73 protein-coding genes, 2 pseudogenes and 2 other annotated features (1 of these 77 running past the window's edge) are annotated in these 55,730 nt (G+C 45.9%); of the genes and pseudogenes, 4 read left to right on the forward strand and 71 right to left on the reverse strand.

All coding sequences use genetic code 11. The annotated features are described in order from the left end of the window. On the forward strand, positions 1–144 hold a 144-nt coding region (locus tag BW944_RS12890; protein WP_143525718.1), incomplete at its 5' end, for an IS3 family transposase. 298 nt (positions 145–442) lie between these two features. Here BW944_RS12890 and BW944_RS12895 read toward each other — a convergent pair. Together BW944_RS12895 and BW944_RS12900 are read right to left on the reverse strand one after the other, a co-directional pair. Further along, positions 443–742 carry a type II toxin-antitoxin system RelE/ParE family toxin gene (locus tag BW944_RS12895; protein ID WP_076560356.1) on the reverse strand — a complete coding sequence of 100 codons (300 nt, stop codon included), beginning with the start codon at positions 740–742 and terminating at the stop codon, positions 443–445. Positions 743–744: 2 nt separating this feature from the next. Next, positions 745–1,128, reverse strand: a complete 384-nt coding sequence (locus BW944_RS12900) for an AbrB/MazE/SpoVT family DNA-binding domain-containing protein (protein ID WP_084193757.1) — start codon at positions 1,126–1,128, stop codon at positions 745–747. A 293-nt stretch (positions 1,129–1,421) separates the two neighbouring features. Between BW944_RS12900 and BW944_RS14930 the strand changes: the two genes are divergently transcribed. Then, positions 1,422–1,790, forward strand: a complete 369-nt coding sequence (locus tag BW944_RS14930) for a PDDEXK family nuclease (RefSeq protein WP_234983183.1) — start codon at positions 1,422–1,424, stop codon at positions 1,788–1,790. 280 nt (positions 1,791–2,070) lie between these two features. Here BW944_RS14930 and BW944_RS12910 read toward each other — a convergent pair whose 3' ends face one another. Both BW944_RS12910 and BW944_RS12920 read right to left on the reverse strand, forming a co-directional pair. Then, positions 2,071–2,337, reverse strand: coding sequence for a helix-turn-helix domain-containing protein (locus tag BW944_RS12910; RefSeq protein WP_076560358.1), 267 nt, complete (start codon positions 2,335–2,337; stop codon positions 2,071–2,073). A gap of 650 nt (positions 2,338–2,987) precedes the next feature. Further along, the gene (locus BW944_RS12920) at positions 2,988–4,067 is read right to left on the reverse strand and encodes a diguanylate cyclase (protein WP_200806526.1); all 1,080 of its coding nucleotides are present in this window, start codon (positions 4,065–4,067) and stop codon (positions 2,988–2,990) included. A 148-nt stretch (positions 4,068–4,215) separates the two neighbouring features. Between BW944_RS12920 and BW944_RS12925 the strand changes: the two genes are divergently transcribed. Beyond that, entirely contained in the window at positions 4,216–4,440 is a 225-nt protein-coding gene (locus BW944_RS12925; RefSeq protein WP_076560360.1) for a hypothetical protein, read from the forward strand. Between the two features lie 588 nt (positions 4,441–5,028). On the opposite strand, the gene BW944_RS15090 is transcribed toward BW944_RS12925, so the two are convergent. The 3 genes and pseudogenes from BW944_RS15090 to BW944_RS12935 form a co-directional block, all read right to left on the reverse strand. Next, positions 5,029–5,181, reverse strand: a complete 153-nt coding sequence (locus tag BW944_RS15090) for an XtrA/YqaO family protein (protein WP_159438267.1) — start codon at positions 5,179–5,181, stop codon at positions 5,029–5,031. A gap of 280 nt (positions 5,182–5,461) precedes the next feature. Then, positions 5,462–5,641, reverse strand: a complete 180-nt coding sequence (locus BW944_RS12930) for a LexA family protein (protein ID WP_076560362.1) — start codon at positions 5,639–5,641, stop codon at positions 5,462–5,464. A gap of 4 nt (positions 5,642–5,645) precedes the next feature. Continuing rightward, positions 5,646–5,771: pseudogene (locus tag BW944_RS12935) on the reverse strand (RusA family crossover junction endodeoxyribonuclease); the annotation flags it as partial. Here BW944_RS12935 and BW944_RS12940 point away from each other — a divergent pair. Further along, positions 5,768–5,980, forward strand: a pseudogene (locus tag BW944_RS12940) (tyrosine-type recombinase/integrase); the annotation flags it as partial. The pseudogenes BW944_RS12935 and BW944_RS12940 overlap by 4 nt on opposite strands. 95 nt (positions 5,981–6,075) lie before the next feature. On the opposite strand, the gene rpsI reads toward BW944_RS12940, so the two are convergent. The 64 genes from rpsI to BW944_RS13260 all read right to left on the reverse strand — a co-directional run. After that, the gene (rpsI, locus tag BW944_RS12945) at positions 6,076–6,468 is read right to left on the reverse strand and encodes a 30S ribosomal protein S9 (RefSeq protein WP_076560364.1); all 393 of its coding nucleotides are present in this window, start codon (positions 6,466–6,468) and stop codon (positions 6,076–6,078) included. 21 nt (positions 6,469–6,489) lie between these two features. Then, entirely contained in the window at positions 6,490–6,927 is a 438-nt protein-coding gene (gene rplM / locus BW944_RS12950; protein ID WP_076560366.1) for a 50S ribosomal protein L13, read from the reverse strand. Between the two features lie 181 nt (positions 6,928–7,108). Then, positions 7,109–7,849 (reverse strand): tRNA pseudouridine(38-40) synthase TruA, encoded by a 741-nt coding sequence (gene truA / locus BW944_RS12955; protein ID WP_076560369.1) that lies wholly within the window; start codon positions 7,847–7,849, stop codon positions 7,109–7,111. A gap of 5 nt (positions 7,850–7,854) precedes the next feature. Then, complete coding sequence (locus tag BW944_RS12960) at positions 7,855–8,652, reverse strand: energy-coupling factor transporter transmembrane component T family protein (protein WP_076560371.1); 798 nt, start codon at positions 8,650–8,652, stop codon at positions 7,855–7,857. Next, on the reverse strand, positions 8,645–9,517 hold the full coding sequence (locus tag BW944_RS12965) for an energy-coupling factor ABC transporter ATP-binding protein (RefSeq protein ID WP_076560373.1): 873 nt from the start codon (positions 9,515–9,517) through the stop codon (positions 8,645–8,647). Before BW944_RS12965 ends, BW944_RS12960 begins: the two co-directional genes overlap by 8 nt. Continuing rightward, positions 9,493–10,329 carry an energy-coupling factor ABC transporter ATP-binding protein gene (locus BW944_RS12970; RefSeq protein ID WP_076560375.1) on the reverse strand — a complete coding sequence of 279 codons (837 nt, stop codon included), beginning with the start codon at positions 10,327–10,329 and terminating at the stop codon, positions 9,493–9,495. Before BW944_RS12970 ends, BW944_RS12965 begins: the two co-directional genes overlap by 25 nt. Positions 10,330–10,457: 128 nt before the next feature. Beyond that, positions 10,458–10,814, reverse strand: a complete 357-nt coding sequence (gene rplQ / locus BW944_RS12975) for a 50S ribosomal protein L17 (RefSeq protein ID WP_076560377.1) — start codon at positions 10,812–10,814, stop codon at positions 10,458–10,460. Between the two features lie 39 nt (positions 10,815–10,853). Then, complete coding sequence (locus BW944_RS12980; protein WP_076560379.1) at positions 10,854–11,798, reverse strand: DNA-directed RNA polymerase subunit alpha; 945 nt, start codon at positions 11,796–11,798, stop codon at positions 10,854–10,856. Positions 11,799–11,977: 179 nt separating this feature from the next. Next, positions 11,978–12,370: a 30S ribosomal protein S11 gene (gene rpsK / locus BW944_RS12985; RefSeq protein WP_076560381.1), complete on the reverse strand. Its 393-nt coding sequence runs from the start codon at positions 12,368–12,370 to the stop codon at positions 11,978–11,980. Positions 12,371–12,394: 24 nt separating this feature from the next. Next, entirely contained in the window at positions 12,395–12,760 is a 366-nt protein-coding gene (gene rpsM, locus BW944_RS12990; protein ID WP_076560383.1) for a 30S ribosomal protein S13, read from the reverse strand. Between the two features lie 20 nt (positions 12,761–12,780). Beyond that, complete coding sequence (rpmJ, locus tag BW944_RS12995) at positions 12,781–12,894, reverse strand: 50S ribosomal protein L36 (protein WP_076560386.1); 114 nt, start codon at positions 12,892–12,894, stop codon at positions 12,781–12,783. A 32-nt stretch (positions 12,895–12,926) separates the two neighbouring features. Further along, positions 12,927–13,145, reverse strand: a complete 219-nt coding sequence (gene infA, locus BW944_RS13000) for a translation initiation factor IF-1 (RefSeq protein ID WP_076560388.1) — start codon at positions 13,143–13,145, stop codon at positions 12,927–12,929. After that, positions 13,123–13,458 carry a KOW domain-containing RNA-binding protein gene (locus BW944_RS13005; protein ID WP_076560389.1) on the reverse strand — a complete coding sequence of 112 codons (336 nt, stop codon included), beginning with the start codon at positions 13,456–13,458 and terminating at the stop codon, positions 13,123–13,125. Before BW944_RS13005 ends, infA begins: the two co-directional genes overlap by 23 nt. A gap of 212 nt (positions 13,459–13,670) precedes the next feature. After that, a complete protein-coding gene (locus tag BW944_RS13010) occupies positions 13,671–14,321 on the reverse strand; it encodes an adenylate kinase (RefSeq protein ID WP_076560391.1) in 651 nt (216 codons plus the stop codon). Between the two features lie 37 nt (positions 14,322–14,358). Then, positions 14,359–15,651 carry a preprotein translocase subunit SecY gene (gene secY / locus BW944_RS13015; protein WP_076560393.1) on the reverse strand — a complete coding sequence of 431 codons (1,293 nt, stop codon included), beginning with the start codon at positions 15,649–15,651 and terminating at the stop codon, positions 14,359–14,361. Next, positions 15,651–16,091, reverse strand: a complete 441-nt coding sequence (gene rplO / locus BW944_RS13020; RefSeq protein WP_076560395.1) for a 50S ribosomal protein L15 — start codon at positions 16,089–16,091, stop codon at positions 15,651–15,653. Before rplO ends, secY begins: the two co-directional genes overlap by 1 nt. A 28-nt stretch (positions 16,092–16,119) precedes the next feature. Further along, positions 16,120–16,302, reverse strand: a complete 183-nt coding sequence (gene rpmD, locus BW944_RS13025; protein WP_076560397.1) for a 50S ribosomal protein L30 — start codon at positions 16,300–16,302, stop codon at positions 16,120–16,122. Positions 16,303–16,319: 17 nt separating this feature from the next. Beyond that, complete coding sequence (rpsE, locus tag BW944_RS13030; protein WP_076560399.1) at positions 16,320–16,817, reverse strand: 30S ribosomal protein S5; 498 nt, start codon at positions 16,815–16,817, stop codon at positions 16,320–16,322. 20 nt (positions 16,818–16,837) lie between these two features. Further along, positions 16,838–17,200 (reverse strand): 50S ribosomal protein L18, encoded by a 363-nt coding sequence (gene rplR / locus BW944_RS13035; protein ID WP_076560401.1) that lies wholly within the window; start codon positions 17,198–17,200, stop codon positions 16,838–16,840. Between the two features lie 29 nt (positions 17,201–17,229). Next, complete coding sequence (gene rplF / locus BW944_RS13040) at positions 17,230–17,766, reverse strand: 50S ribosomal protein L6 (protein WP_076560403.1); 537 nt, start codon at positions 17,764–17,766, stop codon at positions 17,230–17,232. 30 nt (positions 17,767–17,796) lie between these two features. Further along, positions 17,797–18,195 (reverse strand): 30S ribosomal protein S8, encoded by a 399-nt coding sequence (rpsH, locus tag BW944_RS13045; RefSeq protein ID WP_076560405.1) that lies wholly within the window; start codon positions 18,193–18,195, stop codon positions 17,797–17,799. A 29-nt stretch (positions 18,196–18,224) separates the two neighbouring features. Next, positions 18,225–18,410, reverse strand: a complete 186-nt coding sequence (locus BW944_RS13050) for a type Z 30S ribosomal protein S14 (protein ID WP_076560407.1) — start codon at positions 18,408–18,410, stop codon at positions 18,225–18,227. A 25-nt stretch (positions 18,411–18,435) separates the two neighbouring features. Next, a complete protein-coding gene (gene rplE, locus BW944_RS13055) occupies positions 18,436–18,975 on the reverse strand; it encodes a 50S ribosomal protein L5 (RefSeq protein WP_076560409.1) in 540 nt (179 codons plus the stop codon). Between the two features lie 27 nt (positions 18,976–19,002). After that, a complete protein-coding gene (rplX, locus tag BW944_RS13060; protein WP_076560411.1) occupies positions 19,003–19,314 on the reverse strand; it encodes a 50S ribosomal protein L24 in 312 nt (103 codons plus the stop codon). A gap of 39 nt (positions 19,315–19,353) precedes the next feature. Next, entirely contained in the window at positions 19,354–19,722 is a 369-nt protein-coding gene (rplN, locus tag BW944_RS13065; RefSeq protein WP_076560413.1) for a 50S ribosomal protein L14, read from the reverse strand. Positions 19,723–19,764: 42 nt separating this feature from the next. Continuing rightward, the gene (gene rpsQ / locus BW944_RS13070; RefSeq protein ID WP_076560414.1) at positions 19,765–20,028 is read right to left on the reverse strand and encodes a 30S ribosomal protein S17; all 264 of its coding nucleotides are present in this window, start codon (positions 20,026–20,028) and stop codon (positions 19,765–19,767) included. A 24-nt stretch (positions 20,029–20,052) separates the two neighbouring features. Next, positions 20,053–20,253 carry a 50S ribosomal protein L29 gene (gene rpmC, locus BW944_RS13075; protein WP_076560416.1) on the reverse strand — a complete coding sequence of 67 codons (201 nt, stop codon included), beginning with the start codon at positions 20,251–20,253 and terminating at the stop codon, positions 20,053–20,055. After that, positions 20,243–20,677, reverse strand: a complete 435-nt coding sequence (gene rplP / locus BW944_RS13080) for a 50S ribosomal protein L16 (protein ID WP_076560417.1) — start codon at positions 20,675–20,677, stop codon at positions 20,243–20,245. The genes rpmC and rplP overlap by 11 nt, the downstream gene beginning before the upstream one ends. A gap of 21 nt (positions 20,678–20,698) precedes the next feature. Continuing rightward, entirely contained in the window at positions 20,699–21,337 is a 639-nt protein-coding gene (gene rpsC / locus BW944_RS13085) for a 30S ribosomal protein S3 (RefSeq protein WP_076560419.1), read from the reverse strand. Positions 21,338–21,340: 3 nt separating this feature from the next. After that, a complete protein-coding gene (gene rplV / locus BW944_RS13090) occupies positions 21,341–21,682 on the reverse strand; it encodes a 50S ribosomal protein L22 (protein ID WP_076560421.1) in 342 nt (113 codons plus the stop codon). A gap of 20 nt (positions 21,683–21,702) precedes the next feature. After that, the gene (rpsS, locus tag BW944_RS13095; protein ID WP_076560423.1) at positions 21,703–21,981 is read right to left on the reverse strand and encodes a 30S ribosomal protein S19; all 279 of its coding nucleotides are present in this window, start codon (positions 21,979–21,981) and stop codon (positions 21,703–21,705) included. A 58-nt stretch (positions 21,982–22,039) separates the two neighbouring features. Further along, positions 22,040–22,873, reverse strand: coding sequence for a 50S ribosomal protein L2 (gene rplB / locus BW944_RS13100; protein ID WP_076560424.1), 834 nt, complete (start codon positions 22,871–22,873; stop codon positions 22,040–22,042). A 29-nt stretch (positions 22,874–22,902) separates the two neighbouring features. Then, the gene (gene rplW / locus BW944_RS13105) at positions 22,903–23,190 is read right to left on the reverse strand and encodes a 50S ribosomal protein L23 (protein WP_076560426.1); all 288 of its coding nucleotides are present in this window, start codon (positions 23,188–23,190) and stop codon (positions 22,903–22,905) included. Beyond that, entirely contained in the window at positions 23,190–23,813 is a 624-nt protein-coding gene (gene rplD, locus BW944_RS13110) for a 50S ribosomal protein L4 (RefSeq protein ID WP_076560428.1), read from the reverse strand. Before rplD ends, rplW begins: the two co-directional genes overlap by 1 nt. A 24-nt stretch (positions 23,814–23,837) precedes the next feature. Continuing rightward, complete coding sequence (rplC, locus tag BW944_RS13115; protein ID WP_076560430.1) at positions 23,838–24,467, reverse strand: 50S ribosomal protein L3; 630 nt, start codon at positions 24,465–24,467, stop codon at positions 23,838–23,840. A 30-nt stretch (positions 24,468–24,497) separates the two neighbouring features. After that, positions 24,498–24,806: a 30S ribosomal protein S10 gene (gene rpsJ / locus BW944_RS13120; RefSeq protein ID WP_076560432.1), complete on the reverse strand. Its 309-nt coding sequence runs from the start codon at positions 24,804–24,806 to the stop codon at positions 24,498–24,500. Between the two features lie 473 nt (positions 24,807–25,279). Then, a complete protein-coding gene (gene tuf / locus BW944_RS13125) occupies positions 25,280–26,470 on the reverse strand; it encodes an elongation factor Tu (RefSeq protein ID WP_076560434.1) in 1,191 nt (396 codons plus the stop codon). Between the two features lie 123 nt (positions 26,471–26,593). Further along, positions 26,594–28,672 carry an elongation factor G gene (fusA, locus tag BW944_RS13130; RefSeq protein ID WP_076560436.1) on the reverse strand — a complete coding sequence of 693 codons (2,079 nt, stop codon included), beginning with the start codon at positions 28,670–28,672 and terminating at the stop codon, positions 26,594–26,596. Positions 28,673–28,714: 42 nt separating this feature from the next. After that, a complete protein-coding gene (gene rpsG, locus BW944_RS13135; RefSeq protein ID WP_076560439.1) occupies positions 28,715–29,185 on the reverse strand; it encodes a 30S ribosomal protein S7 in 471 nt (156 codons plus the stop codon). Between the two features lie 38 nt (positions 29,186–29,223). Continuing rightward, entirely contained in the window at positions 29,224–29,637 is a 414-nt protein-coding gene (gene rpsL, locus BW944_RS13140) for a 30S ribosomal protein S12 (RefSeq protein ID WP_076560441.1), read from the reverse strand. A 96-nt stretch (positions 29,638–29,733) separates the two neighbouring features. Continuing rightward, positions 29,734–29,982, reverse strand: a complete 249-nt coding sequence (locus BW944_RS13145; RefSeq protein WP_076560443.1) for a ribosomal L7Ae/L30e/S12e/Gadd45 family protein — start codon at positions 29,980–29,982, stop codon at positions 29,734–29,736. A gap of 122 nt (positions 29,983–30,104) precedes the next feature. Next, entirely contained in the window at positions 30,105–33,713 is a 3,609-nt protein-coding gene (rpoC, locus tag BW944_RS13150) for a DNA-directed RNA polymerase subunit beta' (RefSeq protein ID WP_076560445.1), read from the reverse strand. A gap of 58 nt (positions 33,714–33,771) precedes the next feature. Beyond that, on the reverse strand, positions 33,772–37,299 hold the full coding sequence (gene rpoB / locus BW944_RS13155; protein ID WP_076560447.1) for a DNA-directed RNA polymerase subunit beta: 3,528 nt from the start codon (positions 37,297–37,299) through the stop codon (positions 33,772–33,774). 371 nt (positions 37,300–37,670) lie between these two features. Beyond that, the gene (locus BW944_RS13160; protein ID WP_076560449.1) at positions 37,671–38,273 is read right to left on the reverse strand and encodes a class I SAM-dependent methyltransferase; all 603 of its coding nucleotides are present in this window, start codon (positions 38,271–38,273) and stop codon (positions 37,671–37,673) included. An 81-nt stretch (positions 38,274–38,354) separates the two neighbouring features. Further along, complete coding sequence (rplL, locus tag BW944_RS13165; protein WP_076560451.1) at positions 38,355–38,720, reverse strand: 50S ribosomal protein L7/L12; 366 nt, start codon at positions 38,718–38,720, stop codon at positions 38,355–38,357. A gap of 34 nt (positions 38,721–38,754) precedes the next feature. Further along, complete coding sequence (gene rplJ / locus BW944_RS13170) at positions 38,755–39,258, reverse strand: 50S ribosomal protein L10 (protein ID WP_076560453.1); 504 nt, start codon at positions 39,256–39,258, stop codon at positions 38,755–38,757. Between the two features lie 35 nt (positions 39,259–39,293). After that, positions 39,294–39,434, reverse strand: a sequence feature (ribosomal protein L10 leader region). Positions 39,435–39,482: 48 nt separating this feature from the next. After that, positions 39,483–40,178 (reverse strand): 50S ribosomal protein L1, encoded by a 696-nt coding sequence (gene rplA / locus BW944_RS13175; protein ID WP_076560455.1) that lies wholly within the window; start codon positions 40,176–40,178, stop codon positions 39,483–39,485. 245 nt (positions 40,179–40,423) lie between these two features. Beyond that, entirely contained in the window at positions 40,424–40,849 is a 426-nt protein-coding gene (gene rplK / locus BW944_RS13180) for a 50S ribosomal protein L11 (RefSeq protein ID WP_076560457.1), read from the reverse strand. A 141-nt stretch (positions 40,850–40,990) separates the two neighbouring features. Beyond that, positions 40,991–41,533, reverse strand: coding sequence for a transcription termination/antitermination protein NusG (gene nusG, locus BW944_RS13185; RefSeq protein WP_076560459.1), 543 nt, complete (start codon positions 41,531–41,533; stop codon positions 40,991–40,993). Positions 41,534–41,663: 130 nt separating this feature from the next. Then, positions 41,664–41,837, reverse strand: coding sequence for a preprotein translocase subunit SecE (gene secE / locus BW944_RS13190; RefSeq protein ID WP_076560461.1), 174 nt, complete (start codon positions 41,835–41,837; stop codon positions 41,664–41,666). 23 nt (positions 41,838–41,860) lie between these two features. Next, positions 41,861–42,010, reverse strand: a complete 150-nt coding sequence (gene rpmG / locus BW944_RS13195; protein ID WP_200806528.1) for a 50S ribosomal protein L33 — start codon at positions 42,008–42,010, stop codon at positions 41,861–41,863. 70 nt (positions 42,011–42,080) lie between these two features. Beyond that, positions 42,081–42,716 (reverse strand): RNA polymerase sporulation sigma factor SigH, encoded by a 636-nt coding sequence (sigH, locus tag BW944_RS13200; protein WP_076560465.1) that lies wholly within the window; start codon positions 42,714–42,716, stop codon positions 42,081–42,083. Between the two features lie 103 nt (positions 42,717–42,819). After that, positions 42,820–43,329 carry an NYN domain-containing protein gene (locus tag BW944_RS13205; RefSeq protein WP_076560467.1) on the reverse strand — a complete coding sequence of 170 codons (510 nt, stop codon included), beginning with the start codon at positions 43,327–43,329 and terminating at the stop codon, positions 42,820–42,822. Continuing rightward, positions 43,326–44,075 carry a 23S rRNA (guanosine(2251)-2'-O)-methyltransferase RlmB gene (rlmB, locus tag BW944_RS13210; protein WP_076560469.1) on the reverse strand — a complete coding sequence of 250 codons (750 nt, stop codon included), beginning with the start codon at positions 44,073–44,075 and terminating at the stop codon, positions 43,326–43,328. Before rlmB ends, BW944_RS13205 begins: the two co-directional genes overlap by 4 nt. Beyond that, positions 44,076–44,483, reverse strand: coding sequence for a Mini-ribonuclease 3 (locus tag BW944_RS13215; RefSeq protein ID WP_200806527.1), 408 nt, complete (start codon positions 44,481–44,483; stop codon positions 44,076–44,078). Beyond that, complete coding sequence (cysS, locus tag BW944_RS13220; RefSeq protein ID WP_076560471.1) at positions 44,480–45,880, reverse strand: cysteine--tRNA ligase; 1,401 nt, start codon at positions 45,878–45,880, stop codon at positions 44,480–44,482. Before cysS ends, BW944_RS13215 begins: the two co-directional genes overlap by 4 nt. After that, positions 45,861–46,541, reverse strand: coding sequence for a serine O-acetyltransferase (cysE, locus tag BW944_RS13225; RefSeq protein WP_076560473.1), 681 nt, complete (start codon positions 46,539–46,541; stop codon positions 45,861–45,863). Before cysE ends, cysS begins: the two co-directional genes overlap by 20 nt. Before the next feature lie 61 nt (positions 46,542–46,602). Further along, positions 46,603–46,816 (reverse strand) — a binding site (T-box leader). Between the two features lie 71 nt (positions 46,817–46,887). Continuing rightward, positions 46,888–48,354, reverse strand: a complete 1,467-nt coding sequence (gene gltX, locus BW944_RS13230) for a glutamate--tRNA ligase (protein WP_076560475.1) — start codon at positions 48,352–48,354, stop codon at positions 46,888–46,890. 53 nt (positions 48,355–48,407) lie between these two features. Beyond that, positions 48,408–48,896, reverse strand: coding sequence for a 2-C-methyl-D-erythritol 2,4-cyclodiphosphate synthase (gene ispF / locus BW944_RS13235; protein WP_076560477.1), 489 nt, complete (start codon positions 48,894–48,896; stop codon positions 48,408–48,410). Positions 48,897–48,912: 16 nt separating this feature from the next. Continuing rightward, a complete protein-coding gene (gene ispD / locus BW944_RS13240; RefSeq protein ID WP_076560479.1) occupies positions 48,913–49,587 on the reverse strand; it encodes a 2-C-methyl-D-erythritol 4-phosphate cytidylyltransferase in 675 nt (224 codons plus the stop codon). Positions 49,588–49,672: 85 nt separating this feature from the next. Next, positions 49,673–50,785: a PIN/TRAM domain-containing protein gene (locus BW944_RS13245; protein WP_076560482.1), complete on the reverse strand. Its 1,113-nt coding sequence runs from the start codon at positions 50,783–50,785 to the stop codon at positions 49,673–49,675. A gap of 87 nt (positions 50,786–50,872) precedes the next feature. Then, positions 50,873–52,246 carry a DNA repair protein RadA gene (gene radA / locus BW944_RS13250; protein ID WP_076560485.1) on the reverse strand — a complete coding sequence of 458 codons (1,374 nt, stop codon included), beginning with the start codon at positions 52,244–52,246 and terminating at the stop codon, positions 50,873–50,875. Positions 52,247–52,942: 696 nt separating this feature from the next. Beyond that, positions 52,943–55,411: an ATP-dependent protease ATP-binding subunit ClpC gene (gene clpC / locus BW944_RS13255; protein ID WP_076560487.1), complete on the reverse strand. Its 2,469-nt coding sequence runs from the start codon at positions 55,409–55,411 to the stop codon at positions 52,943–52,945. A gap of 18 nt (positions 55,412–55,429) precedes the next feature. Beyond that, positions 55,430–55,730, reverse strand: the final stretch of a protein-coding gene (locus BW944_RS13260; RefSeq protein ID WP_076560488.1) for a protein-arginine kinase McsB. 770 nt of this gene lie beyond the right edge of the window; the window shows 301 of its 1,071 coding nt (coding positions 771–1,071); the start codon falls outside the window, past its right edge; the stop codon is at positions 55,430–55,432.

Here is a 55,730-nt window from a genome sequence, read left to right on the forward strand (position 1 = left end):
TTCATCTATGGTGAAACTTTCGAGACGCTTCAGGAGTTAGAGCTGGCCTTATTTGATTATGTCCACTGGTACAATAACATCCGCATTCACGGGACATTAGGCTACCTCACCCCGGCCGCTTATCGCCGGAAACACCTTAATTAAACTGTCTAGTTTTGTGTTGACAATCCATGAAGAACTGGAGACAGTAAGTTCTTACGTGGAAGAGAGGGAAGAAGAATTACGCCTTTTATGTAATATGGAAGTGCCTGAATGGGTAGACATGGAATCCTCGTAGAGAATCAGGAAATATCTATAGGAGAAGGCTCTTCAAGGAAAGAATCGTTTGCATCCCCTATTTTGTTTAGCGAATATCGATTGTTCCCTTATATTTATGTAATATCAAAAAAGAAGGAAGACGATGCTGCCGTCTTCCGTGGGTGAATTTTATGTATGCTATTCACTATAAGTACCGTTTCAGTTCCTTGTAAAACTGTTCCCGCGTACCTGCGTGTAGAATAATGACAGTATTTCCATCATCGTCTTCGTCAATCGTATACGCCAGCTCGTACCCTGTTTTGTTATGGCGGATGTCATACCCGTAGACCCCTGCGAGGTCCCCTGTTTTCGGTTCGCCCGCCTGATAGGGGTCTAAGCGTATGGTCTCGATCGCATCTTCATACTTACCTTTGAGCTGTTTGTCTTTAATTTTCTTAAAAAACTTTTTGGCCGGATTCTGGACTCTCAGTTTCGCTTTTTCCATGGCTATTCGTCCTCTTCGAACAGGTCCGACACAGAATCCACGTCCTCTGCGTTTTCCTGAGCGTCCTTGATCCACGCTTCGACTGCAGGACGTATATTGTTCTTCCGACGGTTGAATTCCTGGAGCAGTTCATCCCCTCCGTATCCTTCATCGATCAGGTCCTTCAGGATAAACTCCGAGAAGTCGTCATTGTTTTCTCGCACTGGGGTGATAACAATTTTATTCCCCTCCAGCTCGATATTCGCTTCGGTATCCATTTCAAGATAATCGTAATATTCTTTCGGGACGGTGATTTGGCGTTTGTTGGATATAGCTATACGGCGCGACTTTTTCCTAGGTCCTTGAGCCATATCTCCACTCCTCCTTACAGTTTCCTCTATAGCCATCAGTATACCCCTCCTTCTTCCAAGTATTCACGTTTCCCTAGAAACGAGAAAAATCATTTCTTTGTTTCTAGGATTCCTTGTTATAATTATAATACTATTGTATAGGATACGCAAATGCTTCCCGCGATGAAACAGCATTTGAAGGGATAAAGGTAAGAAACTACAACATCCCACCCAGCAGGTAAAAAAAACCGGATGCACGCTTCAGGTATTGTTTTCCATAGAAGAAGTGCTCTATGATACGCTTATAGTAAAGAAGACTTTTACCGTTAGGATGGAAGGAGAAGAGACTTATGTATAAAATCAATGGTGCTCAGGTAGAACCCGTGGATCCTGATACCTTCGCTTCCCTTCAGTGGAAAGAGAATGACATCGAAGAGTTAGTGAGAAAAAATATCGAAATGATCTGTGACGACGAAGAATCCATGTTGATTGTAGGAAAACAAGTACGAAATGAAAGTTCTGGTATTAGTGATCTCACTGCGATTGACAACAATGGAAGCCTGGTATTGATTGAAATTAAATGGGATCGTAAAGATATCCTTCGAAACCATCATCCTTCAACAATTGCCATATACGTTTGGCAGTCCTTCGGTATTTTTTCTTTTTCTTCAAGTCATCCTTCAGCCATTCATCAATCGTCGGCTTTACGGGATCCATGACGGGGGCTGGTTGATTCTTTTTTGTTTTGACCGAAGGACGAAATGTTTCCTGATCTGCGTACTTCTTTACCGTGCGGACATCCGTATTCGTCCTTCTGGCCACATCCGAGTAGCTGCATCCTTTTTTGTTTACTTCTTTCCTGATATACTTAATGTCAGTCACTTCTAACATCTCCTTTACGACCTCCTGTCCTTAATTGGTTGCACAACAGGAAGTCTATTGATTTAAGGGATCGTTAGCAAGTGGCTCTTTTTTACGCTTTTTGCCTTCTTTGACAACCTACATAGAAGGACTGCCGAATCTTACATTTTCATACTGCCATAAACAGTTCTCACACGTTTGATGTTCCTTCGTCGCTTGAGCCATTTGTTTATAAGGGTTGGCTCTGCGAATCTTACACACCAGGTTATATTTCTTCATAATACGCCGGATGCGTTTGTGATTCATCACGATGTGTTCGGTGTTCTCCATGATCATTTTGATTTGGAGAGCTCCGACTTTTCCCTGGTGTTTATGGAATATCTTTTTGATGATTTGATAATCCACCTCCCCTTTCTATTCTCTCTTTTGACGAGCATCCTCTGCATTCAACCAGTTATAATAGCCTGATCGACTCACCTTCGCGATCGTACAGAAATACTAGATTAAATGGGGGAATCGATGAGTTCGCACCACTTGTTCAATGATTTGAAGTTTCTCTGATGTCGTTATTTCTTCTTCGACTGCCTTTCGTGTTCGTCGAGCTTTTTTACGAAGTCCAATTCTGCCTCTAGATACGCAATACGCGCTTCTGCCTTCTTCAATTTGTCTTCGAAAGATAGGTCTTTCGAAGAAGCTCGTACTGACGCTCCTTTTCCACGTCGCTCCGTTTAAAATCCTTCTTCTCCGTATTTCTCGAATGTCTTGCGCCAACGCGTTACACACTGTCCGTTTTTTTCTGCCAATCACCGCCATGTCGAACCCGTGGTCCACAAAAATGTGATAAGGACTTTACCCTTCCTTGGTTATCCGAGATCATAAAACACAAAAACCCCGAATAATGGACACTTTTTTTATTCGTGTCCATTATTCGGAGTATAGTTCAGTTGATGAGACCCTTTTTTCTTTTTACACAATTATATGGACTCAATAGTTTTGAGTAGAAAAGAATTTACTCTATTCGACCGTTATTGTAGATTATCAGGAGATAGGAGGTTTTAAGCTATGCAAACCCTGTTCCTACCTCCTTTTTTAGCTTCGTAAAGGGCGGCATCGGCATCACTTATCAATTCAATTGTACTTTCCGTAGTCTCTCTATAACAGGCTAAACCGATGGAGACAGTAACATGAATCGTTTCCCCTGTAGTCAAGGAAAATGGATGTATTTCAACGTTTTCACGAATACTTTCACTGATCTGTTCAGCCCGTTCTGTAGGGCAGTCCAAAAGAATGACCGTAAATTCTTCACCACCATTCCGACTGACAACATCAAAGGAGCGGACGGTATTCTTAAGGATTTCTCCCAATTGGATGAGTACCTGATCCCCTTCCTTATGGCCGTACGTATCGTTGACTGTTTTGAAATGGTCTATGTCTATGAACAGAAGAGAGAGCCGTTCGTTTTTTTGTTTGGCTTGTGAACTGACTTGATTGAATGTCTCATCGAACTTGCGGACATTATTGAGACCGGTAAGCGCATCCGTAGTTGCTTCGGACTTGTAATTATCTAACACCTTTTGGTTCTTTCGAACGTATTCGATGATATAGAAGGAAGTGAACCCTGCAGTATATGATAAAATCCAAAAGGAAGGCGCCAAAACTAACATAATATTCAAATCCCTTATAAGAAAACTGATGATCACGGTGAAAATGATATTAGAAGCCGTTAGGGCAGTAGAAATTTTTATGCTTCTTCTTACATTCATTAGATTAGACAGAACGGTAGCACAAGTAATGAGAATAATCATAATCAAAGCAGCCAGGGAAGAAGGGTTAACTCCAATCATAAAACGCCCTGTTATGATAAGGAACATGGTGATGATTCCGGGGAGAGTACCGCCGTAATAAGTAGCAACGATTAATGGTACATGTCTTAAGTCAACGATTGTCTCGCCAAAATCCATGCTATATTGCATTAAAACATTACTTAATACTCCTGCTAACAACCCTGCAATTATTTTTCTAGAAACCGAGGATGAGGTCTTGAGAGGGGAATCACTTGTTACTTGTGTGTAAAGAAATAAAGTTGTAACTAATATTGCTAGATTGGATATCAAATCTTTAATAATCAAAATCATCACCTCAAAAAATATAAGACTAGTAAAACACATACATCATACAGGTCCTGTCAATAGGTTTGTGTAAAAGCTCTTGAAGACAAAAAAAGAGATAGGGTATCCTCATAGTTAACGACCAAATCAACTAATAAAGGAGATGCCCTAACCAATGTCTACAAGTATAGGACAAAACAACCTCGAAAATCAATGGGAAGATATGGTCCGTTCCTTCGTTCAGGAGAAGCTGGAAACGATCATGAAGGAAGCCCTGAACTTCACGCTATATTTGAGACGCGTTATGGATCCCAAACTGAAAGGGAGAAGGGGGATGAATCTTTCCCCCGAGGGTCGCCCTACTGTTTTACACAAACCTATTGACGATACCCTGTTATAAGCAACCACAAAACCTAAGCGTATTTTTCCTTATATAATTTAACTTCAGCAATCTTATATAAGCACTTAAATTTTCCTAAACTAAACCTAATTCAGATTACTAAAGCATCTTGAGCAATATATGATTTGTTCAGAACCCCAGGCTTTTAAAAGAGCATACCCATTTGTCTTTTTCGGTGTAACAATAATTGCCATCTCCTCATCTTTTTCAACTTCTCTTCCGCAATTTTTGCAAGTAAACTTATCGCCAATAATAAGTATCCATCCTCTCGATAAAATTCTTATTTAGTAACTTATTAGCTTTCCCTATTAATTACGTGTGAATTAAGAAATCAGTTTCACAATCCAAATTATCTCAAATTCAATTCTTCAACTGGCCTGCCCTATACTTAAAAACTCAGTTCCAAGATAAATGCTGAATGAAATGAACCTAGATAGTAAATAATTAACAATCACTAAATGGTTATACATTTCATATTATCAATTCTAATTCCGATGATCATTAAATATTCAGCACTCTATTTATCATAATCACGGTTCATAACTTTGGAGTTTTGACACCGATGAGCTGATGTGATAACTAATCAGTTTAAAACTCTTCCCCCTCATCAAACTTCACCAGCTTCACTTTCCCTTGCTGAGTAATCACCTTCGTCTCCCCATGATCTGGAAAAATGGTGATTTTTTCTTTTTCATTACAGTATACAACACAGAAAGGGGAATTTCCTTCCGGCAAATCCATTTCCAGGTTAAGTTTCCTTCTTCGATCGTTGCATCGACTTTGTTCAATCGCATTGAGCAGACCACCTATGATATAATAATAAACAGGGAAATTGGTCGAGGGCGCTGCTCTCGGCTTTTTTTATTCACTCACTTAAAATCCTTCAATTCTGCTCTCTTCACCCAGAACGCCTCACCCCCCAAGTATCACGAGACCCTCCTGGCCTTTACCGATCTGCTTCATCTGCTCTATAATTCGCTTTGCCTCATCCGCATTCGGGCTCAATGCCCGGGGCGACTTCTTATATTGCTTTGGATGCCCCCTTATCTATAAGCTTCTGCACATGCCTGTGAACCGTAGAGCTACTCTTGATACCTAAACCTTCCCCTATTTCTCTGATAGTCGGAGAGTATCCATGCGTGGCTCTGTGTTCTTCGATATAGTTCGTGACATCCTCCTGTCGTCTCGTCAGACTTTTCATCCAATCAACCCTCCAGTTCCAATACCTCTACTTCGATGCGCGGTCGCTCGCTATAAAGCTTCTGAACTGTCAGCTGAACGACTTGACTATCATCTTTCCAGATTACTTTGTTCAGACCGTCCTTGAATCCTCGACAAACATAATCTTTCCCCTATAACGGTTCACGGCTTTCGTCACACGCACGCTTCTCTCTTATTTGAAGCAGGAGTATCTATCAAAGAAGTCCAGGAACGATTAGGACATCGAGACATCCAGACCACAATGAATGTTTAGGCTCACGTTACCGATGCTTCGAAGAATAAAAAGGCTAATCTGTTTGCTCAATTTATAGACCAGTAAGAACGTAAGTGGTCACGAATGTGGTCATTTGCCCATTTCAGGCATAGAAAAAGCCCTCTTCCCGTGAAAGGGAAAAGGGCTTGAAGACTGCCATATTAACGCTTGGAGAACTGTGGTGCACGACGTGCTTTCTTAAGACCGTATTTCTTACGCTCTTTCATACGTGCGTCACGAGTCAATAGACCAGCGCGTTTCAGTGGTGTGCGGTATTCAGGGTCCGCTTCTAGAAGCGCACGTGCTACACCATGACGGATCGCACCTGCCTGACCTGTGAATCCACCACCATCAACGTTTGCATAAATGTCGTAGTTGCCTTCTGTTTCTGTAACAGCAAGAGGCTGCTTCAGAATTACACGAAGAGTTTCCAGTGGGAAATATTCCTGTGCATCGGTTTTATTTACGATTACTTGGCCGGTTCCTGGGACTAGACGTACACGTGCTGTAGACTTTTTACGACGTCCCGTACCGGAGTACTGTACTTGTGCCACTATTGATTGCCTCCTTTATTATTAGCCGCGAAGTTCGTAAACTTCTGGTTGTTGTGCTTCGTGCTTATGCTCTGATCCAGCATAGACATGAAGTTTCATGCCCATTTTACGTCCAAGGCTTCCTTTTGGCAGCATGCCTTTGATGGATTTCTCCAGCATACGCTCAGGGAATTTCTCGCGCATTTCGTTAGCGGAGCGAACTTTCAGCCCACCTGGGTGGTTGGAGTGACGATAGTATTTCTTATCCTGCCACTTGTTTCCTGTAAGTTCGATTTTTTCTGCATTAATAATAATTACGTTATCACCAGTATCAACGTGTGGAGTGTATGTCGGTTTGTGCTTTCCGCGAAGGATAGAAGCAACTTCAGTGGATAGACGTCCAAGTGTCTGTCCTGCAGCGTCCACCACATACCATTTGCGCTCCACGTTTGCTTCATTAGCCATGAATGTCGTACGCATGTAGGTTTCCCTCCTAATTTTCATTAAAACTTTACTCTGATTTCGATTTATATTTCAATACGATTAGTTTCCGGGGCTAATCGTGGTATAGAAATAAAATGCCACAAGATATAATATAACAATTTTACACCGAATGTCAAGAGGCACACCAGGATTCGTTGCTTTTTTCTTAAATAATTCTTCAGTAGGTCACTTCCCATAAAAACAGCCCATGACCGGGTGTCGTGAATCCGGCAAGCCTCCGGTTATGTTCCTCTAGAGCACGCGGAATCGTGTCGATTTCTTTTTTTCCCGCTCCGATTTCAAGCAGGGTCCCCATCATGATCCGGACCATATTATATAAAAAACCGTCTCCCCGTACGATGAACTCCAGTTCGTCCCCATGCTGGTTCAACTCGGCCCGGGAGATGGTCCGTATTTTATTCCCTTTCAGCGTCGTTTTCGCCGAACAGAAGGCGGTGAAGTCGTGCTTTCCTTCAAAAAGCTTCACGGCCTCCAGCATTTTTTCCACATCGAGCTTCCGGGGATAATGAAAGACCATACCTCGCCGGAAGACATCTCTCGTCTTTGCAGCTTTCACGTAATAACGATACTCTTTCTCTTCCACATCGAACTGGGCGTGGAAATCTTCAGGAACATATTCGGCGCTCTTCACGTAAATATCACTCGGCATCAATGTCTCCAACGCCCGTACCCAGCGATTTTCAGGAACGTCCAGGGACGTATCGAAATGGAAGACCTGCCCTTTGGCATGGACTCCTGAATCCGTCCGGCCGGAAGCGATGATCCGTACTTCTTTTCCTTTATGCATCGTCTTCAAAGCTTTTTCGATTTCTTCCTGCACGGTCTTCCCATTGGGCTGGATCTGATATCCGCAGTAATTGGAGCCGTCATATTCAACTACACATTTCACTCGTGCCATACTTGTCACATCCTTGTTCCTATCGTAGCCGCTACAATCATCAGAAAGAAGAAGAAAACGAAATAATCTTTTCTGTAAAACACGAGCGCCCGGATTTTCGTCCTTCCTTCTCCTCCCTGATATCCTCTCGCTTCCATGGCCATCGCCAGCTCCTCAGCACGTTTGAATGCGCTGACGAACAAAGGTATCAGTAAAGGGATGATCGCACTCATACGGTCTTTCAGGGACCCTGTACGGAAGTCCACGCCGCGGGAGGCCTGGGCTTTCGATATTTTTTCCGCTTCCTGCATCAGGGTCGGGATGAAACGGAGAGAAATCGACATCATAAGCGCCAGCTCATGCACCGGAAAACGGAGCTTCTTCAACGGGTGCAGCAACGCTTCGATCGCATCCGTGATTTCTATCGGAGACGTCGTCAGCGTGAGCAGCGATGTGAACAGGATCAGCAGGAAGAAACGCAGGGACAGGGTCCCTCCCTGAATGAGAGATTCTTCATAAAACGGAAAACCGAGCAGGGTGAAAAGGATATCTCCCTGTCTCGAGACGAAGAGATGAAGAAGAAACGTAAAAATGATCAGAAACCAGACCGGCTTCAGTCCTTTCGCTACGAAAGAAAGCGGCACTCTTGTAGCCAGAGCGGTCCCCACAGCGAAAGCGGTAAGAATACCATAGCTCCACACGGAATTAGCAAAGAAAACGACTATGACGAAAAAGAAAATGACGAGAATTTTCGTCCTCGGATCCAGTCGATGAATCAGAGAATTCCCCGGGACATACTGCCCGATGATCATCGAATTATTCATAGTCGTCCCTCCTTTCCAAACGGAAAGCTAATTCCTTTGCTAATTCAGCAATGGGCTGCTTTTCATAGTTGATGGAAATACCGGTACGTTTTTCTACCTTTTCGAGGAATTCAAGCACTTCCGGCACATCGAGCTGCACCTGTTTGAGTTCTTCCTTGCGTTTGAACACTTCGAGTGGTTTCCCCTCCATAAACTTCTTCCCGTCGTTCAATATCACGACATCATCCGCGTACGTAAGCGCGTCTTCCATGCTGTGCGTGACAAGCACGGTCGTAAGCCCTTCTCTTTCATGAAGAGTGTAAAACATCTCCATCATTTCCTTCTGCCCTCTCGGGTCAAGTCCTGCGGTCGGCTCGTCCAACACGAGAACTTTCGGTTTCATTGCGAGAACACCTGCAATAGCCACCCTTCTCATCTGTCCGCCGCTCAAGTCGAACGGAGACTTCTCCCTCACATCTTCTGTGAGCTGGACAGCTTCCAGGGCGTTTGTCACCCGCTCCTCGATCTCCTTCTGTTCGACACCGAAATTCTTCGGGCCGAAAGCGATATCCTTTTCCACTGTTTCCTCGAACAACTGATGCTCCGGATATTGAAAGACGATGCCGGTCTTTTCCCTGAGACTTCTCAGGTTCTTGTTTTTCTTTCCGGCTTCCATGACGAAATCCCCGACTTGCACAGATCCCTCCGTCGGCTGGAGCAGAGCGTTGACATGCTGGATAAGCGTCGATTTTCCTGAGCCGGTATGACCGATGACCGCTGTGTAAGAACCCGAGGGAACGTGCATGGAAAGGTCCTCCAAGGCCTTGAATTCAAAGGGAGTACCCGGACTGTATATAAACGTTACTTCGTTGAATGTAAGTTCCATAGTTCCTCCACCATTTCCTCATGATTTAATGGTTCTCTGTCGAAAGAGATCCCGTGCTTTTTCATTTCCTGGGTCAGTTTCGCTACAAACGGAACATCGAGCCCGATCGTAGAGAGTGCGTCCTTATGGGCGAATACCTCCCGCGGCGTGCCCTCGAACCATACTTCCCCCTCGTTCATAACAATGACACGGTCTGCGGCTACAATTTCGCGCAGATCATGGGTGATGGTTATCAATGTCAGGTCGGAATGCTCCTGGACTTCACGTACGGTCTCCAATATATCCTGACGGCCTTTCGGGTCCAGCATAGCGGTCGCTTCATCGAGCACCATATAATCAGGGGCGACTGCAAGTACACCTGCAATAGCCACACGCTGTTTTTGTCCTCCCGACAACCTATGGGGCTCATGTTCTTCATAACTTTCCATCTGCACGTCTCTAAGGACCTCTGCCACCTTCTCGAGCATCACTTCACGCGGAACTCCGTGATTTTCCATACCGAAGGCGATATCATCCCGTACTGTTGTGCCGACAAACTGGTTATCAGGGTTCTGGAACACCATACCGACTTTCTTCCTGATCTCCCATACATTGTCTGTGTGTATTACCGACCCGTCCACACTCACATCCCCGCTTTCGGCGAAGAGAAGGCCGTTCATTAATTTAGCGATCGTCGATTTCCCGGAACCGTTATGTCCGATGATAGCTACCCATTCTCCTTTATCGATGAAAAAATCCACATCTTTCAATACAGGCGGAGCATCCTCCTGATAGCGAAAAGTCACATCGCTGAAATCGATTCTCTCTCTCATCTCTACCTGCCTCCCCTTCGCAATTTCCCGGGAAATACCGCCGGGAACATCCGGTTTCTCACACAAAAAAAGGGCTGGAGTGACCTCACGAATGAGATTCCGTCCTGCCCTTTCGCCATTATCTGCCTTTACACAAGCTCGATAATCGCCATTTTTGCGCCGTCACCTTTACGTGCATCGAGTTTCAATACACGAGTGTAACCACCCTGACGGTCTGCATAGCGCGGACCGATATCAGAGAACAGCTTCTGAAGAGCAGTCTCAGCTCCTTCTTCATCCGCATCCTGTTTGTAAAGGAACGACTCTGCCTGACGTCGTGCGTGCAAGTCGCCACGCTTACCAAGTGTAATCATTTTTTCAACGACCGAACGAAGTTCTTTCGCTTTTGCTTCTGTCGTTTCCAAACGTTCATGAACAATCAGATCAGTTGCCAGATTACGCATCATCGCAACACGGTGATCTGTTTTACGACCTAGTTTTCTCATCGATAACCCTCCTTTTCCGATCTTCCAAAGATTTATCCGTTAGTCTTCTTTACGAAGTCCAAGGCCAAGTTCGTTGAGCTTGTACTTAACCTCTTCTAACGATTTACGACCAAGGTTACGAACTTTCATCATATCGTCTTCACTCTTATTCGCCAATTCCTGAACCGTATTGATACCGGCACGCTTGAGGCAGTTATAAGACCGAACCGACAAATCCAGTTCTTCGATAGTCATTTCAAGGACTTTTTCTTTTTGGTCTTCTTCTTTTTCAACCATGATTTCCGCATTTTTCGCTTCATCTGTAAGTCCGACGAAGATGTTCAAATGCTCCATATACACTTTCGCCCCTAAAGAGATTGCCTCTTCCGGGCGAATGCTTCCATCCGTCCACACATCAAGTGTCAGCTTATCGTAGTTGGAAATATGCCCGATACGGGTGTTCTCCACCTGATAAGTCACACGGGACACAGGGGTGAAGATGGAATCAACCGGAATAACTCCGATCGGTAAATCATCGTGATTGTTCCCTTCAGCAGGGCGATATCCACGACCGCTTTCAGCTGTAATACGCATACGCAATGTCGTATTGTTATCAAGCGTAGCAATATGAAGGTCCGGATTCAACACTTCAATGTCACTGTCATGAGTGATATCAGCAGCGGTCACTTTTCCTTCACCCTGGACATCGATTTCCAAAGTCTTCTCTTCATCAGAATAAATCTTCAGAGCAAGTTTCTTCAGATTCAAAACGACAGTAGTCACGTCTTCCATGACGCCTTCAATAGTAGAAAACTCATGGAGAACTCCGTCAATTTGTACAGATGTCACAGCGGCACCGGGAAGTGAGGATAGTAGGATACGACGCAAGGAGTTACCTAGTGTTGTACCATATCCACGCTCAAGCGGTTCGACGACGAATTTACCAAACGTAGAATCATCGCTGATTTCCACCGTTTCAATGTTTGGTTTCTCTATTTCGATCATTTACACACAAACCTCCTTCAAAACGTCGAAACCCCGGCCAGACAAATAGTCCAACCGAAATTCCTCAGGCAGGCAGCCCCTCTACCAGTAAACTGCATCTCTAAGGTCAAATGCATGGCTGTTATTAGTGATTATAACCCTCTCAACAAGAGGGAGACAAAAACAAATTCGGACTACAATTACACGCGACGACGTTTCGGTGGACGGCAACCATTGTGTGGAACCGGAGTCACATCTCTGATTGCAGTGATTTCGATACCTGCAGCCTGAATCGAACGGATAGCCGCTTCACGACCGGCACCAGGGCCTTTGACTGTTACTTCAAGGTCTTTCATACCGTTATCCATAGCATCTTTCGCAGACGTTTCCGCAGCCATTTGTGCAGCGAAAGGTGTGGATTTACGAGAGCCTTTGAACCCGAGTGTTCCGGCACTGCTCCAGCTGATTACATTACCTTGTACATCAGTGATCGTTACGATTGTGTTGTTGAAAGTAGAGCGAATGTGCGCGACACCACTCTCCACATTCTTTTTCACGCGTTTTTTACGTGTACGAGTGTTCTTACGTGCCATAATCATACCTCCTTTTTTGAGTTATTATTTACGCTTGTTAGCTACAGTACGACGAGGGCCTTTACGAGTACGGGAATTGTTCTTCGTTTTCTGTCCGCGTGTTGGAAGACCACGACGGTGACGAAGACCACGGTAAGAACCGATCTCGATCAGACGCTTGATGTTAAGGGATGTCTCACGACGAAGGTCCCCTTCAACATTGTACTTGCTTACTTCATTACGAACTTTTGTCAATTCATCTTCAGTTAGATCACGGACACGAGTAGATTCATCTACTCCGGCATTCTGAACAATTTCACTTGCCAGAGACTTGCCGATTCCGTACACATACGTCAATGAAATAGAAATTCGTTTATCACGAGGAATATCAACACCTGCTATACGTGCCATAACGCGCACCTCCTTTTATATTAGCCTTGTTTCTGTTTGTGTTTCGGGTTACTACAAATAACCATCACTTTTCCATTACGGCGAACAACTTTGCACTTTTCGCACATCTTCTTTACAGAAGCCCTTACCTTCATCATTCATACCTCCTTTTAGATCGGAGCTCATTCTATTTATAACGGTACGTGATCCGTCCTTTAGTAAGATCATACGGTGACAGTTCAACCGTCACTTTATCACCAGGTAAGATCCGAATGAAGTTCATACGGATTTTACCGGAGACATGCGCGAGCACAGTGTGCCCATTTTCCAGTTCCACTTTGAACTGAGCGTTCGGCAATGTCTCTGTTACGGTTCCTTCAATTTCAATTACATCGTCTTTCGCCATCGAGTTGATCTCCCTTCGCTAAATCAGTCACCTGTTCACTGATATATTTACTCACAGCAAATCTCAATTTGCCATTTGTGACGCGACCTGTTTCCTGAAGGCTATGTTGGACTTCCGGAGAGACGAAGCTGGTACAGGATACGTGCTGCATATTTTTCTTCTTTGGCCTGTCATATTTCCTCTTCTCTCCGTCAGCAAGTAATACGGATCCATCATCAGCTATTTCGATGACGATTGCGTATTGTCCTGCTTCACGTCCACGCTCAATACGAACAACTTGACCTATTCGCGGACTCGATTCCGATTCACTCAAAGTACGATCACCTTCATTTAAAGTATTAAACACGGTAATCGCGTCGGAGAAGGATTACAAGCTTCCGCCGTTTCGCATTACCAATTTCGGACACTAACTTTGAACATAACAAGGAACAGTTCATTTATCAAGAGAAAAGTTTCATCGCTTTGTAAAGAGTCAGTGTTTCTCCTGTGGTAATCCTATTCCCCTGAGGTTTTATGCTCAACCATTCAGGAGAGACGTTGAAGTCTGCTATCGATGTCCACAAATACGTCATCGATATCTTTATCCCCTTCAACCGTAGCGAGATACCCTTTCTCTCCATAAAAGTCGAGTAGAGGCTGAGCCTGTTCGACGTTTACGGCGAGGCGGTTCTTCACGGTTTCCGGCTGATCGTCTTCTCTTTGGATAAGAGAAGCGCCGTCCTGGTCACATTTTCCTGGCGTTGCCGGAGGGTTGAACTGTATATGGTACGTTGCACCACATTCAGGACATACTCTTCGGCCTGTCAGGCGTTCCACCAGTTTATTTTCGGGTACGCTGATATGAAGAACGTAATCAAGGGAGGTCTCCATGTCCCCGAGCAGATCCTCGAGCGCTTCCGCCTGCTCCAGTGTGCGCGGGAAGCCGTCAAGGAGAAACCCTTTCTTACAGTCCGGCTTGCTGAGGCGTTCACGGACGATTCCGATCGTAACCTCATCCGGAACAAGTGCCCCGTCATCCATGTACGATTTAGCTTGTTTACCTAAGTCTGTTCCTTCTTTGATCGCTGAGCGGAACATATCTCCCGTAGAGATATGAGGAATGTCATATTTTTCGACTATTTTCTCGGCCTGTGTGCCTTTGCCGGCACCAGGGAGACCCATCAAAATTAAATTCAACTTCTTCCCCTCTCTCCGTATCTTAGCTTTTCACTAATTATTTTATGAAGCCTTTATAGTGACGCTTCACCAGCTGACCTTCCAGTTGCTTCATCGTATTCAGTGCAACACCGACTACGATCAAGAGACCAGTACCTCCAATTTGAATACTTGGCGGTAATCCGGCAAGTGAACCAAGAATGATCGGTAATACAGAGACAGCTGCCAAAAAGAGTGATCCTACAAAAGTTAAGCGATACATAACACGTGTCAAATACGTCTCGGTATTTTTACCAGGACGGATGCCCGGGATATACCCACCTTGCTTCTTAAGGTTTTCGGCCATTTGTTCAGGGTTTACCTGGACAAACGTATAGAAGTATGTGAACGCAATGATCAGCGCTACATAAATGATCATACCCGGCCAGTTCTCATAATTGAAAATATATTCAATCATCGAAGCTATTTCACTATTTTCAAAGAATCCGGCTATCGTTCTCGGTGCGATGATGAAAGAAATCGCAAAGATGACCGGGATAACTCCCGCTGCGTTTACCTTAATCGGTAAATGGGTGGAATGACCACCGACAGGAGATCTGTTAACTAGGCGTTTAGCATATTGAATAGGGATTTTCCGCAATGCCTGTTGAATGAATACAACTCCTACAATGACCGCGATAATCACCAGAAGAATGAGAGCTACGATGACAAGATTGATGAACAGTTGCTCTCCTGCATCCGTTATATATTGGTCATATAGTTGGTTTACACCATTCGGAATTGCAGCAACAATACCTGCGAAAATCAAAATTGATATCCCATTCCCTACGCCATGGGAAGTGATTTGCTCACCAAGCCACATCAGGAATGCTGTCCCGCCTGTCAGTACGATAGCGATAGCTATGAACTGAACAACACCCGGATTAGAGATCAATTGACCCCCTGCCATTGCGTTGAAACCAATGGACATCCCGATAGCTTGTATAAAGGCAAGGACAATCGTTCCATAGCGGGTAAACTGAGCTAATTTCCGACGCCCCACTTCCCCCTGCTTCTTCCACTCTGCAAATTTAGGAACAACGTCCATTTGCAGTAATTGCATGATGATCGAGGCTGTGATGTAAGGCATGATCCCCATCGCGAAGATGGAGAAGTTCTGTAATGCCCCACCGCCGAATGTGTTCAGAAACCCGAACGCATTCTGTTCATCCATGAAGTTGATCGCTTCACTATTCGTAAACGGCACGGGAATAAACGCACCGATACGGAATATAATAAGCATGAGCAGGGTGAAAATGATTTTTCGCCGGAGATCACCCACGCGCATAAAATTGGAGATTGTCCGGAACATTAAATCACCTCAGTTTGACCGCCCGCTGCTTCGATTGCTTCTTTTGCGGAAGCAGAGAACTTGTGAGCTTTTACTGTGAGTTTCTTTTCGATGTTACCATTACCAAGGATTTTCACACCGGATTTAACTTTACTGACTGTGCCAGATTCAAGTAGAAGCTCCGGAGTTACTTCTGTTCCTTCTTCGAAACGATTTAAAGTCTCTAAGTTCACAACTGCATATTCTGTACGATGAATGTTCGTGAAACCACGCTTTGGCAGGCGTTGGAATAGTGGCATCTGGCCACCTTCGAAACCTGGACGGTTTTTGCTTCCTGAGCGTTGACCCTGTCCTTTGTGTCCACGACCGGATGTCTTACCGTTACCGGAAGCCATACCACGTCCTACGCGGTTACGTTTTTGACGGGAACCTACTTTGGAATGTAGTTCATGAAGTTTCATGCGAGCACCTCCTTATTGTATAGATTGATTATGCTTCTTTTACAGTAACCAGGTGTGAAATTTTGTTAGCCATTCCACGCATCGCTGGATTATCTTCCACGACTACTGATTGACGAATTTTATTTAGTCCTAGCGCTTTGACCGTGTCGCGCTGATCCTGCGGGCGACCGATGACACTGCGCGTGAGGGTAATTTCTAACTTTTGAGCCATTGTATTTCCCTCCTATCCTACAGTTCTTCTACGGATTTCCCACGAAGTCTGGCTACGTCTTCCGCACGTTTCAATTCACTTAGTCCTTTGATTGTTGCACGGACCATGTTGATCGGCGTGTTAGAGCCTAGAGATTTCGAAAGGATGTCCTGTACACCTGAAAGTTCAAGTACCGCACGAACGGGACCGCCTGCGATGATTCCAGTACCTTCTGCAGCTGGTTTCAACAGGATGTTTCCGGCTCCGAATCGGCCGTGTATCTCGTGAGGAATTGTTGTATCTTTGATTGGTACGTTTACCAAATTCTTTTTCGCATCTTCGATAGCTTTCTTGATAGCATCCGGTACTTCCTGAGCTTTCGCAGTACCGAAGCCGACGTGACCGTTTTTATCTCCAACTACCACTAGTGCAGCAAAACGGAAACGACGTCCACCTTTTACTACTTTCGCAACGCGGTTGATCGTAACAACGCGTTCTTCGAGGTCTAGTTTGTTAGGGTCAATCTTTGTACTCATACATGTCCCTCCTTTTACGATTAAAATTGTAGTCCAGCTTCACGAGCTGCATCAGCCAAAGCTTGTACACGGCCATGGTAAAGATAACCACCGCGGTCGAATACTACAGCTTCATAGCCTTTTTCTTTTCCACGTTCTGCAACGAGTTGACCTACGCGCTGGGCAGCTTCGACGTTGCCAGTCTGTTCGAGGTCAAAACCGTTGTCCATTGTCGATGCACTAGCTACTGTCGTTTCACTCACATCATCGATCAATTGTGCATAAATATGCTTGTTGGAACGATATACGTTCAAACGCGGGCGTTCAGCTGTGCCGGAAACATTCTTACGGACACGCGCATGACGCTTTTTACGCATTGTGTTTTTATCGGTCTTCGAGATCATTTGAGTCACTCCTTTCTTACCTTAGGACCTTATTTAGCTGATTTACCTTCCTTAGTACGGACAGGTTCATTTTCATAACGGATTCCTTTACCTTTGTAAGGCTCCGGAGGACGAATCGCACGGATGTTGGCAGCAACTGCTCCGACAAGCTCTTTGTCGATGCCTTTGATTACGATTCTTGTGTTCGTAGGAATTTCGATATCGATACCTTCGCGGTTCTCGATTTCTATCGGGTGGGAATACCCTGCGTTCACGACGACTTTTTCGCCCTGCTTCTGAGCACGATACCCGACACCGCGGATTTCAAGAGCTTTTTCAAAGCCTTTCGAGACACCTTCAACCATGCTGTTCACAAGGCTGCGTGTCGTTCCGTGAAGCGCTTTGTGTTCCTGCTTGTCCGATGGACGTTCAACAATCAATACGTTGTCTTCTTGTTTGATCGTCATTTCGCTGGAGATTGTGCGGGACAATTCTCCTTTTGGTCCTTTTACTACAACTGTGTTTTTATCCTGAGTGATTTCGACACCTTCAGGAATATCAATTGGTAACATACCGACACGTGACATTCAATACACCTCCTGTTCGTTTCTGAATTCTTACCAGACGTAAGCCAGTACTTCGCCGCCGATAGCCTGCTCACGTGCTTCTTTATCTGTCAAAACACCTTTTGATGTGGAAACGACTGCAATACCAAGGCCGTTAAGAACTCTTGGAACCTCGTCAGCCTGTACGTATACACGAAGGCCAGGTTTCGAAATTTTCTTAATGCCTGAGATCACTTTTTCTTCTTTTTGGCTGTACTTCATAAACAGACGAAGTACCCCCTGCTTCCCATCCTCTACTTGCTCATAGTCACGAATGAAACCTTCGCGTTTAAGGATGTCAGCAATTTCTCTTTTGAGGTTAGAAGCCGGTAGCTCTAACTTCTCGTGACGTACCATATTCGCATTACGAATACGAGTCAGCATATCTGCAATTGGGTCTGTCATTGTCATAACTTTTACCTCCTTCCCAGTCCTCGGGTTTACCAGCTGGCCTTTTTGACGCCAGGAATTTGTCCTTTATGAGCTAGTTCACGGAAACAAATACGGCACAGTTTAAATTTACGAAGTACGGAATGCGGACGTCCGCAACGTTCACAACGAGTGTATTCGCGTACTTGGTACTTTTGTTTGCGCTGTTGTTTCGCGACCATTGATTTTTTAGCCACAATTTTCCCTCCTTATAGTCAGTTCTTAGTTCTGAAACGGCATTCCGAACTGAGATAATAGTTCACGAGACTCTTCGTCTGTTTCCGCAGTGGTTACAATTACGATATCCATACCACGGATTTTGTTCACTTTATCATAGTTAATTTCCGGGAAAATCAATTGTTCTTTTACACCGAGTGTATAGTTACCGCGACCGTCGAATGCTTTCTTGGAAATACCACGGAAGTCACGTACACGTGGCAGTGACACGCCGATCAACTTCTGAAAGAATTCATACATGCGCTCTCCACGCAAAGTAACTTTAGCTCCGATCGGCATGCCTTCACGAAGACGGAACCCTGCGATAGATTTCTTAGCTTTTGTTACCATCGGTTTTTGACCGGAGATAAGTTCAAGCTCTTCAACAGCGTTGTCGAGTGCCTTCGCATTCTGCACAGCATCTCCTACACCCATGTTGATAACGATCTTTTTGACTTGCGGTGCTTCCATTACAGAATCATAGTTGAACTTTTCCATTAGGGATGGAAGAATTTCATTTTGATATTTCGTTTGAAGTTCGTTCATCGGTAAGCCCTCCTTTCGCCAGATGGATTATTTATCTAATGCTTCACCAGATTTTTTCGCGATTCGAACTTTTTTGCCGTCCTCTACTTTGTAACCGACTCTTGTCGGTTCGCCGGATTTGGGATCGATCGGCAATACGTTTGATACGTGGATAGCTGCTTCCTGAGTAAGGATACCGCCTTGAGGGTTATCCTGAGAAGGCTGAGCGTGCTTTTTCACTTCGTTGACACCTTCAACAAGAACACGTTCCTTCTTAGGGTAAGCTTCAAGTACCGTACCTTGCTTTCCTTTATCTTTACCAGAGATAACCATGACTTTGTCATCTTTTTTTACGTGCATAATTCGCGCACCTCCTTACCACGGCTTTTCATGATATTTTTATAGAACTTCTGGAGCTAGTGAAACGATCTTCATGAATTTGTTGTCACGAAGTTCACGGGCTACCGGTCCGAAAATACGAGTACCGCGGGGACCTTTGTCCTCCCGAACGATAACTGCTGCATTTTCATCAAAACGGATGTAAGATCCGTCTTTACGGCGCGCACCGCTTTTCGTACGTACGATAACAGCTTGGACAACTTCACCTTTTTTAACAACGCCGCCTGGTGTTGCTTGTTTTACCGTAGCAGTGATAATGTCACCGATGTTGGCAGTCTTACGGCCAGAGCCGCCCAATACTTTGATTGTCTGAATTTCGCGAGCACCAGAGTTATCTGCAATTTTAAGACGTGATTCCTGTTGGATCATTCTCGTGTAACCTCCCTTCGGAATACTTCCGAGTAAACTTATTTAGATAATTACTGCTTCTTCGATTACTTTTTCGAGACGGAAACGCTTAGTAGCGGATTGAGGGCGGGTTTCCATGATACGTACCACGTCACCTTGTTTCGCCTGGTTGTCTTCGTCATGAGCTTTGAATTTCTTGGAATACTTCACGCGCTTGCCATAAAGTTTATGGAATTTATACGTTTCAACAAGTACAGTGATCGTTTTGTCCATTTTGTCGGAAACTACGCGACCGGTATATACTTTACGATTGTTACGTTCAGCCATGTGAGGGTGTCCTCCTCTCAATTATTAATTGTTCGTGCTTAGTTCACGTTCGCGTACAACTGTCTTCATGCGGGCGATAGACTTGCGGACCTCGCGAATACGAGCTGTGTTCTCAAGTTGCCCGGTAGCCAGTTGGAAACGTAGATTAAAAAGTTCTTCTTTTAGAGATTTCACTTTTTGTTCAATTTCGGCAGTGGTTAATTCGCGTATTTCATTAGCCTTCATTGATTTCACCACCAATTTCTTCACGTTTTACAAATTTAGTACGGATCGGGAGTTTGTGAGAAGCAAGACGCAATGATTCGCGAGCTACCTCTTCAGATACACCTGCAATCTCGAACATGATTTTCCCTGGTTTTACAACTGCAATGAACCCTTCTGGAGCACCTTTACCGGAACCCATACGTACTTCAAGGGGCTTTGAAGTGTAAGGCATGTCAGGAAAGATTTTGATCCAAACTTTACCGTTACGCTTCATGTAACGTGTCATAGCGATACGGGACGCTTCGATTTGACGAGCAGTGATCCATGCTGGATCTACAGCTTGAAGTCCGTATTCACCAAACGCTACAGAAGTTCCGCCTTTTGCGCGGCCTTTCAAACTTGGACGATGTTGACGACGATATTTAACACGTTTTGGCATTAACATAATGCTGTTCCCCCTTCCTTTTTAGTTCGCTTTTGTTGGAAGAACCTCTCCACGATAGATCCACACTTTAATACCGAGTTTACCGTACGTAGTATCTGCTTCTGCAGTACTATAGTCGATATCTGCACGCAATGTGTGTAGTGGAACAGTTCCTTCACTGTAATATTCGGCACGGGCGATGTCTGCTCCGCCGAGACGACCGGAAACCTGTGTACGGATACCTTTGGCACCTGAACGCATAGAGCGTTGAATGCTCTGCTTCTGAGCGCGACGGAAAGATACACGGTTTTCCAGCTGAGTAGCGATATTTTCTGCAACAAGTTTCGCATCAAGATCAGGTTTTTTAACCTCAATGATATTGATATGAACTCGTTTGCCTGTGCGATGGTTCAATTCTTTACGAAGTGCTTCTACTTCAGAACCACCTTTACCGATAACCATGCCTGGTTTAGCGGTGTGGATCGTAACGTTCACACGGTTAGCTGCACGTTCGATCTCTATCGTAGATACAGAAGCTTCACTTAGACGCTTTTCAATATATTCACGGATTTCGATATCTTCGTGAAGTAGGTTTGCGTATTCGTTATCTGCGTACCATTTGGACTCCCAGTCGCGAATAACTCCGACACGAAAACCTACCGGATTAATTTTTTGACCCACTGATCATCCCTCCTTCTTTTCTGATACGACCACTGTAATGTGGCTTGTCCGTTTATTGATCTGACTAGCGCGTCCCATTGCACGTGGACGGAAACGTTTAAGCGTTACGCCTTCGTTCACATATGCTTCAGAAACGACCAGGTTATCAGGGTCTAGCTCATTATTGTGCTCAGCGTTAGCGATGGCTGAGTTTAATACTTTCTCAATGATCGGAGAAGCTTTACGGTTGGTGTTACGCAACGTTGCAATAGCTTCGCCGGTGTCCATTCCTCGAATCAAGTCGATAACTAAACGCGCTTTACGAGGAGCAATACGGACTGTTTTAGCAACTGCTTTAGCTTGCATGGAAGTGCCTCCTCTCTATCTTAGCGTTTTGTTTTTTTGTCGTCACCAGAGTGCCCTTTGAACGTGCGGCTCGGTGCAAATTCACCTAGTTTGTGTCCTACCATATCTTCTGTAACATATACAGGAACATGTTTACGTCCGTCATATACAGCGATTGTCTGACCGACGAAATTAGGGAAGATAGTTGAACGGCGTGACCATGTCTTGATCACCTGTTTTTTGTTATCTTGATTGTTGCTTTCGACTTTCTTCATCAAATGGTCATCTACAAAAGGTCCCTTTTTCAGGCTGCGGCCCATTGATAAACCTCCCTTCGCGATTGAGAGACGGGGTAGTCATCCCGCCAATTCAATCCCGTTATTTTTTACCTTTTCTACGAACGATATATTTGTCAGATGGTTTATTACGTTTACGAGTCTTGTAACCGAGTGTCGGCTGACCCCATGGTGTAACTGGAGACGGCATACCGATAGGTGCGCGTCCTTCACCACCACCGTGTGGGTGATCACTAGGGTTCATAACAGAACCACGTACAGCAGGGCGTTTACCTTGCCAACGGGAACGTCCAGCTTTACCGATGCTGATAAGTTCATGTTCAAGGTTTCCTACCTGACCGACAGTTGCACGGCATGTGCTGAGCACGAGGCGAACTTCGCCGGATGTAAGACGTACCAATGTGTACTTCTCTTCACGACCAAGGATCTGTGCAGAAGCACCAGCAGAACGGACAAGTTGACCGCCGCGTCCAGGTTTCAATTCAATGTTATGAATTGTAGTACCTACTGGAATGTCTTTCAACTGTTTCGAGTTTCCTGGTTTGATGTCGGCATCCTGACCGGAAATGATTTCTTTCCCGACTTTAAGACCTTTCGGTGCAAGGATGTAACGTTTCTCCCCATCAACATAGTTGATTAGTGCAATGTTAGCGGAACGGTTCGGATCATATTCGATCGTAGCAACGCGTCCTGGTATTCCATCTTTATCACGTTTGAAGTCGATAATACGGTACTGACGCTTGTGACCGCCGCCTTGATGACGAACTGTCATACGACCATGATTGTTACGTCCACCGCGTTTGTGTAGCGGAGTGACTAGGGAACGTTCCGGTTTTTCAGTAGTGATTTCCGCGAAATCAGACATTGACATATGTCGACGTCCGTTAGTCGTTGGACGGAATTTTTTAATCGCCATCTTATTTCCCTCCTTCGTTTTTCATATATTTATACTTCGAAAAATTCGATTTCTTCACTTGCTTCAGTAAGTGTGACAATCGCACGTTTTTTATCAGAACGGTATCCACCGTATCTGCCCATACGCTTGAACTTACCTTTACGGTTAATCGTGTTCACGTTAGCTACCTGTACACTGAAAATCTCTTCGATCGCTTTCTTGATTTCCGTTTTGTTAGCTTTCGATTCCACTTCAAACGTATATTTCTTTTCTCCCATAAGGTCGGCAGAATTCTCAGTGATTACGGGGCGCTTAATAATATCGCGTGGTTCTTTCATTATGAGAGCACCTCCCCTACTTTTTCAGCCGCATTCTTCGTTACAATAACTTTGTCATGCGTAAGCAAGTCAAGAACACTTACTTGGTCAAACGTCAATGTTTGAACATTTGGAAGGTTATTGGAAGAAAGCACGACATTTTCTTCTTTTTGTGCGGTGATGATGATTGCACTTTCATTTACGTCTACTGCTTTAAGGAAATTCACAACTTCTTTTGTCTTCGGAGCATCCATAGAGAAGTCTTCTACTGCAAGAAGGTTACCTTCCTGGACTTTTGAAGAATAAGCAGAACGAAGTGCCAGACGACGAACTTTCTTAGGCAATTTATAACTGTAGCTGCGAGGTGTCGGACCAAAGACTGTTCCACCACCTACCCATTGTGGGGCACGGATTGTACCTTGACGGGCACGACCTGTACCTTTTTGGCGCCACGGTTTTTTCCCGCCGCCACTTACTTCACCACGGGTTTTCACCTTATGCGTTCCCTGACGTTTGGAAGCCTGTTGCATAAGTACGGCCTCATGAAGTACGTGAGTGTTCGGTTCGATACCGAATACCGAATCGCTTAATTCAAGATCTCCAACTTGCGAACCGCTTTGGTTAAATAGTACTACTTTAGGCATGACATATCCTCCTTTCGTTTATTATTAATCAGCCTTAACTGCACTTTGAACTTGTACGTAAGATTTTTTCGCACCAGGTACGTTCCCTTTTACGAGTAGCAGGTTGCGTTCAGCATCAACTCTCACTACTTCAAGGTTTTGGATCGTTACCTGATTGCCACCCATTTGACCTGGAAGGGCTTTGCCTTTGAATACGTGCATGGAGTTGATATCCCCAAGCGTACCAGGGCGACGGTGATAGCGGGAACCGTGTGTTTCAGGTCCGCGGGAGTGGTTGAAACGTTTGATCGTTCCCTGGAAACCTTTCCCTTTGGATGTTCCTGTCACATCGATTGCGTCACCTTCTGCAAACAAATCCACCTTAACTTCCTGACCAAGTTCATAGTCGTCAGTATTTACGTTACGGACTTCACGAACGTAGCGCTTAGGTGTTGTGTTAGCTTTTTCGGCATGACCTACTTCAGGCTTTTTCACACGATTCGCTTTTTGATCAGCGAAACCTAATTGAATGGAATCGTAACCGTCATTTTCAGCAGTCTTCTTTTGAAGAACTACGTTTGGCTCAGCCTGGATTACTGTTACAGGTACAAGTTCTCCGTTATCAGAGAAAATCTGAGTCATTCCGACTTTACGTCCTAAGATACTTTTCGTCATCCGTTACACCTCCTAATATATCATTTCATTTTATAGTTTAATTTCGATGTCTACACCGGACGGCAAGTCCAGACGCATCAATGCATCTACCGTTTGTGGTGTTGGGTTAACAATATCGATTAGACGCTTATGTGTACGCATTTCGAATTGCTCACGGGCATCTTTGAATTTGTGGGTCGCACGTAGAACAGTATAGATAGATCTATCTGTTGGAAGCGGAATCGGACCGGACACTTCTGCTCCTGAACGATTCGCCGTGTCTACGATTTTTTCAGCGGACTGATCCAGAACTCTGTGATCATACGCTTTTAAACGAATACGAATTTTCTCTTTTGCCATTATTTTCCCTCCTTTATCGCCTATTTTTTTAAACAGACTGGCTCCACGAAAATTCCTTGACTCACTCGCCATGGCAAAGGGGCCGGGTGTGTCAACAACCTTCCGCATCATCGTCTTTTATGACCAACATTAAATATTATAAAGAATAAACCCTCTGAATGCAAGGGGTTCCGACAACTTTTTATTGATCATCCTTAAACAGTTTAACGATTTTTCGTGTGGAACGCAACCCTTTATATATTTTTTACTTAACGTAAGCTTTTATTTTCTCTATATATCAAAAGGCTCTGTTATCGTTCCTAGATGAGTTTTATCTCTACGGGTGGAAGCTTAGCAACAACTGAAGCCCCCGTAGGGAAACGAGGAGGCTGAAGCGTTGCCCCTGGATAAGCGTCCACCTGAATGTTTATTTTCAAGAGTAGTCTATCAAAAAAAGATCAGAGGAAAGTTCCTCTGATCTTCTAAACAATCAATTATTTGTCGATACGAGCTACGACGCCGGCACCTACAGTACGTCCACCTTCACGGATGGAGAACTTCGTACCGTCTTCGATAGCGATTGGAGAGATAAGTTCAACAGTCATCTCAACGTTATCGCCAGGCATTACCATTTCTACTCCTTCAGGAAGCTGGATTACTCCAGTTACGTCCGTAGTACGGAAGTAGAATTGTGGGCGGTAGTTATCGAAGAATGGAGTGTGACGTCCACCTTCGTCTTTGGATAGTACATACACTTCCGCGTGGAATTTCGTATGCGGAGTGATTGAACCTGGCTTAGCAAGAACCTGGCCACGGTTGATTTCTTCACGAGCTACACCACGTAGAAGTGCGCCGATGTTGTCGCCTGCTTCTGCATAGTCAAGAAGCTTACGGAACATTTCAACACCAGTTACAGTAGTCTTCTTAGCTTCTGGAGCAAGTCCGATGATTTCAACATCGTCACCTACTTTGATTTGTCCACGCTCGACACGGCCAGTCGCAACTGTACCACGGCCTGTGATAGAGAATACGTCCTCAACAGGCATCATGAACGGCTTGTCTGTGTCACGGTCTGGAGTTGGGATATATGCGTCAACTTCAGCCATAAGGTCAAGGATTGCCTGTTCGTGATCAGCATCTCCTTCGATAGCTTTAAGAGCAGAACCTTTAACGACTGGAACATCGTCTCCGTCAAAGTCATACTCAGTAAGAAGGTCGCGTACTTCCATCTCAACAAGTTCAAGTAGCTCTTCGTCGTCTACCATGTCTGTTTTGTTAAGGAATACAACGATAGCCGGAACACCAACCTGACGGGAAAGTAGGATGTGCTCACGAGTTTGTGGCATTGGACCGTCAGCTGCGGATACTACGAGAATCGCACCATCCATTTGCGCAGCGCCAGTGATCATGTTTTTAACATAGTCAGCGTGTCCTGGGCAGTCTACGTGTGCATAGTGACGAGTTTCAGTTTCGTACTCAACGTGTGCAGTGGAAATCGTGATTCCACGTTCGCGCTCTTCCGGAGCTCCGTCGATGGAGTCATACGCGCGAGCTTCCCCGCTCCCGGAAGTTTTGTGAAGTACAGTAGTGATTGCTGCAGTTAGAGTTGTTTTACCATGGTCAACGTGTCCGATAGTACCAATGTTAACGTGGGACTTCGAACGGTCGAATTTTTCTTTAGCCATTCTATATTTCCTCCTTTAATTGAATAAAAATGTATTTTTAAAGGTTTGATATGGATCTCAGAAGAAACCGAATTCTCCTAAGATTACCATACAATTATACCCTTTAAACGTCAATGAAATTAATTATTCACCAGCGTTTTTCTTGATGATTTCTTCAGAAATGCTCTTCGGTACCTCTGCATAGTGGTCGAAGTGCATTGTGTACGCTCCGCGGCCCTGTGTATTAGAACGTAGGGACGTTGCGTACCCGAACATTTCAGAAAGCGGAACGTACGCGTTAACGACCTGAGCCGGTCCGCGTGCTTCCATGCCATCTACACGTCCACGACGGGAAGTGACATCGCCCATGATATCTCCCATGTACTCTTCAGGGATGACTACTTCTACTCTCATCATCGGCTCAAGGAGTACCGGTTGACACTTGTGCTTCGCTTCTTTCAATGCCATGGAACCAGCTACTTTAAATGCCATTTCGTTGGAGTCTACATCGTGGTAGGACCCGTCGAATAGCGTAGCCTTCACATCGATAAGTGGATATCCTGCTAATACACCGTTGTCCATTGTTTCTTTGATACCTTGTTCAACAGATGCGATGTATTCACGTGGAACGACACCACCGACGATTTTGTTGGTGAATTCGAAACCGGCACCTTCTTCGTTCGGTTCGAAGGTTACCCATACGTGACCATACTGACCACGACCACCGGACTGACGTACGAACTTACCTTCCACATTCGCGGAACCGCGGAATGTTTCACGATAAGCAACCTGTGGAGCACCGATATTAGCGTCCACTTTGAACTCACGTTTCAGACGGTCAACGATGATATCCAGGTGAAGTTCACCCATTCCGGAAATGATCGTTTGTCCTGTCTCTTCGTTCGTTTCCGTACGGAATGTAGGATCTTCTTCCGCCAATTTACCAAGAGCGATGGACATTTTGTCCTGGTCCGCTTTGGATTGAGGTTCAATCGCTACATCAATAACCGGTTCAGGGAATTCCATGGATTCAAGGATAACAAGTCCTTTTTCATCACAAAGAGTGTCACCCGTTCCAGTGTCTTTAAGTCCTACAGCACCAGCGATATCACCGGCGTATACTTCAGAAATCTCCTGACGGGAGTTCGCGTGCATTTGCAGGATACGTCCTACACGTTCACGCTTATCCTTCGTGGAGTTCTTAACGTAAGAACCGGATTTCAATGTACCGGAGTAGACCCGGAAGAATGTAAGTTTCCCTACATAAGGGTCTGTCGCTACTTTGAAGGCAAGAGCAGAGAATGGTTCGTTATCATCAGCTCTACGGACTACTTCTTCTTCCGTCTCTGGTACGTGACCTTCGATTGCAGGTACGTCGAGAGGAGATGGAAGATAGTCGATAACACCGTCTACAAGAAGCTGAACACCTTTGTTTTTGAAGGCTGATCCGCAATATACAGGGTAGAATTCTACGTTTAGTGTACCTTGACGAATAGCAGCACGCAGTTCGTCATTCGTGATTTCTTCACCCTCAAGATATTTCATCATCATCTCTTCATCAAGCTCGGCAACAGCTTCAATAAGTTTGCCACGGTATTCTTCTGCCCGTGCCTTGTGTTCGTCAGGAATTTCGCGTGCTTCTGCACGAGTTCCAAGGTCATCCAGGTAGTAGAATGCTTGCATCGTAATCAGATCGATGATTCCTTCGAAGTCATCTTCTGCACCGATAGGAAGTTGAACAGCTGCAGCGTTAGCACCCAGGCGCTCTTGAAGCGTTCCAAGGGAGTAAATGAAGTCTGCTCCGACTTTGTCCATCTTGTTGATGAATACAATACGTGGAACACCGTATGTTGTAGCCTGGCGCCACACTGTTTCTGTCTGTGGTTCTACACCGGACTGCGCATCGAGTACAGCAATGGAACCATCCAATACACGAAGGGAACGTTCCACTTCAACTGTGAAGTCTACGTGTCCCGGTGTATCGATGATGTTGATACGGTGACCTTTCCATTGTGCTGTAGTAGCTGCAGAAGTGATCGTGATTCCACGCTCCTGCTCCTGCGACATCCAGTCCATCTGAGAAGCACCTTCGTGCGTTTCTCCGATTTTGTGAATACGTCCTGTGTAGAAAAGAATACGTTCCGTTGCTGTCGTTTTACCGGCATCAATGTGAGCCATTATGCCGATGTTACGAGTTTTTTCCAAGGAGAACTCTCTAGGCATGAATCCTTCTCCTCCCTAATTAAGAATTTGTCTTTCCTGATATTACCAACGATAGTGAGCGAAGGCTTTGTTCGCTTCTGCCATCTTGTGCATTTCTTCACGGCGCTTCACGGAAGCACCAGTGTTGTTTGCTGCGTCAAGAATTTCATTAGCGAGACGCTCTTGCATCGTTTTCTCTCCGCGAAGACGCGCATAGTTTACGATGAAACGAAGAGCTAGTGCCTGACGACGCTCCGGACGAACTTCAACCGGTACCTGGTAGTTAGAACCACCTACACGACGGGCGCGTACTTCGAGTACTGGCATAATGTTCTTCATAGCTTCATCAAATGTTTCCATCGCTTCATTACCACTACGTTCCTGAACGAGTTCAAATGCTTTATAAAGAATTGTCTGAGCTTTTCCGCGCTTCCCGTCTACCATAAGTTGGTTGATCAGACGAGTTACAAGTTTGGATTGATAAATCGGATCTGGAAGCACATCACGCTTTGCTACTGGACCTTTACGTGGCATATGTTCCCCTCCTCTCTGCAAATGTTAGTTAAAACGTTTTATTTTTTAGGTTTCTTCGTACCGTACTTGGAACGACCTTGCATACGACCCTGAACAGGTGCTGTATCAAGCGCACCACGAACGACGTGGTAACGTACACCTGGCAAGTCTTTAACACGACCGCCACGGATAAGTACCACACTGTGTTCCTGCAGGTTGTGCCCGATTCCAGGAATGTAAGCATTCACTTCGAGCTGGTTAGTTAGACGGACACGTGCATATTTACGAAGAGCCGAGTTCGGTTTCTTCGGAGTCATTGTACCGACACGTGTGCATACACCACGTTTTTGTGGAGCATTCTCGTCAGTCACGCGTTTCTTGTAGCTGTTATAACCTTTGTTAAGTGCTGGTGAGTCAGATTTTCTGCTTTTGCTCACACGGCCTTTACGTACCAGTTGGTTAATTGTTGGCATGTTGTTGTCCTCCCTTCACTTTTTAATACCACACATCCAGGTGGTTCATAATAAGGCAAAAAACAAAGCTTTCACGCAAAAGGCGCCAAAACCTCGTTATTTAATAGCCACTGTTGCAGCATCAACATCAATTCCACAGGCATTTCCGAGTTCTTTCATTGATGGAACTTCGTGATAGTCCACGGAAAACTGCCGGGCGATTCTTTTTACCTTAGCGGTGATTTCCGGATCTGCATCAGATGCAATGATCACTTCTTTCACAGTTTCGGCTTTGATCGCTTTGATGGTCTGCTTCGTTCCAATCACTAAATTCGATTTAGCCTGTGCTACTTTTTCATAAGACATTTGCATATCCTCCAAAGTAACAAGGTTGTGGAAGCACCTAGATTATAGTACCACTATCGTGTATGAGTGTCAACACAATTCACGGTAATTTCTCAAGGTGCTTCCGCTTTCCACCCTTGTATTTATGCTTGTGTGGTTTCTTCTACAGCCGGGGTTTCCGGCTTCTTATTTTTATGCTCTGACTGGATCGTACGGTAACGGTTCATGCCAGTACCGGCAGGAACAAGCTTACCGATGATGACGTTCTCTTTCAGACCGAGAAGTTCATCGCGTTTTCCTTTTATCGCTGCATCAGTAAGAACACGAGTCGTCTCCTGGAAGGATGCGGCAGAAAGGAAACTATCCGTTTCAAGAGAAGCTTTCGTTATACCGAGAATAACCGGTCTGCCTACTGCAGGCTGGCCGCCTTCCATCAGTACACGCTGGTTCGCTTCTTTGAACTGGTGGATTTCCATCAATGTTCCCGGTAGCACATCTGTGTCTCCGGAATCAAGCACGCGTACTTTACGAAGCATCTGGCGGACCATTACTTCCACGTGTTTATCGGAAATTTCAACACCCTGCATACGGTAAACTTTTTGCACCTCTTTAAGGAGATATGTTTCCACTCCTTCGAGACCTGTTACCTGAAGCAGTTCTTTCGGATCGATCGAACCTTCTGTAAGAGGATCGCCGGCTTTCACTTCGTCCCCGATGCTCCGTTTCATTCTTGCGCCGTACGGAGCTGTATAACTACGTGATTCTACGGTACCCTGAACGTGGATTTCCAGTTTTTCTTTGACCTCTTTGACGTCGTAAACTGTACCATCGATTTCAGAAATGACCGCCTGTCCTTTCGGATTACGAGCTTCCACGATCTCCTGGATACGCGGAAGACCCTGCGTGATATCGTCTCCAGCTACACCACCCGTGTGGAAGGTACGCATTGTAAGCTGTGTACCCGGTTCACCGATAGATTGCGCTGAAATGATACCGACTGCTTCTCCGACTTCCACTTCGTCCCCTGTAGCGAGGTTACGTCCATAACACTTCTTACATACACCATGCTTCGTGTTACAAGTGAAAGCAGAACGGATCGTTACGTTTTCCACTCCGGAATCTTCGATTATTTTAGCTGATTCTTCCGAAATGATTTCATTACGTGAAGCAAGAACTTTCCCTGTTTCCGGGTGAGTGACTGATTGGAAAGCAGTACGTCCGACAAGACGATCCAGAAGTGGTTCAATAACTTCCGAACCTTCTTTAAGAGCAGCTACGTTAAGTCCTCTATCCGTACCACAGTCATCCTCACGAATGATTACATCCTGGGCCACATCGACAAGACGACGGGTCAGGTAACCTGAGTCGGCTGTCTTCAGTGCCGTATCGGCAAGACCTTTACGGGCACCGTGTGTAGAAATGAAGTATTCAAGAACGGTAAGTCCTTCGCGGAAACTGGACTTGATCGGAAGTTCGATGATACGTCCGGATGGGTTTGCCATCAGTCCGCGCATACCCGCAAGCTGAGTGAAGTTGGACGCGTTACCACGCGCTCCGGAGTCACTCATCATGAAGATCGGGTTGGTCGGGTCGAGCGTTCCCATCAGACGTTCCTGAATGATGTCTTTCGCTTCAGACCAGATTTCAATGACACGGTTGTAACGTTCGCCTTCGGTGATAAGTCCGCGGCGGAACTGCTTGAGAACTTTGTCCACTTTCTGTTGACCGTCCTCAAGAATGTCCTGCTTGTCTTCGAGTACGACAACATCAGAAACACCGACCGTAATACCGGCTTTCGTCGAATATTTGAAACCGAGATCCTTCATTTCGTCCAGCATTCTGGAAGTTTCACTTATCGAGAAGCGCTTGAACACTTCTGCGATGATATCTCCGAGAATACCTTTCTTGAATGGCGGAATGATTTCGCGTTGTTTTATATCTTCTCTGAGGTCCGTGCCGTTTTCAATGAAATAATTGTCCGGAGTCTTGATCTCCAGGTTGCTCTGTGTAGGTTCATTCATATAAGGGAATGAAGCCGGAAGCATATCGTTGAATATAAGCTTCCCTACTGTTGTAACGAGCATCTGGTTTTTCTGTTTCTCCGTAAATGTTTCATTTCCTAACGAGCTCGCCTGAACCGCGACACGCGTATGCAGGTGAACATGACCATTCTGATAAGCCATCAGCGCTTCGTTCAAGTCTTTGAACTTCATACCTTCTCCGACTGCATTTTCTCTTTCGAGCGTGAGATAGTAGTTACCGAGCACCATATCCTGGGACGGGGTAACAACCGGTTTACCATCTTTCGGGTTCAGAATGTTCTGGGCTGCAAGCATGAGGATACGAGCTTCTGCCTGAGCCTCAGAAGATAGCGGTACGTGAACTGCCATCTGGTCCCCATCAAAGTCAGCGTTGTAGGCTGTACATACGAGCGGGTGCAGACGGATTGCCCTACCTTCGACAAGTGTCGGTTCGAAAGCCTGGATACCAAGACGGTGCAATGTAGGAGCACGGTTCAACAGAACTGGGTGTTCCTTGATTACATCTTCGAGTACGTCCCACACTTCATCATGCACACGCTCGATTTTACGTTTGGCTGATTTGATATTGTGAGCGAGACCTCTAGATACAAGCTCTTTCATAACAAATGGTTTGAATAGTTCCAGTGCCATTTCTCTCGGAATACCACACTGATACATCTTCAGACTCGGGCCGACGATGATTACGGAACGCCCGGAATAGTCGACACGCTTTCCGAGCAGGTTCTGACGGAAACGTCCTTGTTTCCCTTTCAGCATATGAGAGAGGGATTTCAAAGGACGGTTACCGGGACCGGTTACCGGACGACCGCGACGGCCGTTATCGATAAGCGCATCCACAGCTTCCTGCAGCATACGTTTTTCGTTCTGTACAATGATCGTCGGCGCGCCGAGATCGAGAAGGCGTTTCAGACGATTGTTACGGTTGATGACACGACGATACAGATCGTTCAGGTCGGACGTCGCAAAACGTCCTCCGTCAAGCTGAACCATCGGACGGATTTCCGGAGGAATTACCGGAAGGACATCCAGCACCATCCACGCCGGGTCGTTCCCGGAGTTACGGAAAGACTCCAAAACTTCCAGGCGTTTGATCGCTCTAGTACGACGCTGCCCTTGGGCAGTTTTCAATTCCTCTTTCAGTGTACCGACTTCATCATCCAGATTTATATCATAAAGAAGGAGTCGGATCGCTTCTGCGCCCATATCTGCATGAAAGCTTTTTCCATACTTCTCGCGATAGGCACGGTATTCTTTTTCGGAAAGAAGCTGTTTCCTTTCGAGTCCTGTATCGCCAGGGTCTGTCACAATGTAGGAAGCGAAATAGATAACTTCTTCAAGCGCACGAGGGGACATATCAAGTACAAGCCCCATACGGCTCGGGATACCTTTGAAATACCAGATGTGGGAAACCGGGGCGGCCAGTTCCAGGTGCCCCATACGTTCCCGACGTACTTTAGACTTCGTTACTTCCACTCCACAACGGTCACAAACAATCCCCTTATAACGGACACGCTTGTATTTCCCGCAGTGACACTCCCAGTCCTTTTGCGGACCGAAAATACGCTCGCAGAAAAGTCCATCTTTTTCCGGTTTCAGTGTACGATAGTTGATCGTTTCCGGTTTTTTCACTTCTCCGTAAGACCAGGAACGCATCTTATTGGATGAAGCTAAACCTATTTTCATATATTCAAAATTATTTACATCAATCAAAGGGCTTACCTCCCTTAAAGTCTCCAGGTTTTCCCTAAGCTATATTTGCTCTCGGCATTTAGCTTTCCATATTCAGCTTTTCAGTTTCGTTGATCTGATCTTCTTCAAGATCACGCATTTCTATTTCAGATTCATCTGCAGCAAGAATTTTCACGTCCATACCAAGACTCTGAAGTTCTTTGATCAATACTTTGAAAGATTCAGGGACGCCCGGTTCCGGAACGTTATCCCCTTTGACGATCGCTTCGTATGTTTTCACACGACCGACGACGTCATCTGACTTAACAGTCAGGATTTCCTGAAGTGTATAAGCGGCACCGTAAGCTTCAAGTGCCCATACTTCCATTTCACCGAAACGCTGACCACCGAATTGAGCCTTACCACCAAGCGGCTGTTGCGTAACCAATGAATAAGGACCTGTGGAACGTGCGTGCATCTTATCATCAATCATGTGTGACAGTTTGATCATATACATGACGCCCACCGAAATACGGTTATCGAATGGCTCACCGGTACGACCATCGTAAAGGATCGTTTTGGCGTCCCGAGGCAATCCGGCTTCATCGAGCGTTCCCCACACATCTTCTTCACGGGCACCGTCAAATACCGGAGTAGCTACACGCTCACCCAATTGACGGGCGGCCATGCCGAGGTGCAATTCAAGCACCTGACCGATGTTCATACGGGACGGAACACCGAGTGGGTTCAACATCACATCGACCGGAGTTCCATCAGGCATATAAGGCATGTCTTCTTCCGGAAGAATCCGGGAAATGACACCTTTGTTACCGTGACGTCCAGCCATTTTATCCCCTTCGGAGATCTTACGTTTCTGTACGATATAAGCACGTATCAATTGGTTCACACCTGGTGGAAGCTCATCCCCGTCTTCACGGTTGAAAATCTTCACATCCAGTACAATTCCACCTGCTCCGTGTGGGACACGTAGAGACGTGTCACGGACTTCACGGGCTTTTTCACCGAATATAGCATGAAGGAGACGTTCTTCGGCAGAAAGTTCGGTCACGCCTTTAGGAGTGACTTTCCCTACCAATAGATCCCCATCACTGACTTCCGCACCTACACGGATGATTCCGCGCTCGTCGAGGTCACGCAGTGCATCTTCCCCGACGTTCGGGATATCACGGGTGATTTCTTCAGGTCCGAGTTTTGTATCACGAGCTTCCGACTCGTATTCCTCTATATGAATAGAAGTATAGACGTCGTCTTTCACAAGGCGCTCACTCATGATGACCGCATCCTCGTAGTTGTAACCATCCCATGTCATGAAGGCGACAAGCGGGTTTTGTCCGAGTGCGAGTTCTCCCATATCCATGGAAGGACCATCAGCAAGAACTTCCCCTTTTTCTACACGAGTGCCTTTTGCGACAATAGGACGCTGGTTGTAACAGCTTCCCTGGTTGGAACGGATGAATTTCTGGAGACGGTACTTATCGAGGTCGCCTTCCACTTCTTTTCCGTCCACTTCGGAAATACGGCGAACGTGTACTTCCTTCGCTTCTACCCGTTCAACGATTCCCGGATGACGGTTGATGACCGCAGCACCGGAGTCTTTCCCGGATACATATTCCATGCCTGTACCTACGATAGGTGCATCCGGCTGAATAAGCGGTACAGCCTGACGCTGCATGTTCGCACCCATAAGGGAACGGTTGGAGTCATCGTTCTCAAGGAAAGGTATACACGCCGTCGCCGCAGAAACAACCTGCTTAGGCGAAACGTCCATATAGTCGATCCGGTCACGACTGACAGCAGTGTTCTCCCCGCGGAAACGGGCGATAACTTCCGGATCGGTGAACGAACCGTCTTCCTCAAGTTTAGCATTGGCCTGAGCCACTACATAATTATCCTCTTCATCCGCAGTAAGGTAATCGATATATTCCGTAACCTTACCGGTCTCGTGATCCACACGACGATAAGGTGTTTCAATGAATCCGAACTCATTGACTTTCGCATAGCTCGAAAGCGAGTTGATCAGTCCGATGTTCGGACCCTCAGGCGTTTCGATCGGACACATACGCCCGTAGTGGGAATAGTGAACGTCACGCACTTCGAAACCGGCGCGCTCACGTGTCAGACCACCTGGTCCAAGAGCTGACAGACGACGTTTGTGCGTAAGTTCCGCCAACGGGTTCGTCTGGTCCATGAACTGTGACAGCTGGGAACTTCCGAAGAATTCCTTGATGGAAGCTATCACCGGTCTGATGTTGATCAGCTGCTGAGGCGTAATCGAAGATGTGTCCTGAATCGACATACGCTCGCGAATCACACGCTCCATACGGGAAAGACCGATACGGAACTGGTTCTGAAGCAATTCTCCTACACTGCGAAGACGACGGTTACCCAGATGGTCGATATCATCTGTCCCGCCGACATTGTGAAGCAGGTTGAAGAAATAACTGATGGAGGAAATGATATCCGCCGGAGTGATGTGCTTCACATCTTTGTCGATATTCGCATTACCTATAACGTTGAGAGATTTCTCTCCCTCCGGATCTGTAGGATCTACGATTTTCACCGACTGCACTCTGACATCTTCATCCATCACTTCATCGACAGAAGACAGCTGCTCTTGTGCAAGCGGGTCCTCCTGCTGATCGAAATGAGGAATGAGTTTGTTCAGAAGGCGACGATCGATCTTATCACCTTTTTCTGCCAGAACTTCCCCTGTTTCTTCGTCCACAAGGGTCTCTGCCAGCGTCTGGTTGAAGAGACGATCTTTAATATGAAGTTTTTTGTTCATTTTATAACGACCGACACGAGCAGAATCATAACGTTTCGGATCGAAGAAACGGGATACGAGAAGGTTTCTCGCATTTTCCACTGTAGGCGGCTCACCCGGGCGCAATCTTTCATAGATTTCAAGAAGCGCTTTTTCACTATTTTCCGTGTTATCTTTTTCCAGGGTATTTCTTAAATACTCATTATCCCCTAGAAGCTCGATGATTTCCTCATCGTTATCGAAACCTAAAGCACGGAGCAATACGGTGATCGGCATCTTCCGGGTACGGTCGATACGCACGTGAGCGACATCTTTCGCATCCGTTTCGAATTCAAGCCATGCGCCGCGGTTAGGAATAACCGTAGCCGTATGACCGCGTTTTCCGTTTTTATCAACTTTGGCGTTGAAATACACACTCGGTGAACGGACAAGCTGGGAAACGATGACACGTTCTGCACCGTTGATGACGAAAGTTCCCGTATCTGTCATAAGCGGGAAATCTCCCATAAATACTTCCTGTTCCTTCACTTCACCTGTCTCTTTGTTATGCAGACGAACCTTGACACGGAGCGGTGCGTTATACGTTACGTCCCGGTCTTTTGATTCATCCACCGGATACTTCGGTTCCCCGAGGCTGTAATCCACAAATTCCAGGGAAAGATTCCCTGTGAAATCTTCTACAGGAGAAATATCCCGGAACATCTCTTTCAAACCTTCTTGCAGAAACCAATCGTAAGAAGCTGTCTGAATCTCAATTAGATTCGGCAACTCCAAAACTTCACTGATACGCGCGTAACTTCTACGCTGGCGGTGTCGTCCATATTGAACTAGTTGACCTGTCAACAGATTCACCCCTCAAACAAGCATATTATTAACAAATTCCAAGGCATTTACATGCCGAAAAAACTTGCTTACTCAAATCCTGGCAAGTACATATATAATAAACATTCGCTCAAGACGAATGGTTCATCTTCATTTCTCTCTAACGTTAGACAAAAAAGAAAAAAAGGTTTTCCTTCAAGAAAGGTGACATACGCATAATCCTTAGAAATTCTACGTATTTTACTACTTAAGTAAATTGCCTCCTCTGCTTTTCTCGAAAACCTCATACATAACATACATTTTCAATTGTAATTGGTCCGGACACGAAAAAATACTTGACACGCATTTTTCATACCGGCATTTTATTATACTACCACACACACAACTTCGAGTCAAACCTTTTTTGCCTTAAAGATGTAATATCCTTTGTTCTTTTTGAGCAGGTGTACTTCTTTAAAAAGTTCTTTCATTTTCGCTTCCGCTGACGGAGCTCCCTGCTTTTTCTGAATAACTACCCAAAGCTCTCCATTCTCCTTCAACACGCGTTCCGCTTCTTCAAAGATCCGGTGAACCGTTTTCTTGCCGGCACGAATCGGCGGGTTAGTTACTACAGCCGCAAATCCTCGGTCGGCAATAGCAAGCGTCCCATCACTTTCACGGATTTCAATATTTGAAACACCGTTTTCCTCTGCGTTCTTCTTCGCAAGCTCGAGCGCACGTTCATTCACGTCTACCATGACCACATTGCGGGCAGGGAAAGACGCAGCCAAAGATAACCCGATAGGTCCATAACCACACCCGACGTCTAATACATCACCTTCGACCTCCGGAAGAGCGAACGTTTCGATAAGCGTCCGGGAACCGAAATCGACACTATCTTTTGAGAACACCGCATGATCGGAAAAGAACGTGTACCTTTTCCCTCTCAGTTCTGTTTCCCACTTTTTTCTGTCACTTTCTTTGACGCTTTTCTTTGAATAATAATGTTCTGTCATAGAGTCAGATCCTTTCTGAAAGAATTCTGAAGACAAATAAAAGCCCGCCGGAAACAGCGGGCTTTTATCACAGGGTGCTTATTATTTAAGTTCGATTGTAGCTCCTGTTTCTTCGAGCGTAGATTTAAGCTCTTCAGCGTCTTCTTTGGAGATACCTTCTTTGACAGGCTTAGGAGCGTTGTCAACGAGGTCTTTCGCTTCTTTAAGACCAAGACCAGTTGCTTCGCGTACTGCTTTAACAACTTTGATTTTGGAAGCGCCAGGGTTTTCAAGCACTACGTCGAATTCAGTCTGTTCTTCAGCTTCTTCTTCCCCGCCTGCTGCACCTGCTGCTGCTACTGGAGCTGCCGCGGATACACCGAATTCTTCTTCGATCGCTTTTACAAGATCGTTCAGTTCAAGTACGGACATTTCTTTGATTGCTTCGATAATTTGTTCGTTACTCATGATATTTCCTCCTTAATAGATGTTGAAATTGTGCTTACGCACTCTCTTCTTCTTCTTTTTGGTCAGCTACAGCTTGAGTAGCATAAGCGAAGTTGCGGATTGGTGCCTGCAACACGCTCAAGAACATAGATACAAGACCTTCGTAATCCGGAAGGGTTGCAAGTTCTTTGATCTGTTCAAGTGTCGCTACTTCACCTTCGACAACGCCGCCTTTGATTTCAAGGGCTTCGTGTTCTTTAGCGAAGTTGTTCAACACTTTCGCAGGAGCTACAACGTCATCTTCACTGAACGCAAGAGCAGTTGGACCAACAAGGACTTCATCAAGACCTGTAAGATCCGTGTCTGCAGTTGCACGACGAACCATCGTGTTTTTGTAAACTTTGAAGTCAACGCCGGCTTCGCGCAATTGCGAACGAAGTTCCGTTGCTTCCGCGACGTTCAATCCGCGGTAATCTACAAGTACTGCAGCTTTGCTATTGCGGAACTTATCAGCAATTTCAGAGACGACCTGTTGCTTTTGCTCGAGTACTTTGCTCATCGTTCCACCTCCTAATAGACTGCTATTATACCGATCGGTGCAAGAAAAAACCCTTCATGCACCAAGACATGAAGGGTCACATTACGCAGGAAAAACTGCGTTTTATATGCGAACACCTCGGCAGGAAATTAAGCGTATCACGCACCTGCTGTCTACGGTACAACGTATTTATTTATACAACATGATTAATCTTATCTAATCTGTGATAGGAAGTCAACCATTTATTATTTAGTGTAGCTGGAAATGTCCACTTTGATTCCAGGTCCCATGGTCGAAGAAACAGCTGCGTTCTTCATGTAAATACCTTTTGTTGCCTGAGGCTTCACTTTCAGCAGTTCTTCTGTAAGGGCAACGAAGTTTTCTTTCAGTTTTTCATCATCGAAAGAAGACTTGCCGATCGGAACGTGGATGTTCGCAGATTTATCTACACGATATTCGACTTTACCGGCTTTGATTTCCTGTACAGCTTTGTCGATTTCGAATGTCACTGTGCCAGTTTTAGGGTTCGGCATTAGACCTTTTGGTCCGAGCACACGGCCAAGTTTCCCTACTTCAGCCATCATGTCAGGAGTAGCAACCACTACATCAAACTCGAACCATCCCTGGTTGATCTGATTGATGAGGTCCTGTTCTCCTACATAGTCAGCGCCTGCTTCTTCTGCTTCTTTAGCTTTTTCGCCTTTAGCAAAAACAAGGACACGCTGTGTTTTACCAGTTCCGTGTGGCAATACCATTGCCCCGCGGATTTGCTGGTCTGCTTTCTTAGGGTCTACTCCCAGTCGGAAAGCAGCTTCTACTGTTTCATCAAAATTAGCTTTAGCTGTTTGCTTTGCAAGGCTTACAGCTTCACTAGGCTCATATGCTGTCGAACGATCAACAAGCTTTTCAATTTCCTGTTGTCTTTTTGATTTATTAGCCATTTCTTTTCCTCCTCGTTGTGGTTTTAGCGGTTGGACCTCCCACGATTGAACCCCTCTCATCTGCTCAAACAGTATGAGAAGTTCCCGGAACGCCCCCGGTGGTCCACCGGGAACGATACCCGGGCTTCCCCGCAGCGCCTGCGGTTTACGCGCACAGATCTTCTCTGTAACACGATAAAGGTTGCGAAAGAAGACATTCTTCCACTCGCAACCTTTGTTTTACCAGAACATCGCCTGTCAGGAAATCAGTCTTCGACTGTAAGTCCCATGCTGCGCGCAGTACCTTCAACCATACGCATTGCAGCTTCAACGTCAGAAGCGTTCAAATCAGGCATTTTCGTTTCTGCGATTTCGCGAACCTGTTCGCGTTTGACAGAACCTACTTTATTACGGTTCGGCTCTCCGGAACCGGATTCGATTCCTGCTGCTTTCTTAAGAAGAACGGCAGCTGGCGGAGTTTTCGTTACGAATGTAAATGAACGGTCTTCAAATACCGTAATTTCTACCGGAATAATCATGCCCGCTTCATCTTGTGTACGAGCGTTGAACTCCTTACAGAATCCCATGATATTAATACCAGCCTGACCTAGCGCAGGTCCTACCGGCGGTGCTGGGTTAGCTTTCCCTGCAGGAATTTGAAGCTTAACTACATCAACTACTTTTTTAGCCACGAGACACACCTCCTTAAAGTCCGTGATGTGGTAACGGGTTTTCCCCTCCCACTCTTATCTATGAAACCTCATTTATTTGAGGCACGCAAATAACATGAAAATTTTATCATCTACGCTCTTTGTTTGCAAGCAGAAAATTTATCAGCTCTGTAATTTTTCGATTTGGGAGAACTCAAGCTCTACCGGGGTTTCCCGTCCGAACATATTTACGTGCACTTTCACTTTCTGTTTGTCGAGATCCATGTTTTCGATTGTACCGGTGAAGTTAGCGAATGGCCCATCTATGACCTGGACGTGTTCTTTCATTTCGAAGTCCACTTCCACATTCGGCGTTTCTTTCATGCCCATACGCTTCAGTTCCCGTTCAGCTTCTTCCGGTAAAAGAGGGATAGGCTTTGACCCCGATCCGGTTGATCCAACGAACCCTGTTACACCGGGCGTATTACGAACAACGTACCAGGAATCATCCGTCATGACCATTTCTGCCAGTACATACCCAGGGAAGACTTTCTTTTTGGTTACTTTCCGCTTCCCGTTTTTAATTTCTGTTTCATCTTCTTCAGGTACAATGACGCGGAAAATTTTATCTTCCATTCCCATTGACTCAACACGTTTTTCTAAATTAGCCCGAACTTTATTTTCGTATCCTGAGTAAGTGTGGACAACATACCATCTTTTTTCCATGTGGTGGGGACAAGCGCTTTGTCCTTCCCTCCCTTATCTTCGTTTATTAACTGGAAAAAACCCGTCGAACGGGTTTTCCATGCATGAATTATTTCTTACAGACCATAACCTTCATTTCTGTCTGTCCATCTTATCCGGTGATCAGTTCAAGACCCTGGGAAATACCAAGATCTACAATCCCGAAATACACGGCTACGAAAGCTACGGTCACGACAACAGTAACCGTATACCGTACCAGCTCATTACCCGTAGGCCAGCTGACTTTTTTCATTTCGCGGGATACGTTTTTCAAAAATGCAATCATACTGTGACACCCCCAAATTCCTCTTACTTCGTCTCCCGGTGTAGTGTATGTTCTCCGCAATTTTTGCAGAACTTCCGCACTTCTAACCGTTCCTCACTATGATTCATATTCTTATGAGTCGAATAGTTTCGGCTGGAGCATTCATTACAAGCCAGAACAATCTTTTTTCTCAACATTAACGTCCCCTTGTTCAGAGGTTTTAGTCACTTCTCCTAATGTAGCACGGTTAAAATTGAGTGTCAATTATCCTTCGGCTGCGACTTCCTCCGCCTCTAAATATCTCTCCATTTTTTTCTTCACCCGCTGTAAGGCATTGTCGATAGATTTCACATGGCGATCCATCTTCACGGAAATGTCCTGATAAGACTCGCCGTCGAGATAAAGGGCCAGCACTTCTTTTTCGAGTTTGCTCAGCAATTCATCCATTTTTTCTTCTATATTTACGAACCGCTCCTTATGAACCATCATTTCCTGAGGATCGATCGCTTCTGATCCCATTATGACATCGAGCAGTGTTCGGTCGGATTCTTCATCATACACTGGTTTATCAAGAGAGACGTATGAATTCAGCGGAATATGTTTTTGACGGGTAGCTGCTTTGATAGCTGTAATAATCTGCCTCGTTATACAAAGTTCCGCAAACGCTCTGAAGGAGGCCAGTTTGTCTCCCTGATAATCACGGATCGCTTTATAGAGACCGATCATCCCTTCTTGAACGATATCTTCCCGATCCGCTCCGATCAGAAAATACGTTCTCGCTTTTGCGCGGACAAAGCCTTTATACTTTTGAATCAAAAAATTCAAAGCTTCACTATTACCTCCGGCGATGTGAGCGAGTAACTGCTCATCATCCAAATCCTGCAATTGAAGTGTTTTCATGCCCGTCCCTATGCCTCCTATGGTGAATCAGGATTTTCCAAACCGCACTTCCTAAATATAGGAATATTATATAGTAAGCGCTTCCTAACCGTCAATACGCTGTTCACTTATCTCCTCTCCGCCATTTCTCGAAAGCTTCCCGGACCTCTTTATTCAACGGGATTTTGGGGGTATAGGTTTCCGTGGTCCGTTCCGAAACATCTTCTTCTATAGCCTTCTGGACATTTTTGATTTCAATATAGAGCTCCCTGGCGGAAATACGATAGGCACCCCGGGCGAAGATCACCCGTTGCTGGGCATAATCCGAAGTGGCTACATACACCTGGGTGCGGACATCATTCAACTCTCCCGCCAGTTTCTCTATCCGCTCGTCCGCTGTTTCGTTCTCTTTCGTATAAATGACGTCGATGCTTGATTTTCGATGCTTACGTTCCAGTCCCCGTACGTGATAGGCATCAAAGACCGCTATGACCCTGCCCCCTTTATAGGACTGATACTCCGCCAGCATATCGATAAGCAGATCGCGGGCCAGGGAGAGGTCTCTTTCCCTTAAGTCTTTCAGCTCCGGCCAGGAGCCGATCATGTTGTAACCGTCGACCAGCAGGACATTCATGGTTCTCCCCCTACCGGATATCGTCTGCGATACACTTCATACATCAAGAGGGAAGCGGAAACCGAAGCGTTCAGCGATTCTACGTGACCGGTCATCGGAAGGCGGACGAGCCAGTCGCATTTCTCTTTTGTCAGGCGGCTCATCCCCTTGCCTTCGTTACCGATGACGAGAGCCAGCGGAAGTGTCCCATCCATCTGCCGGTAATCTTCTGCTCCGTCTGCCGCGGTGCCCACCACCCAGACGAACCTGTCTTTCAATTCGTCGATCGTTCTAGCCAAATTCGTCACGCGAACCACCGGCACATGTTCGATCGCACCGACCGAGGTCTTGGCGACCGTCGCTGTCAGTCCGACAGAGCGTCTTTTCGGAATGATGACCCCATGAACCCCGGCAGCGTCCGCCGTCCGAAGAATAGACCCAAGGTTATGAGGGTCGTCCAGTTCATCGAGAATAAGAAAGAAAGGTTCTTCTTTTCTTTCTTCGGCTTTAGCGAATAAATCTTCAAGCTCACTGTACTCGTAAGCGGCGACCGAAGCGGCGACCCCCTGGTGATTTCCTTCCACCAGCTGGTCGATCTTCTGTTTCGGCACACGCTGAACCAGAATGTTGGAATTCTTTGCTGTCGCTTCAATTTTCTTAGCTGCCTGTTGCTGCAACTGATCCGAAATAAAAACTTTATTGATAGGACGTTCTGCTTTCATGGCCTCAAGGACTGCGTTTTTACCTATAATCCATTCGCTGCTCATCTAAATTCCCTCCTTTTCTTCAATGGCTGAAATCGCTCCCTGCACAAGCTCAGCGAGACGATCCTCGCCTCCTTCAAGGTACAGATACCCGAGAACCGCTTCAAATGCAGTCGCAAAACGATAGGTGAGCACGTCCGTGTTTTTTGGAATAGAGCCGGATTTTGCATTTTTCCCCCTGCGAAACACTGCCGTCTCCTTCTCGCAGAGAGTGCCCTCTTCCACCCATCTCTTCGCAACATAGGCTTGAGCTCCTGCTGAGACAAATCTCACCGCCGACTGGTGCAAATCCTGCGGCCTTATAGTCCCTTTCCGGAGGAGATGTTCCCGTACATATAAATCATGTACCGTATCCCCCATGTAAGCGAGAGCCAGACTTTTCATCTGATGCGCATTTTCTATTCTGCTCATCCCCGTTTCCACCTGGTTCCCTGGGATGTATCTTCGAGTACGATGCCTTTTTCCTTCAGTTCATCGCGGATCTGATCAGCCTTCTGGAAATTACGATCTTTGCGGGCCTGTTCACGTTCTTTGATTTTCGTATCCACTTCCTCATCCGGAAGTTCTTGCGCCGTTTCTATTTCGAGACCGAGAACATGAGTCAGGTTCTTCAACAGATCAGCATACCCCTGCAAAACTTCACTGTCCGTCTGTTCTTTTTGCAAATACAAATTGGCGGACTTCGCTATATCGAAAAGCACGGAGATAGCATTGGCCGTATTGAAATCATCATCCATTTCCTTGATGAACGTCTGATTCATCCGTTCGATTTCCTGCAGCCACTCTTCTTTGTCGTCTGTCAGATTCATGCACGTCTCTTGCCGGTGCTTCACGTTTTCATAAGCATTGCGTATGCGTTCAAACCCGTTCTTCGCACTCTCGAGAAGTTCCGCGCTGAAGTTGATGGGATGACGGTACTGTACACTAAGCATGAAAAAGCGTATCATCTGCGGATCATGCTGTTTGATCAGCTCGTAGGCGAGTACGAAGTTCCCGAGCGACTTCGACATCTTTTCATTTTCAATGTTGATATATCCGTTATGCATCCAGTAACGAGCGAAATCCGTTTCATTATGGGCTTCGGATTGGGCGATCTCGTTTTCATGGTGAGGGAAAGTGAGATCCTGTCCCCCGGCATGAATATCGATCGTATCCCCGAGATACTTTTTCGCCATCGTTGAGCATTCGATGTGCCATCCCGGACGACCATTCCCCCACGGGCTGTTCCAGCTGATCTCCCCTTCTTTCGCTTCTTTCCATAGCGTGAAGTCAAGCGGGTCTTCTTTCTTCTCTCCGACTTCTATCCGCGATCCGGATCGGAGTTCGTCTACGGACTGATGGGAGAGCTTCCCGTAGTTGTCGAACTGACGGGTCCGGAAGTATACGTCCCCTTCCGTCTCATAGGCATATCCTTTACTGATCAGACTCTTGATGAAAGATATGATTTCATCCATGTTCTCCGTAACGCGGGGGTGATAGACAGCTTCTTTCACACCGAAGGCTCCGACATCTTCTTTGTAAGCCTCGATAAAGCGGTCCGCGATATCCGGCACTTCTTCCTCGAGTTCATTAGCCGCTTTGATCAGTTTATCGTCCACATCCGTAAAGTTCAGAACATAAACCACTTCATATCCTCTGTATTCAAAGTACCGTCTGACCGTATCAAACACGATAGCGGGGCGGGCGTTCCCGATATGAATGTAATTATATACGGTAGGACCGCACACATACATTTTCACTTTCCCTTCTTCAAGAGGGACGAATGTTTCCTTCTGCCTCGTCAACGTGTTATAAATCTTTATGCTCATATTCGTCGCTCCTTTTCCGTTCGATATTCAACTCTTCGCACATCTGTTTGATCTCTTCTTCCATTTCATTCAACCGGTCATAGACAGGGTCCGGCAACTTATGGTGGTCGAGGTCCTTCCTCGTTTTCTCCACTTTTTTCCCGTTCTGCACAACGACGTGTCCCGGGATCCCTACCACCGTCGAATTCTCCGGAACTTCATGAAGCACCACCGATCCGGCACCGACTTTTGAATTTTTGCCTATAGTGATAGAGCCAAGCACTTTCGCCCCTGTAGCTACCAGCACATTATCTTCGAGTGTAGGGTGGCGTTTCCCTTTTTCTTTGCCTGTTCCTCCGAGTGTTACCCCCTGGAAGATCGTAACGTTATCTCCGATTTCACACGTTTCTCCGACGACCACACCCATGCCGTGATCGATGAAAAATCTTCGTCCGATCGTAGCACCGGGATGTATTTCGATTCCCGTGAAAAAACGGCTGATCTGGGAAATGACTCTGGCTATAAAAAAGAATTTCCTTTTATAAAATCCATGAGCTATCCTGTGGGACCAGATGGCGTGTAAACCGGCATACGTCAGAATCACCTCGAGATAGGAACGGGCGGCAGGGTCCTGATCAAAAACAACGTCCACATCTTCCTTGAACATCTGAAATATCCCCATCGTAGTTCCTCCTTTTCACTCACTTTTTTATCTGTCAAAAAAAGCGCCCCTGTGCCATAAGCACAGAGACGCTTTCCGCGTGGTTCCACTCTGTTTGAAAGAAACGAACTTCTTTCCCTCTCTCTTCGATAACGGGAAGTAACCGCTTCGTCTACTCGCTTTCGACGGAAGGCTCAAGGGTGCAATTCAGAAATATCTCCTAAAACCGGTCTCAGCTGCCCCGGCTCTCTCTGTGTAAGAGATGATTCCTTACTTCTCCCCATCAAGGCTTTTTCTTATCAGCTTTTTGATCTTTAGCTGTCGGACATTCGTTCTCCACTCAACAATAGACCTTAACAAAGCTTACTTATTTCAATTCTTCCAGTGCTTTCTCGAGTCGTGCTACAACTGTTTCATACCCTAGCAGATGAATAGCATTCGGCAGTTCAGGACCGTGCGCCTGACCGGTAGTCGCTACCCGGATAGGCATGAATAATTTCTTACCTTTGTGGCCTGTTTCCTTCTGTACAGCCTTCATTTGCGGTTTGATGTTCTCCGGGGTGAACTCTTCAAGTTCCTGGAGATTACGCTTGAAAGCCTCGAGCACTTCCGGCACCTGCTCCCCGCGAAGCACTTCCATCGCTTCTTCATCATAATCGATCGTTTCCCTGAAGAAAAGTTCCGTCAGTTCAACGATTTCTGCCCCGTAATTCAATTGTGGCTGATAAAGGCCGATCAGTTCTTCGGTCCATTTCTGGTCATCAGCCGAACGATCTTTGGAAATTCTGCCCGCTTTCTCTAAATGAGGAATCGTCAGTTCCAGCACTTCTTCGAACGATAACTCTTTGATGTACTGATTGTTCATCCACTTGAGTTTTGCAGGGTCGAATACTGCCGGAGATGTTGAAAGACGGTCCTGATCGAAGATATCGATAAGTTCAGATTTGGAAAAGAGCTCTTCCTCTCCTACCGGCGACCAGCCAAGCAGCGTAATGAAGTTGAACAAAGCATCCGGTTGATAGCCCCGTTCGTGATACTGACTGATGAATTGGAGAATATGCTCATCCCGTTTACTCAACTTTTTCCTGTCTTCGTTCAAGATCAGTGTCATATGCCCGAATTGCGGAGGCGTCCACCCGAACGCTTCGTATACCATCATCTGTTTCGGTGTGTTGGAAATATGCTCCTCTCCGCGCAGAACGTGAGAAATCTTCATCAGATAATCGTCGATTGCCACAGCGAAATTGTACGTCGGAGTGCCGTTTTTCTTCACGATCACCCAGTCGCCGAAATCGCTGGATTCAAACGAAATATCCCCGCGGACTATATCCGTGAAGGTATACGTCTTATTCTCCGGAACCCGGAGCCGGATACTCGGCTCTCTGCCTTCAGCTTCAAACTGTTCCTGCTCTTTTTTCGTCAGGTTGCTGTGCGCTCCCGAGTACTTAGGTACTTCCCCACGGGCTTTTTGGGCTTCTCGCTCCTCTTCAAGCTCTTCTGAGGTCATGTAACATTTATAGGCAAGTCCTTTTTCGAGAAGTTCATCAGTGTACTGCTGATAGATGTGCAGGCGCTGCATCTGGTGATAAGGGCCGTAGTCGCCTCCACGGCCGGCGCCTTCATCCCATTCGATGCCGAGCCACTTCAGAAAATCAAGCTGGCTCTGCTCGCCGCCCTCTACGTTCCTTTTCGCATCTGTATCTTCAATTCTGATCACGAATGTGCCTTCATTATGTCTGGCGTACAGATAATTGAACAGAGCTGTACGTGCGTTTCCGATATGGAGATATCCTGTAGGACTCGGTGCATAACGTACTCTGACTTCATTAGTCATGATTTTTCCCCTTCCTGTCTTTCCGTTCGTCTTTTTAATATTTTATCATTTTTCTATGATGATTGTGGACTATTTTGCAATAAAACGACTGCCTGAGACGCAATTCCTTCTTTCCGTCCAGGGAAGCCGAGTTTTTCTGTAGTGGTCGCTTTTACATTCACCTGAGCAAAATCCACCTCTAAAAGTTCTGCAATCTTCGTCCTGATATCATCAATATAGGGAGCCATCTTCGGGGCCTCGGCAATGATCGTTGCATCCAGATTCCCGAGTTCATACCCTTCCTCTCCAGCTATCTTCCAGACCTCTTGTAATAGCTTCCTGGAATCAGCATCCTTAAAAGCGGGGTCCGTGTCCGGGAAGTGCTTCCCTATATCTCCTTTACCTATAGCTCCGAGAATCGCATCGGAAATCGCATGCAAAAGCACGTCGGCGTCCGAATGGCCCGCAAGCCCACGTTCATATGGAATTTCCACGCCGCCAATAATACATTTCCGTCCTTCTGTAAGCTGGTGGACGTCAAATCCCTGTCCTACTCTGACCATTTGCCCTGCCTCCTTGTCACTTTTTCACGTAAGCCGAAGCTTTCTGTAAATCTTCGGGAGTCGTTATCTTTATATTGTCATAATTCCCGTGTACGATAGAAACGTTGTGCCCGAAACTCTCTGCAAGAGCCGCATCGTCGGTGGCATAAAACCCGTTTTCCCGAGCTTTTTCATGGGCTTGTCTGATCATGTCATAAGAGAATCCCTGGGGTGTCTGTGCAGCCCACAAATAATCCCGATTCAACGTTTCCAACTTCCCGTCTTTCATTTGTTTAACGGTATCCGTTACCGGCACAGCCAACAACGCTGCGCCCGATTCTTCAATTTTCTCTACGAGTTCATGGACATTTTTCCTCTTTACGAAAGGACGCGCCCCATCATGAATCAGGACGGGGCAACTCGGGTCCGAAACCGCCAGAAGTCCCTGGTATACACTATCCTGACGTTCTTTTCCGCCATATACAACCCGAACTTTACGAAAATGATAACGCATTATCAACTCTTCCATATCTTTCTCGTCCGCTTCATTTGTAACAAGGATAATCTCCCGGCATTTCTTATCTTCTGTAAAAGCCTTAAGCGTATGTACGATTAAAGGATGTTCCCCTATCATAAGGAACTGCTTATTCCGTCCGGCATTCATCCGTTTTCCCTGTCCTGCTGCTACAATAACCACTGTATAATTCGTCATCTGTCTCCTCCGCGTATCGATTCCAAAATAAAAGCGATAACCTCACGTTATCACTTTTATAATCTCTTATTCGTTTATACCTTTTTTACAGCGCTTTTTCAAGCGATTTCGGTTTTGCGAAAATCATGCGACCGGCGGAAGTTTGCAACACACTTGTAACGATAACGTCGATGGTGTCTCCGATGAACCCTTTTCCTTCTTCGACTACAATCATGGTTCCATCATCAAGGTAGGCTACTCCCTGATTCTGTTCCTTCCCGTCTTTGATCACCTGTACTTTCATTTCTTCACCTGGCAGAACAACAGGTTTAACAGCATTGGCCAAATCATTGATATTAAGGACCTGTACGCCCTGGAATTCGCAAACCTTATTCAAGTTGAAGTCGTTCGTTACGACAATCCCGTTCATCACCTTGGCGAGTTTTACGAGTTTACTGTCCACTTCCTGAATATCCTCAAAGTCACCGTCGTACATCTCAACGTTCACCGGCACTTCCCGTTGGAGACGGTTCAGAATATCCAGCCCTCGTCGTCCACGGTTTCGCTTCAGACCATCGGAAGAGTCCGCGATGTGCTGTAATTCTTCCAATACGAAGTGAGGAATAACGATGGTTCCTTCCAGGAAGTTCGTTTCACAAATATCAGCGATCCTTCCATCGATAATCACGCTGGTGTCCAGTATTTTCTTCTTAGGAATAAGTTCACTACCTTTGTTATCCTCGACCTTTTCCTGTTTCGATTCATGATTGGTATCTTCTTTTTCTTTTCTCGCCATACTGATGAGATTGATAAATTCGTCTTTTCTTTTATAACCTATCTGAAAGCCGAGATAACCGAGAAGAACAGTTACGAAAATCGGAAGCAGCTGACTCACAATCTGAATCTCAATATCCAATAGAAGTGTGTTGATCAGATAAGCTACGACTAATCCGACGATAAGTCCGAGACTTCCAAATAATAATTCACCTACCGGAGCCCCCACCAGGGCATCCTCTGTCCATTTCAACAGCTTTACAATCGGGGAAACAAGCCAAAAAGTTAATAAGAACAAAATTAGTGCGCCAACAACAGCCCCGATGATTTCCTGGAGCCATGGTTGAAGCTCCCCTCCGAAGATCGTGAAAATCTCCGGCAAATACAGATATCCGATTGTACCTCCTGTGAGCAAAAGAGATAATTGCACTACACGTCTTAACACTTTCAACACCTCCTCTAATTACGTTTTCCACCCGCAGCAGCATTAGTCTTTATTTATTTTTTCAGTTCCTTCATCAAATATAAAGGATCACTGTTCGAGTGTAGCTTCCATCGCTTCTTTGATCGTCTCTACTCCTATTACTTCTATATCATCCGGCACCGTCCAGCCTTCGAGGTTTTTCGAAGGAATGACAGCCCGGGAAAAACCTAATTTCGCAGCTTCCTGTACCCGCTGTTCAATACGGGAGACTCGCCTTATTTCTCCGGTAAGTCCTACTTCACCTATGAGTATGTCTGTCGCTTTCGGAACCTGATCCCGGAAACTCGAAGCTATACTCACAGCTACACCGAGATCTATAGCGGGCTCATCAAGCTTCACCCCGCCGGCGACTTTCACGTAAGCATCATAATTCTGAAGAAGCAGACCAGCTCTCTTCTCCAGCACGGCCATAAGCAGAGGGACTCTGCTGTGGTCAAGACCTGTCGCCATACGTCTCGGATTACCGAAGGCAGTCGGAGAAATAAGCGCCTGAATTTCCACGAGCACTGGCCTTGTGCCTTCCATGGAAGCAACGACTGTAGAACCCGCCGTCCCTTTTGAGCGCTCTTCGAGGAATATCTCAGAAGGATTGAGCACTTCTTTCAGTCCGGACTCTTTCATTTCAAAAATACCCATTTCATGTGTTCCCCCAAAACGGTTCTTCACACTGCGAACAATACGGAATGTGTTATGCTGTTCCCCTTCAAAATAGAGGACAGCATCTACCATGTGCTCCAACAGGCGGGGGCCTGCGATCGATCCTTCTTTCGTTACGTGTCCAACGATGAAAATGGGGATACCTTTTGTTTTAGCGATTCTCATCAATTCACTGGTACACTCACGCACCTGGGAGACACTCCCGGGAGCCGAAGTGACTTCTTCTTTGTACACAGTCTGAATGGAGTCTACGACAAGAAACTTCGGCTGAACGTCCTCGATGTGAGAAACGATATGTTCCATATTGGTTTCTGCCAGAATATAAAGCTGATCCGACGTGACATTTAAACGATCGGCACGCAGCTTCGTCTGTTTGGTTGATTCTTCCCCAGAGATATAGAGGACAGGAAGGTTTTTGTCAGCTAATTGAGAGGATACCTGGAGTAATAGAGTTGACTTCCCAATACCCGGATCTCCCCCAATCAAAACCAGTGAGCCGCCTACGATCCCTCCACCAAGGACTCTGTTGAACTCAGGCATCGCCGTTTCTATACGCGATTCCTCTTTCAATTCCACCGAAGTGATCCGTTGCGGCTTGGATCTGTTCTCATTATCTACCTGAAACGTATGACGACTACTCTTTCCGGTAATCGCCGTCTCTTCAACGAATGTATTCCAACGTCCACAGGCCGTGCATTTCCCCATCCATTTCGGGGACTCGTTCCCGCACTCCTGACAGACGAATACCGTTTTTTTCTTTGCCACGATAAACCTCTCCTCATCATCTATTATATACGAAAACTACTTTCGATAAGTTTCATCACAATTTCAATTTTGTTAAAAATTCCTTACGATAAAAGAAAAGCGGAAGCTTCCGTTCAGAAATTCTGACACAAGCAGAACGGGCAGATGGAAGATGGGCTTCCTTTCTCTGATCCGGACTGCTTGTGACAAGGATTTCTGGAAGCTGAAGCTAGACTAGAAAAGCGGAACCATTCGTTTAGAAGCTCTAAGATAAGTGGACGCATCTGGCTTCGGGTGAAATTCCCCGAAACAGGGGTGGCCGCTTATCTTACGGGCTTCTGAATGGTGGAGCTAGACACAAGAAAAGCGGAGTTCTCTTGTTCAGAAGCCCTGAGCTAAGCAGGGCTTCTCTTTTCAGGTGATTTTTCCTGAAGACTCTGTTAAGGCCGGTTGTTGATTTTGGAACGAAGGGTGGAGACGCCTGCGGGAAAAGCATGAACGGAAAATCACCGGAATCGAACCTAGTGAGATTCCGGTAGTTGACGTCATGCCCGCGGCAAGATTCCACCCGTAGAGATAAATAATCAACTTAGAACACGGGCTTCTGGAGAACGAAGCTAGACTAGAAAAGCGGAGTTCTCCTAATTATGCTTTCCTATGTATAAGTATGAAGCAGAAATGAAAAAATCGGAAGGCATTCGCCTTCCGATTTCAAAATTATGCTTCCGCTTTTTCCGTGGAAACGACAAATTGATTATCTTCATCCAGATCAATCGTAACCTTCTGACCTTTGTGGATGGATTCTTTAAGCAATTCCTCGGACAACAGATCTTCCACGTTTTTCTGAAGAGAACGACGAAGTGGGCGGGCTCCATATTCCGGATCGAACCCTTCTTCGGCAATGTGGGAGATCGCTTTGTCTGTCAGAGTAAAGTCGATTTCCTGCTCGAGCAGACGAACTCTCAGCTGTTCTGCCATAAGCGTAACGATATCTTTCATGTGTTTCTTCTCCAGCGCATGGAAAACAATCGTTTCATCAATACGGTTCAGGAACTCAGGACGGAATGCTTTCTTCAGTTCTTCCGTCACTTTCGATTTCATATCTTTGTGATCCTGGGTTTTGTCTCCCATCGAGAAACCGACGTATTTATTATCTTTCAGCTCCTGGGCGCCGACGTTCGATGTCATAATCAATACGGTGTTACGGAAGTCGACGACCCGTCCCTTACCATCTGTAAGACGACCATCTTCAAGCACCTGAAGCAATACGTTGAATACATCAGGGTGTGCTTTTTCCACCTCGTCGAGCAGGACGACTGAATAAGGCTTCTGACGAACTTTTTCAGTCAGTTGACCGCCTTCTTCATAGCCGACGTACCCTGGAGGAGAACCTACAAGACGGGACGTACTGTGTTTTTCCATGTACTCGGACATGTCTACACGAATCATCGCATCTTCTTCACCGAACATACTCTCTGCGAGCGCACGGGCCAACTCTGTTTTCCCTACCCCTGTAGGACCAAGGAAGATGAAGGAACCGATTGGGCGTTTTGGATCTTTCAAACCGGCACGAGCCCGGCGTATTGCTTTAGATACGGAGTGTACCGCTTCATCCTGCCCGATTACACGACTGTGAAGCGTATCTTCGAGATTAAGGAGACGTTCGCTTTCTTCTGTCGTCATTTTCTTCACAGGGACTCCGGTCCATGTAGAAACGATAGAAGCGATGTCTTCCATAGTGACTTCTGCATCTTCCTGTCCCTGCTTCTCTTTCCACTCTTTCTTCGTCTCTTCCAATTCATCTCTTAATTTCTGTTCATTGTCACGAAGAGAAGCCGCTTTTTCAAATTCCTGACTCTGCACAGTGGCATCTTTTTCTTTGCGGACTTCTTCAAGCTTCTGCTCAAGCTCCTTCAAGTTCGGTGGAGCCGTATAGGAACGCAAGCGTACTTTAGAAGCAGCCTCATCAACCAGGTCGATCGCCTTATCCGGTAAAAATCTGTCCGTGATATAACGATCGGAAAAACGGACTGCCGCTTCAATAGCTTCATCCGTAATCGTAACGCGGTGGTGAGCTTCATAACGGTCTCTCAGTCCCTGGAGAATCTGAGTAGACTCTTCAGTAGTCGGTTCGTCTACCTGAATCGGCTGGAACCGGCGTTCAAGAGCAGCATCTTTTTCGATATATTTACGATACTCATCCATCGTAGTAGCACCGATACACTGCAGATCTCCACGGGCGAGAGAAGGTTTAAGAATGTTGGAAGCATCGATAGCGCCTTCTGCACCGCCGGCTCCGATCAAGGTATGCAATTCATCGATGAAAAGGATGATATTGCCGGCCTGACGAATTTCTTCCATCACTTTCTTCAAACGATCTTCGAATTCACCGCGATATTTCGTTCCGGCTACTACCGTCCCCATATCAAGCGTCATCACTCGTTTATCCCGCAGAATTTCAGGGATTTCATTATCGATGATCTGCTGCGCCAATCCTTCTGCAATTGCTGTTTTACCGACACCAGGCTCACCGACAAGCACCGGATTATTCTTTGTGCGTCGACTGAGGACTTGAATCACACGTTGAATCTCTTCGCTTCTCCCTATCACCGGGTCGATATTTCCTTCTTTCGCTACCGATGTCAAATCACGGGCCAGAGAGTCTAGTGTTGGTGTGTTCTGGCCGCCACCTTGCGTACCCGAGCTGGCCTGATTCCCTCCACGACGGCCTTGGTGTCCACCGGTGGATTCGTTATTGCCGAGCAGTTGCAATACCTGCTGACGGGCTTTGTTAAGGCTCACGCCAAGGTTATTGAGAACTCTCGCTGCTACACCCTCACCTTCGCGGATCAGTCCAAGCAGGATATGTTCCGTTCCTACATAAGAATGTCCCAATTTACGGGCTTCGTCCATAGAAAGTTCAATGACTTTCTTGGCACGAGGGGTATAATGAATCGTTTGAGAAACCTTCTCCCCTTTACCGATCAAATTCTCTACTTCTGTCTGAATTGTTTCCGCTTCAAGTCCAAGAGCAGTCAAAGCTTTAGCAGCAATGCCTTCCCCTTCTTTCACAAGTCCAAGCAGAATGTGTTCTGTACCAATATTGTTGTGGCCAAGACGAACTGCTTCTTCCTGCGCCAAAGCCAAGACTTTTTGTGCTCTTTCCGTAAATCTACCAAACATCATAATGTGTTACCTCCCTTATTAGTCTTCATCTTCAAGATTTATCCGTTCTCTTATCAGCGTTGCTCTTTTCATATCCCGTTCACCGGCTCCTAGAGCCTCCCCGGCATATTGCTGCAAGAACCCGGGCTGAGTAAGCACCATCAATTCATTCAAAATCGTGCGCGGGATATCCTTGATGAAACCGAGATCAATACCAAGACGCAAGTCCGAAAGACAGCTTGCTGCTTCCTTGGACGTAATCACTCTGCTATGTTTCAACAAACCGTAGGACCGGAAGATACGGTCTTCCAACTGAACCGGAGAACGGTTCAGCAACGTC

Source organism: Salimicrobium flavidum, from assembly GCF_900156645.1.
Lineage (GTDB): Bacteria > Bacillota > Bacilli > Bacillales > Halobacillaceae > Salimicrobium > Salimicrobium flavidum.

Bases quoted from the DNA above. Each gene is read 5' to 3' on its own strand.
- rplP (WP_076560417.1), bottom strand. From the start codon at position 20,677: ATGTTAATGCCAAAACGTGTTAAATATCGTCGTCAACATCGTCCAAGT.
- rpmC (WP_076560416.1), bottom strand. From the start codon at position 20,253: ATGAAGGCTAATGAAATACGCGAATTAACCACTGCCGAAATTGAACAA.
- rpsQ (WP_076560414.1), bottom strand. From the start codon at position 20,028: ATGGCTGAACGTAACAATCGTAAAGTATATACCGGTCGCGTAGTTTCC.
- rpsS (WP_076560423.1), bottom strand. From the start codon at position 21,981: ATGGGCCGCAGCCTGAAAAAGGGACCTTTTGTAGATGACCATTTGATG.
- cysE (WP_076560473.1), bottom strand. From the start codon at position 46,541: ATGGGGATATTTCAGATGTTCAAGGAAGATGTGGACGTTGTTTTTGAT.
- cysS (WP_076560471.1), bottom strand. From the start codon at position 45,880: ATGAGCATAAAGATTTATAACACGTTGACGAGGCAGAAGGAAACATTC.
- BW944_RS12970 (WP_076560375.1), bottom strand. From the start codon at position 10,329: ATGAGAGAGAGAATCGATTTCAGCGATGTGACTTTTCGCTATCAGGAG.
- rplA (WP_076560455.1), bottom strand. From the start codon at position 40,178: ATGGCTAATAAATCAAAAAGACAACAGGAAATTGAAAAGCTTGTTGAT.
- rpsK (WP_076560381.1), bottom strand. From the start codon at position 12,370: ATGGCACGTAAGAACACTCGTACACGTAAAAAACGCGTGAAAAAGAAT.
- BW944_RS13205 (WP_076560467.1), bottom strand. From the start codon at position 43,329: ATGAATGTCCTGCTGGTCGACGGTTACAACATGATCGGCTCCTGGCCG.
- ispF (WP_076560477.1), bottom strand. From the start codon at position 48,896: ATGGTCAGAGTAGGACAGGGATTTGACGTCCACCAGCTTACAGAAGGA.
- rplB (WP_076560424.1), bottom strand. From the start codon at position 22,873: ATGGCGATTAAAAAATTCCGTCCAACGACTAACGGACGTCGACATATG.
- rplF (WP_076560403.1), bottom strand. From the start codon at position 17,766: ATGTCACGTGTCGGTATGTTACCAATTGATATTCCTGAAGGTGTCGAA.
- rplQ (WP_076560377.1), bottom strand. From the start codon at position 10,814: ATGAGAAAACTAGGTCGTAAAACAGATCACCGTGTTGCGATGATGCGT.
- BW944_RS12925 (WP_076560360.1), top strand. From the start codon at position 4,216: ATGTCTACAAGTATAGGACAAAACAACCTCGAAAATCAATGGGAAGAT.
- rpsG (WP_076560439.1), bottom strand. From the start codon at position 29,185: ATGCCACGTAAAGGTCCAGTAGCAAAGCGTGATGTGCTTCCAGATCCG.
- rpsH (WP_076560405.1), bottom strand. From the start codon at position 18,195: ATGACAATGACAGACCCAATTGCAGATATGCTGACTCGTATTCGTAAT.
- rpsM (WP_076560383.1), bottom strand. From the start codon at position 12,760: ATGGCACGTATAGCAGGTGTTGATATTCCTCGTGATAAACGAATTTCT.
- secE (WP_076560461.1), bottom strand. From the start codon at position 41,837: ATGATTGCATTTTTGAAAAACGTATCCCGCGAAATGAAAAAAGTCAGC.
- secY (WP_076560393.1), bottom strand. From the start codon at position 15,651: ATGTTCCGGACAATCTCCAATTTTATGCGCGTGGGTGATCTCCGGCGA.
- rpmD (WP_076560397.1), bottom strand. From the start codon at position 16,302: ATGGCTCAAAAGTTAGAAATTACCCTCACGCGCAGTGTCATCGGTCGC.
- BW944_RS12980 (WP_076560379.1), bottom strand. From the start codon at position 11,798: ATGATCGAAATAGAGAAACCAAACATTGAAACGGTGGAAATCAGCGAT.
- rplX (WP_076560411.1), bottom strand. From the start codon at position 19,314: ATGCACGTAAAAAAAGATGACAAAGTCATGGTTATCTCTGGTAAAGAT.
- rplC (WP_076560430.1), bottom strand. From the start codon at position 24,467: ATGACGAAAAGTATCTTAGGACGTAAAGTCGGAATGACTCAGATTTTC.
- BW944_RS12965 (WP_076560373.1), bottom strand. From the start codon at position 9,517: ATGGAACTTACATTCAACGAAGTAACGTTTATATACAGTCCGGGTACT.
- rplV (WP_076560421.1), bottom strand. From the start codon at position 21,682: ATGCAAGCTAAAGCAGTTGCTAAAACAGTCCGTATTGCTCCTCGTAAA.
- rplM (WP_076560366.1), bottom strand. From the start codon at position 6,927: ATGCGTACGACATTCATGGCTAATGAAGCAAACGTGGAGCGCAAATGG.
- rpsL (WP_076560441.1), bottom strand. From the start codon at position 29,637: ATGCCAACAATTAACCAACTGGTACGTAAAGGCCGTGTGAGCAAAAGC.
- rlmB (WP_076560469.1), bottom strand. From the start codon at position 44,075: ATGAGCAGCGAATGGATTATAGGTAAAAACGCAGTCCTTGAGGCCATG.
- infA (WP_076560388.1), bottom strand. From the start codon at position 13,145: ATGGCGAAAGACGATGTAATTGAAATTGAAGGAACCGTAACAGAGACA.
- rplW (WP_076560426.1), bottom strand. From the start codon at position 23,190: ATGAAAGAACCACGCGATATTATTAAGCGCCCCGTAATCACTGAGAAT.
- rplN (WP_076560413.1), bottom strand. From the start codon at position 19,722: ATGATCCAACAGGAATCACGTCTTAAAATTGCAGATAACTCTGGTGCT.
- rplE (WP_076560409.1), bottom strand. From the start codon at position 18,975: ATGAACGAACTTCAAACGAAATATCAAAATGAAATTCTTCCATCCCTA.
- BW944_RS14930 (WP_234983183.1), top strand. From the start codon at position 1,422: ATGTATAAAATCAATGGTGCTCAGGTAGAACCCGTGGATCCTGATACC.
- sigH (WP_076560465.1), bottom strand. From the start codon at position 42,716: ATGAAAACACTTCAATTGCAGGATTTGGATGATGAGCAGTTACTCGCT.
- BW944_RS13215 (WP_200806527.1), bottom strand. From the start codon at position 44,483: ATGAGCAGAATAGAAAATGCGCATCAGATGAAAAGTCTGGCTCTCGCT.
- BW944_RS12900 (WP_084193757.1), bottom strand. From the start codon at position 1,128: ATGGCTATAGAGGAAACTGTAAGGAGGAGTGGAGATATGGCTCAAGGA.
- fusA (WP_076560436.1), bottom strand. From the start codon at position 28,672: ATGCCTAGAGAGTTCTCCTTGGAAAAAACTCGTAACATCGGCATAATG.
- nusG (WP_076560459.1), bottom strand. From the start codon at position 41,533: ATGGAAAAAAGATGGTATGTTGTCCACACTTACTCAGGATACGAAAAT.
- BW944_RS12895 (WP_076560356.1), bottom strand. From the start codon at position 742: ATGGAAAAAGCGAAACTGAGAGTCCAGAATCCGGCCAAAAAGTTTTTT.
- rpmJ (WP_076560386.1), bottom strand. From the start codon at position 12,894: ATGAAGGTAAGGGCTTCTGTAAAGAAGATGTGCGAAAAGTGCAAAGTT.
- BW944_RS12960 (WP_076560371.1), bottom strand. From the start codon at position 8,652: ATGAATAATTCGATGATCATCGGGCAGTATGTCCCGGGGAATTCTCTG.
- BW944_RS13160 (WP_076560449.1), bottom strand. From the start codon at position 38,273: ATGACAGAACATTATTATTCAAAGAAAAGCGTCAAAGAAAGTGACAGA.
- truA (WP_076560369.1), bottom strand. From the start codon at position 7,849: ATGGCACGAGTGAAATGTGTAGTTGAATATGACGGCTCCAATTACTGC.
- rplD (WP_076560428.1), bottom strand. From the start codon at position 23,813: ATGCCTAAAGTAGTACTATTTAACCAAAGCGGTTCGCAAGTTGGAGAT.
- rplJ (WP_076560453.1), bottom strand. From the start codon at position 39,258: ATGAGCAAAGTACTCGAGCAAAAGCAACAGGTCGTCTCTGAAATTGCT.
- rpsJ (WP_076560432.1), bottom strand. From the start codon at position 24,806: ATGGCAAAAGAGAAAATTCGTATTCGTTTAAAAGCGTATGATCACAGA.
- rplO (WP_076560395.1), bottom strand. From the start codon at position 16,091: ATGAAACTTCATGAACTACATTCCAAAGTAGGTTCCCGTCAAAAACGT.
- BW944_RS15090 (WP_159438267.1), bottom strand. From the start codon at position 5,181: ATGGATTTGCCGGAAGGAAATTCCCCTTTCTGTGTTGTATACTGTAAT.
- clpC (WP_076560487.1), bottom strand. From the start codon at position 55,411: ATGATGTTTGGTAGATTTACGGAAAGAGCACAAAAAGTCTTGGCTTTG.
- ispD (WP_076560479.1), bottom strand. From the start codon at position 49,587: ATGACGAATTATACAGTGGTTATTGTAGCAGCAGGACAGGGAAAACGG.
- gltX (WP_076560475.1), bottom strand. From the start codon at position 48,354: ATGACTAATGAAGTCAGAGTACGTTATGCACCGAGTCCTACAGGATAT.
- BW944_RS12920 (WP_200806526.1), bottom strand. From the start codon at position 4,067: ATGATTTTGATTATTAAAGATTTGATATCCAATCTAGCAATATTAGTT.
- rpsE (WP_076560399.1), bottom strand. From the start codon at position 16,817: ATGAGTACAAAGATTGACCCTAACAAACTAGACCTCGAAGAACGCGTT.
- BW944_RS12930 (WP_076560362.1), bottom strand. From the start codon at position 5,641: ATGAAAAGTCTGACGAGACGACAGGAGGATGTCACGAACTATATCGAA.
- rplL (WP_076560451.1), bottom strand. From the start codon at position 38,720: ATGAGTAACGAACAAATTATCGAAGCAATCAAAGAAATGTCCGTACTT.
- BW944_RS13145 (WP_076560443.1), bottom strand. From the start codon at position 29,982: ATGTCTTATGAAAAAGTAGCACAGGCTAAATCGAATTTAGTGATTGGA.
- rplR (WP_076560401.1), bottom strand. From the start codon at position 17,200: ATGATCTCGAAGACCGATAAAAACACAATGCGTAAAAAGCGTCATGCG.
- tuf (WP_076560434.1), bottom strand. From the start codon at position 26,470: ATGGCTAAAGAAAAATTCGACCGTTCGAAGTCCCACGTTAACATTGGT.